The 57,671-nt window shown below is 50.2% G+C and carries 47 protein-coding genes, 3 tRNA genes and 1 pseudogene (1 of these 51 running past the window's edge); 18 read left to right on the top strand and 33 right to left on the bottom strand.

Features of this window, described 5'->3' with window-relative positions:
* From E6Q52_RS09700 to E6Q52_RS09685, 4 genes are all read right to left on the bottom strand, one after another.
* Positions 1-881, bottom strand: partial view of a circularly permuted type 2 ATP-grasp protein gene (locus tag E6Q52_RS09700; RefSeq protein ID WP_292821469.1) — the 5' end (the start) only. The gene continues 1,660 nt to the left of window position 1, outside the view; only the first 881 of its 2,541 coding nucleotides appear in the window; the start codon lies at positions 879-881; its stop codon lies beyond the left edge, outside the window.
* A 74-nt stretch (positions 882-955) separates the two neighbouring features.
* Entirely contained in the window at positions 956-4,246 is a 3,291-nt protein-coding gene (locus tag E6Q52_RS09695) for a DUF2126 domain-containing protein (RefSeq protein WP_292821467.1), read from the bottom strand.
* A gap of 107 nt (positions 4,247-4,353) precedes the next feature.
* Positions 4,354-5,196 (bottom strand): SPFH domain-containing protein, encoded by an 843-nt coding sequence (locus E6Q52_RS09690; protein ID WP_292821465.1) that lies wholly within the window; start codon positions 5,194-5,196, stop codon positions 4,354-4,356.
* A gap of 70 nt (positions 5,197-5,266) precedes the next feature.
* Entirely contained in the window at positions 5,267-5,728 is a 462-nt protein-coding gene (locus E6Q52_RS09685; protein WP_367125092.1) for an NfeD family protein, read from the bottom strand.
* Between the two features lie 126 nt (positions 5,729-5,854).
* On the opposite strand from E6Q52_RS09685, the gene E6Q52_RS09680 reads away from it, so the two are divergent.
* From E6Q52_RS09680 to E6Q52_RS09665, 4 genes are all read left to right on the top strand, one after another.
* On the top strand, positions 5,855-6,421 hold the full coding sequence (locus E6Q52_RS09680) for a LemA family protein (RefSeq protein ID WP_292821463.1): 567 nt from the start codon (positions 5,855-5,857) through the stop codon (positions 6,419-6,421).
* A gap of 8 nt (positions 6,422-6,429) precedes the next feature.
* Positions 6,430-7,341: a hypothetical protein gene (locus E6Q52_RS09675; protein ID WP_292821461.1), complete on the top strand. Its 912-nt coding sequence runs from the start codon at positions 6,430-6,432 to the stop codon at positions 7,339-7,341.
* Positions 7,342-7,449: 108 nt separating this feature from the next.
* On the top strand, positions 7,450-8,667 hold the full coding sequence (locus E6Q52_RS09670) for an FAD-binding domain-containing protein (protein WP_292821459.1): 1,218 nt from the start codon (positions 7,450-7,452) through the stop codon (positions 8,665-8,667).
* A gap of 62 nt (positions 8,668-8,729) precedes the next feature.
* A complete protein-coding gene (locus E6Q52_RS09665) occupies positions 8,730-11,627 on the top strand; it encodes a valine--tRNA ligase (protein ID WP_292821457.1) in 2,898 nt (965 codons plus the stop codon).
* 43 nt (positions 11,628-11,670) lie between these two features.
* On the opposite strand, the gene E6Q52_RS09660 is transcribed toward E6Q52_RS09665, so the two are convergent.
* Positions 11,671-12,702 (bottom strand): zinc ribbon domain-containing protein, encoded by a 1,032-nt coding sequence (locus E6Q52_RS09660; RefSeq protein ID WP_292821455.1) that lies wholly within the window; start codon positions 12,700-12,702, stop codon positions 11,671-11,673.
* A gap of 133 nt (positions 12,703-12,835) precedes the next feature.
* Here E6Q52_RS09660 and E6Q52_RS09655 point away from each other — a divergent pair, with 133 nt between their 5' ends.
* Positions 12,836-13,033: a (2Fe-2S)-binding protein gene (locus tag E6Q52_RS09655; protein ID WP_292821453.1), complete on the top strand. Its 198-nt coding sequence runs from the start codon at positions 12,836-12,838 to the stop codon at positions 13,031-13,033.
* Here E6Q52_RS09655 and E6Q52_RS09650 read toward each other — a convergent pair.
* The 13 genes from E6Q52_RS09650 to E6Q52_RS09590 all read right to left on the bottom strand — a co-directional run bounded on the left by E6Q52_RS09650 (position 13,030) and on the right by E6Q52_RS09590 (position 24,934).
* A complete protein-coding gene (locus E6Q52_RS09650; protein WP_292821451.1) occupies positions 13,030-13,782 on the bottom strand; it encodes a molybdopterin-synthase adenylyltransferase MoeB in 753 nt (250 codons plus the stop codon). The genes E6Q52_RS09655 and E6Q52_RS09650 overlap by 4 nt on opposite strands.
* Positions 13,783-13,799: 17 nt before the next feature.
* On the bottom strand, positions 13,800-14,483 hold the full coding sequence (locus tag E6Q52_RS09645) for a type II secretion system protein (RefSeq protein ID WP_292821449.1): 684 nt from the start codon (positions 14,481-14,483) through the stop codon (positions 13,800-13,802).
* A gap of 41 nt (positions 14,484-14,524) precedes the next feature.
* Positions 14,525-15,721 (bottom strand): hypothetical protein, encoded by a 1,197-nt coding sequence (locus tag E6Q52_RS09640; RefSeq protein WP_292821448.1) that lies wholly within the window; start codon positions 15,719-15,721, stop codon positions 14,525-14,527.
* A complete protein-coding gene (locus E6Q52_RS09635; protein ID WP_292821447.1) occupies positions 15,718-16,338 on the bottom strand; it encodes a hypothetical protein in 621 nt (206 codons plus the stop codon). Before E6Q52_RS09635 ends, E6Q52_RS09640 begins: the two co-directional genes overlap by 4 nt.
* Positions 16,328-17,845 (bottom strand): hypothetical protein, encoded by a 1,518-nt coding sequence (locus tag E6Q52_RS09630; protein WP_292821445.1) that lies wholly within the window; start codon positions 17,843-17,845, stop codon positions 16,328-16,330. Before E6Q52_RS09630 ends, E6Q52_RS09635 begins: the two co-directional genes overlap by 11 nt.
* Before the next feature lie 2 nt (positions 17,846-17,847).
* Entirely contained in the window at positions 17,848-19,047 is a 1,200-nt protein-coding gene (locus E6Q52_RS09625) for a type II secretion system F family protein (RefSeq protein WP_292821443.1), read from the bottom strand.
* Positions 19,044-20,768: a GspE/PulE family protein gene (locus tag E6Q52_RS09620; RefSeq protein WP_292821442.1), complete on the bottom strand. Its 1,725-nt coding sequence runs from the start codon at positions 20,766-20,768 to the stop codon at positions 19,044-19,046. Before E6Q52_RS09620 ends, E6Q52_RS09625 begins: the two co-directional genes overlap by 4 nt.
* A 2-nt stretch (positions 20,769-20,770) precedes the next feature.
* A complete protein-coding gene (locus E6Q52_RS09615) occupies positions 20,771-21,472 on the bottom strand; it encodes a hypothetical protein (RefSeq protein WP_292821440.1) in 702 nt (233 codons plus the stop codon).
* Positions 21,469-23,385, bottom strand: coding sequence for a hypothetical protein (locus tag E6Q52_RS09610; RefSeq protein WP_292821438.1), 1,917 nt, complete (start codon positions 23,383-23,385; stop codon positions 21,469-21,471). Before E6Q52_RS09610 ends, E6Q52_RS09615 begins: the two co-directional genes overlap by 4 nt.
* A gap of 152 nt (positions 23,386-23,537) precedes the next feature.
* Positions 23,538-24,545 (bottom strand): GGDEF domain-containing protein, encoded by a 1,008-nt coding sequence (locus tag E6Q52_RS09605; protein ID WP_292821437.1) that lies wholly within the window; start codon positions 24,543-24,545, stop codon positions 23,538-23,540.
* Between the two features lie 106 nt (positions 24,546-24,651).
* Positions 24,652-24,727 (bottom strand) — tRNA-His (locus tag E6Q52_RS09600).
* Between the two features lie 14 nt (positions 24,728-24,741).
* A tRNA-Arg gene (locus E6Q52_RS09595) sits at positions 24,742-24,818 on the bottom strand.
* Between the two features lie 39 nt (positions 24,819-24,857).
* Positions 24,858-24,934: transfer RNA gene (locus E6Q52_RS09590), tRNA-Pro, on the bottom strand.
* An 83-nt stretch (positions 24,935-25,017) separates the two neighbouring features.
* Here E6Q52_RS09590 and folD point away from each other — a divergent pair.
* Together folD and dksA are read left to right on the top strand one after the other, a co-directional pair.
* Positions 25,018-25,875 (top strand): bifunctional methylenetetrahydrofolate dehydrogenase/methenyltetrahydrofolate cyclohydrolase FolD, encoded by an 858-nt coding sequence (gene folD / locus E6Q52_RS09585; protein WP_292821435.1) that lies wholly within the window; start codon positions 25,018-25,020, stop codon positions 25,873-25,875.
* A 144-nt stretch (positions 25,876-26,019) separates the two neighbouring features.
* The gene (gene dksA / locus E6Q52_RS09580) at positions 26,020-26,442 is read left to right on the top strand and encodes an RNA polymerase-binding protein DksA (protein ID WP_019880976.1); all 423 of its coding nucleotides are present in this window, start codon (positions 26,020-26,022) and stop codon (positions 26,440-26,442) included.
* Between the two features lie 92 nt (positions 26,443-26,534).
* On the opposite strand, the gene E6Q52_RS09575 is transcribed toward dksA, so the two are convergent.
* From E6Q52_RS09575 to E6Q52_RS09540, 8 genes are all read right to left on the bottom strand, one after another.
* Positions 26,535-27,659 carry a deoxyguanosinetriphosphate triphosphohydrolase gene (locus E6Q52_RS09575; protein ID WP_292821433.1) on the bottom strand — a complete coding sequence of 375 codons (1,125 nt, stop codon included), beginning with the start codon at positions 27,657-27,659 and terminating at the stop codon, positions 26,535-26,537.
* Between the two features lie 13 nt (positions 27,660-27,672).
* Complete coding sequence (gene aroB, locus E6Q52_RS09570) at positions 27,673-28,752, bottom strand: 3-dehydroquinate synthase (RefSeq protein ID WP_292821431.1); 1,080 nt, start codon at positions 28,750-28,752, stop codon at positions 27,673-27,675.
* Positions 28,740-29,282 carry a shikimate kinase gene (locus E6Q52_RS09565; RefSeq protein WP_292821429.1) on the bottom strand — a complete coding sequence of 181 codons (543 nt, stop codon included), beginning with the start codon at positions 29,280-29,282 and terminating at the stop codon, positions 28,740-28,742. The genes aroB and E6Q52_RS09565 overlap by 13 nt, the downstream gene beginning before the upstream one ends.
* Before the next feature lie 82 nt (positions 29,283-29,364).
* Complete coding sequence (pilQ, locus tag E6Q52_RS09560) at positions 29,365-31,599, bottom strand: type IV pilus secretin family protein (RefSeq protein ID WP_292821427.1); 2,235 nt, start codon at positions 31,597-31,599, stop codon at positions 29,365-29,367.
* Positions 31,596-32,126 (bottom strand): pilus assembly protein PilP, encoded by a 531-nt coding sequence (locus E6Q52_RS09555; RefSeq protein WP_292821425.1) that lies wholly within the window; start codon positions 32,124-32,126, stop codon positions 31,596-31,598. The genes pilQ and E6Q52_RS09555 overlap by 4 nt, the downstream gene beginning before the upstream one ends.
* Positions 32,123-32,767: a type 4a pilus biogenesis protein PilO gene (locus E6Q52_RS09550; protein ID WP_292821423.1), complete on the bottom strand. Its 645-nt coding sequence runs from the start codon at positions 32,765-32,767 to the stop codon at positions 32,123-32,125. Before E6Q52_RS09550 ends, E6Q52_RS09555 begins: the two co-directional genes overlap by 4 nt.
* 8 nt (positions 32,768-32,775) lie before the next feature.
* Positions 32,776-33,369, bottom strand: a complete 594-nt coding sequence (locus E6Q52_RS09545; protein ID WP_292821421.1) for a PilN domain-containing protein — start codon at positions 33,367-33,369, stop codon at positions 32,776-32,778.
* Positions 33,366-34,439 carry a pilus assembly protein PilM gene (locus E6Q52_RS09540; protein ID WP_292821419.1) on the bottom strand — a complete coding sequence of 358 codons (1,074 nt, stop codon included), beginning with the start codon at positions 34,437-34,439 and terminating at the stop codon, positions 33,366-33,368. The genes E6Q52_RS09545 and E6Q52_RS09540 overlap by 4 nt, the downstream gene beginning before the upstream one ends.
* 209 nt (positions 34,440-34,648) lie before the next feature.
* Here E6Q52_RS09540 and E6Q52_RS09535 point away from each other — a divergent pair, with 209 nt between their 5' ends.
* Positions 34,649-37,075: a penicillin-binding protein 1A gene (locus tag E6Q52_RS09535; protein ID WP_292821418.1), complete on the top strand. Its 2,427-nt coding sequence runs from the start codon at positions 34,649-34,651 to the stop codon at positions 37,073-37,075.
* A gap of 28 nt (positions 37,076-37,103) precedes the next feature.
* The gene (locus E6Q52_RS09530) at positions 37,104-37,745 is read left to right on the top strand and encodes a hypothetical protein (protein WP_292821416.1); all 642 of its coding nucleotides are present in this window, start codon (positions 37,104-37,106) and stop codon (positions 37,743-37,745) included.
* Between the two features lie 2 nt (positions 37,746-37,747).
* On the opposite strand, the gene E6Q52_RS09525 is transcribed toward E6Q52_RS09530, so the two are convergent.
* From E6Q52_RS09525 to E6Q52_RS09500, 6 genes are all read right to left on the bottom strand, one after another.
* Positions 37,748-39,469 carry a TolC family protein gene (locus tag E6Q52_RS09525; RefSeq protein WP_292821414.1) on the bottom strand — a complete coding sequence of 574 codons (1,722 nt, stop codon included), beginning with the start codon at positions 39,467-39,469 and terminating at the stop codon, positions 37,748-37,750.
* Positions 39,466-40,773, bottom strand: a complete 1,308-nt coding sequence (locus E6Q52_RS09520; RefSeq protein ID WP_292821412.1) for an HlyD family efflux transporter periplasmic adaptor subunit — start codon at positions 40,771-40,773, stop codon at positions 39,466-39,468. Before E6Q52_RS09520 ends, E6Q52_RS09525 begins: the two co-directional genes overlap by 4 nt.
* Entirely contained in the window at positions 40,766-42,454 is a 1,689-nt protein-coding gene (locus tag E6Q52_RS09515; RefSeq protein WP_292821410.1) for a peptidase domain-containing ABC transporter, read from the bottom strand. The genes E6Q52_RS09520 and E6Q52_RS09515 overlap by 8 nt, the downstream gene beginning before the upstream one ends.
* Before the next feature lie 129 nt (positions 42,455-42,583).
* The gene (locus tag E6Q52_RS09510; protein WP_292821408.1) at positions 42,584-43,981 is read right to left on the bottom strand and encodes an ammonium transporter; all 1,398 of its coding nucleotides are present in this window, start codon (positions 43,979-43,981) and stop codon (positions 42,584-42,586) included.
* A gap of 15 nt (positions 43,982-43,996) precedes the next feature.
* On the bottom strand, positions 43,997-44,335 hold the full coding sequence (glnK, locus tag E6Q52_RS09505; RefSeq protein ID WP_018986930.1) for a P-II family nitrogen regulator: 339 nt from the start codon (positions 44,333-44,335) through the stop codon (positions 43,997-43,999).
* 60 nt (positions 44,336-44,395) lie between these two features.
* Positions 44,396-45,337, bottom strand: coding sequence for a TorF family putative porin (locus E6Q52_RS09500; protein ID WP_292821406.1), 942 nt, complete (start codon positions 45,335-45,337; stop codon positions 44,396-44,398).
* 256 nt (positions 45,338-45,593) lie between these two features.
* On the opposite strand from E6Q52_RS09500, the gene E6Q52_RS09495 reads away from it, so the two are divergent.
* The 6 genes and pseudogenes from E6Q52_RS09495 (at position 45,594) to E6Q52_RS09470 (ending at position 53,276) form a co-directional block, all read left to right on the top strand.
* Positions 45,594-45,842 carry an accessory factor UbiK family protein gene (locus E6Q52_RS09495; protein WP_292821405.1) on the top strand — a complete coding sequence of 83 codons (249 nt, stop codon included), beginning with the start codon at positions 45,594-45,596 and terminating at the stop codon, positions 45,840-45,842.
* A gap of 45 nt (positions 45,843-45,887) precedes the next feature.
* Positions 45,888-46,802, top strand: a pseudogene (locus tag E6Q52_RS09490) (YifB family Mg chelatase-like AAA ATPase); the annotation flags it as partial.
* Between the two features lie 94 nt (positions 46,803-46,896).
* Positions 46,897-49,200 (top strand): hypothetical protein, encoded by a 2,304-nt coding sequence (locus E6Q52_RS09485; RefSeq protein WP_019880953.1) that lies wholly within the window; start codon positions 46,897-46,899, stop codon positions 49,198-49,200.
* On the top strand, positions 49,190-51,322 hold the full coding sequence (locus E6Q52_RS09480) for a hypothetical protein (protein ID WP_019880952.1): 2,133 nt from the start codon (positions 49,190-49,192) through the stop codon (positions 51,320-51,322). Before E6Q52_RS09485 ends, E6Q52_RS09480 begins: the two co-directional genes overlap by 11 nt.
* Entirely contained in the window at positions 51,315-51,842 is a 528-nt protein-coding gene (locus E6Q52_RS09475; protein ID WP_019880951.1) for a hypothetical protein, read from the top strand. Before E6Q52_RS09480 ends, E6Q52_RS09475 begins: the two co-directional genes overlap by 8 nt.
* Positions 51,843-51,854: 12 nt before the next feature.
* The gene (locus E6Q52_RS09470; protein WP_019880950.1) at positions 51,855-53,276 is read left to right on the top strand and encodes a site-specific integrase; all 1,422 of its coding nucleotides are present in this window, start codon (positions 51,855-51,857) and stop codon (positions 53,274-53,276) included.
* A gap of 11 nt (positions 53,277-53,287) precedes the next feature.
* Here E6Q52_RS09470 and E6Q52_RS09465 read toward each other — a convergent pair whose 3' ends face one another.
* The gene (locus tag E6Q52_RS09465; protein ID WP_231587213.1) at positions 53,288-54,979 is read right to left on the bottom strand and encodes a phosphoethanolamine transferase; all 1,692 of its coding nucleotides are present in this window, start codon (positions 54,977-54,979) and stop codon (positions 53,288-53,290) included.
* A gap of 291 nt (positions 54,980-55,270) precedes the next feature.
* Between E6Q52_RS09465 and E6Q52_RS09460 the strand changes: the two genes are divergently transcribed.
* The 3 genes from E6Q52_RS09460 to E6Q52_RS09450 form a co-directional block, all read left to right on the top strand.
* Positions 55,271-55,636, top strand: a complete 366-nt coding sequence (locus E6Q52_RS09460) for a hypothetical protein (protein ID WP_019880947.1) — start codon at positions 55,271-55,273, stop codon at positions 55,634-55,636.
* Positions 55,637-55,702: 66 nt separating this feature from the next.
* Positions 55,703-56,980 (top strand): TolC family protein, encoded by a 1,278-nt coding sequence (locus E6Q52_RS09455; RefSeq protein ID WP_231587212.1) that lies wholly within the window; start codon positions 55,703-55,705, stop codon positions 56,978-56,980.
* 9 nt (positions 56,981-56,989) lie between these two features.
* Positions 56,990-57,671: efflux RND transporter periplasmic adaptor subunit (locus E6Q52_RS09450; RefSeq protein ID WP_292821399.1), on the top strand; the 682-nt coding region annotated here is incomplete at its 3' end.

Here is a 57,671-nt window from a genome sequence, read left to right as displayed (position 1 = left end):
ATAGCGTGCACGGGTTTGAGCCCGGCAATGGTTTTTAGCCAGACCACCCCCTGGCGCACGGTGAGGTCACTGCCTTGCACTAGCGGATAGCCTAAATAGCCCGCCAGGAAGGACTGTTCGTGATAGGTTTCGTTATACGGTCCTGGAGTCAAAATGACCACCAACGGCGGCTCCCCTTGCCCCAGCGCGGCGATGCCGGGCACTGTTCGCGCCTGATTGTCTGCCACGCGATGTCCCCAATGGGCCAGACTATCGCGCATGCTGGCAAAAAATCCACTCAGCCGCTCAATATTCAAGTCACGGAACAGTTCGGGAAACGCACTCGAAATAATGGTACGATTTTCTAGCGCATAGCCTGCGCCCGTTGGGCCTTGCGTACGATCCGACACCACCCACCACTGGCCGTTAGGCGCACGTGCGAGGTCAACCGCGTAATGGTGCAAGGCAATATTATCGTAGTGTGGGATACCCACCGAGGACGGCAAAAAACCATTGTGTCCGTAAATCAGGGCGGGCGGTAATTGTCCACTAGTCAGCAAATGCTGCTCGCCATAAACATCCAGCAACACATGATTGAGCAAGGTGGCGCGCTGCGCCACCGAGGCTGAAATATGCTGCCATTCGTCCTGCGGAATGATCAACGGCAAGACGTCGAGGTCCCACGGACGCTGCACACCATGCGTATCGGCATACACGTTATAGGTCACGCCGTTGTCACGTACCTGGCGTTGCACCGCTTCCACCCGCTTGCGCATGGTTGCGGGTGCCTCGGACTCCAGCTGCGCCAATAACGCCTGCCAGTGCGGGCGCGCCTGACCCGCGCTATCCAGCAGCTCATTATAGCGGTCAGAAAAATAAAGCTGGTTAAGCACTGATGGCATGCGCAATAAGACGGTGACTAAAACAAATTAAACAACAAGACCTTAACAACCTGACCATCAGTGTAACAGGATGTTCATACATTCGCCTGCCAACGCAGGTCTAGTGTGAATGGAAAACGTGGATTCGGTGACTCTTTTACCACATCCAACTTGCCTGGGGTATGGCCATGCGCCCAAAAGCGGGCAAATCGACGCGCCTCGGCCTCGTTGGCATTGACCGGGAAAGTGTTGTAATTGCGTCCACCTGGATGCGACACATGGTAAGTGCACCCCCCCAGCGATTTTTGACTCCAGGTATCCACCAGGTCAAACACCAGTGGCGCCTGTACCGGGATGGTCGGATGCAATGCAGACCACGGGTTCCAGGCGCGGAAACGGATACCGGCAACATACTCCCCGGCATTGCCGGTCGCTTGTAGCGGCAACGGTCTGCCGTTACAGGTCACCACATGGCGACCATCGGTCAGACCGCGCACCCGCAATTGCATGCGTTCTACAGACGAGTCAACATAGCGAGCGGTGCCGCCAGCGGAGACCTCTTCACCCAGCACGTTCCAAGGCTCAATCGCCTGCCGCAACTCGAGCTCAACGCCGTGATAAGCCACCGTACCATAGCGTGGAAACCGGAACTCAACAAACGGCTCAAACCAGCGTTGCTCAAAGGCATAGCCCGCGGCGCGCAAATCGGCCACCACGTCGGCCATGTCTTGCGCCACAAAATGGGGCAGCATCCAGCGGTCATGTAACTCTGTGCCCCAATGCACCAGTTTGCCGGTGTAAGGCGTTTTCCAGAAACGTGCGACTAAGGCGCGTAACAACAAGCATTGCAACAAACTCATGCGTGCATGCGGCGGCATTTCAAACGCTCTGAACTCCACCAGCCCCAGCCGACCGGTCGGGCCGTCAGGTGAGTATAATTTATCGATAGAAAACTCAGCCCGATGCGTATTACCGGTTAAATCCACCAGCAAATGCCGTAACAAGCGGTCAACCAACCAGGGCTGGGCGCTTTCTTCGCCCGGTGGCAACATTTTTTCCATCTGCTGGAAAGCGATGCCGAGCTCATATAAATTGTCATCGCGCGCTTCGTCCACGCGAGGTGCTTGGCTCGTGGGGCCAATAAAGGTGCCAGAAAACAGATAAGACAACGCTGGGTGGTTCTGCCAGTAGGTAATCAGGCTGCGCAGTACATCCGGGCGCCGCAGCAAGGGGCTATCCGCCGCCGTTTCGCCGCCCAGCGTCACGTGATTACCGCCGCCAGTGCCAGTGTGGCGACCATCCAGCATAAATTTCTCGGTGCCGAGTCTGCACAAGCGCGCCGCTTCATACAAGTGACTGACATTTGCCACCAGGTCTTGCCAACAATTGGCCGGATGGATATTCACTTCAATCACGCCCGGGTCAGGTGTGACACTGAGTAATTTCAAACGACTATCCCGCGGCGGGGTATACCCCTCCAGCCACAACTTGAGTTTAAGATCACTCGCCGTCTGCTCCACCGCGCTTAGCAAATCCAGATAATCTTCCAGCCGGGTCACTGGCGGCATAAACACATATAAACGGCCTTGCCGCACTTGCACGCACAAGGCGGTGTGAATCACTTCGCGTGCTGTCGGCTGGCTGGTTTTGTGCTTGAGCCTGACTTTGGGCAGCTTGGCATCGGCCAGCGCAGTTTGTTCGGCGAAGGTATCCAGCGCAAACTCAGGCTCAATATCCGCTGGTAACTGCCATGGCAATGAAGACAATGGCAGGCGCAGCCCCATCGGCGAATCCCCCGCCAGCAGGTAAAGGTGCTCGCGCCGCAACGGCCATTTGCTGGTTAACCACTCGCCCGCCGCTTCAGACTCGACGGGTTTTAATGGCATGACATAACCCACCACCTTGCCCAAGCCCTGATTCAGCACATTGGCCAATTGCTTGCGCTCAGCGCTATCGGTCAAATCGGCATTAAGAGGATCAATATTGTGCGCTAATTGTTGCTCCTGCTGCGCCAAAGACCACACGTCTTCATAGGCGGGCACTACACAAGCTGCTGGAAAACCTAACAGGTCTGACAGATGCATGGCAAATGTCTGCGCCTGTTTGACCGTATAGCCATCGTGACTACCTTCGGCAGAGAACAGGCTGGCATCGTGCCATACCGGCTTGCCATCGGGGCGCCAGTACATATTAATCGCCCAGCGCGGCAAGGGCTCGCCGGGATACCACTTACCTTGGCCGTAATGCAAAAAGCCGTTAGGCGCAAAGTGCGCCTTGAGACGCAATGCCAGCTCACCGGCCAGTTGCCGCTTATGCTCCCCCAGCGCCAAGGTGTTCCATTGCGCGCCGTCCATATCATCAATCGAGACAAACGTCGGCTCACCGCCCTGCGTCAGGCGCACATCCATCTTGGTGAGTTGTGTGTCGACCTGCTCGCCCAGTTTGACAATGGCCTGCCAGTCTTGCTCGCTGTAAGGCTTGGTCACGCGCGGGTCTTCATGAATGCGCGTCACCGTCATTTCATGGCTAAATGTCACTTCTGCCACGTCGACCAGGCCCGTCACAGGCGCCGCTGACGACGGCAGTGCCGTACAAGCCAGTGGAATATGCCCCTCGCCCGCCATCAAGCCTGAGGTTGGGTCCAGTCCGACCCAACCAGCACCAGGGATAAACACCTCGGTCCAGGCATGCAGGTCAGTAAAGTCCACCGTGGTGCCACTGGGGCCGTCCAGCGCCTCCACATCGGCTTTCAGTTGTATCAAATACCCAGACACAAAGCGCGCCGCCAGCCCAAGCTGGCGCATGATTTGCACCAGCAACCAGGCAGAGTCACGGCAAGAGCCGGTGCGTTTTTGCAATGTGTCTTCTGGCGTTTGTATGCCGGGCTCCATCCGCACGGTATAGCCGATATCGCCTTGCAGCCGCTGGTTAACCGCCACTAAAAAATCGACAATGCCAACCTCGGGCTGCACCACTTCGCGGCGAATCACCTCCATCCACTGTTGCAATAAAGGCCCCATCGGCTCCGCTTGCAGATAAGCGGTTAACTCAAACGCCTGCTGCTCGGTGTAATTAAATGGAAAATGCTCAGCATACTTTTCCACAAAAAAATCAAACGGGTTAATCACCGTCATGTCCGCCACTAAATCGACCGTAAAATCGAGCGCGCGCACCATTTCGGGGAATACAAACCTGGCGATATAGTTACCGTAAGGGTCCTGTTGCCAATTGATAAAATGCTTTTCCGGATTGACCGTCAATGAATACGACAGCACTGGCGTACGCGCATGCGCGGCTGGTTTCAGGCGGACTTCATGTGGAGACAGGCTGACCAGGCGGTCAAATTGATAACTTGTGCGGTGATGTAAAGCGACACGGATAGCCACTGCCACTCCTCTTTAGAGATTATGATTTTAAGCAGTGAGATGCAGGAAATATGCCAGCTGCGCAGGTAGATCATCACGCAGCTGGTAAAACGGTTAACAATACGGGGTTATTTGCCGCCGCCAACTAGGCTTTTCACGGCGCTCACCACATCGCCTGGCATGACAACAATTTTACTGTTATTAGAATCTGCCATTTTATGTAGGGATTGAATATAACGGTCGCCCAGCAAAAAGGTGGCCGAGGCGTTGTTTTCTTTGACCGCTTCGGTAATCATTTTGATCGCCTCAGCCGACGCTTTGGCACCCACCATCTGTGCTTCTGCATCTTTGCGCGCCGCTTCTAGGCGCGCCTCTGCATTCAAAATCAGAGACTGCTTGGCGCCTTCGGCCTCGGTGACTACCGCCACGCGCTCACGCTCGGCTGCGGCTTGCCTTTCCATGGCATCCTGCATATTGGCCGAGGGCTTAATATCCTGAATTTCAACGCTTTTCACGGTCAGGCCCCAATCCAGCGCCTCATCGGCAATCGCCTCTTTCAACTCGGCCTTGATACGGTCACGTGACGTCAATGCATGGTTTAAATCCATGCCGCCGATAATCGAGCGCAAACTGGTTTGGACCATATTGCGCATGGCCTCTTTAAAATTCTCGATGCCATAGACGGCGCGCTCAATATTAGTCACCTTGATAAACGCGACGGCATTGGCCAAAATCACAGCGTTATCGCGCGTAATCACTTCTTGCTCAGGCACATCGAGGATAATATCCTTGGTCGTGACCTTGTAGCTGACCGTACTTAAAACCGGGTTAATCACATGCAAGCCCGGCGTTAAAATGCCGGCAAATTTACCCAGGCGCTCCACCACCCACTCTTCGCCCTGCGGCACAATCCGTACGCCTTTAACGATGGCGATAACCGCCAATATCAATATGATGATGCTGATTTCCATGTGGTTTCCTCTGCTGAAAAATATTGAGCAGCTGCATGCAGCCGCCCCAAAAGCCTTGGGCTAGTGTGGTTTAGTGTTGTGTATGTGGCGTAACACGCAAGCCATTGCCTTCCACTGCGATGATTCTGGCAGGCTGATCGACCGCGATGTCTACGTCTGCAAAGGCGGTCCATTCCTTGCTGCCCATCACGCCCTGGCTAAACCGAATTTTGCCTGGCTGCGCCGGGCTGACGGCCGAGGTGATCACGCCCTGACGACCAATCTCCTCCCCCTGTGCCTGCCCGACACGCGGGGCCGGATGCGCTTGTTCGCGCTTGCGCCAGATGGCGACGGCCAATACGGAAAACATGGCATAGATGACGATTTGCCAGGCCAGACTAAAGGCTGGGAATACCCAGGAAAACAACGCCATGACCAAAGCAGAGACACCCGGCCAAAGCAAATACAAAGTCCCGGACATCATTTCCAGACACAATAAAATCAGACCAATAGCGCCCCAACTCAAGACCAGTTGCACCGTGCTCACCCCCATTGTTTTAAATACATCCTACCAGAAAAGAACGTATTTTTGCTGCCTATTACATCCATGGTCATGGCCCTGTCTGTATTAGCATGCCCTAGGTTATCCGCTTAACATCATTACCAAACAGGGAGCATTATGGAGATCATCGCCTTAGTCATATTCGCAGTGTTAGCGCTTTATATCATCATGCTGTATAACAGTTTGGTCAGCGTTAAAAACAACATTGCCAAGGCCTGGTCGAATATTGAAATACTGCTCAAGCAGCGTCATGACGAACTGCCTAAACTGATTGATACCTGCAAACAATATATGAAGCATGAACAAGACACGTTGGAAAGGGTCATGTTAGCCAGGTCACAGGTGTCTAAAGCGCAGCAGTCGCACGACGTGAACGCCTTGGGGACCGCCGAAGGCGCATTGCGCACGGGCTTGGGCCATTTGTTTGCCGTGGCAGAAGCCTATCCCGAATTAAAAGCCAACGAGAATTTCCTGCATTTGCAATCCCGCATCAGTGGGCTAGAGAACGCCATTGCTGACCGTCGTGAGTTCTATAATGAAAGCGTAAATATCAACAACGTACGTATCGAACAGTTTCCCGATCTGTTAGTGGCAAAACTCTTTCACTTTCCGCGCTTTGAGCTCATGCGTTTTGCCAGCGAAGAATTACGAGACATCGATATCGGCAAACGCTTTAATAGTTAAGTGGCTCCATGTTGCAGTTTTTACGCGGTCACGATAACGATGCGATCACGTCCGTTGGCCATCTGACCTTGCTGCTGATGGCTGTGTATGCCCACAATCAACGGGTATGGATAGGCTGTTGCTGTGTGATCGGCCTCATCAGTCTCTGGGCCTGGGCAGCCAACTACCAAAGATGTCGCGTCATTTCAGACACACCCACCTCGCGCATCGCCTCCGCGGCTCAAGGCTATGTTGAACTGTATGGGCACACTGCAATGGCGTATACCAATTTACTCATTAGCCCCTACAGCCACACCCGCTGTATCTGGTACCGTTATCGCGTCTATGAAAAAGAAGATAAAGGCTGGCGCCAGGTCAGCAATCATACCAGTGACAGTATGATAGAGATAAGCGACGGCACGGGCAGCTGTGTGATCGATCCAGATCATGCAGAAGTCATTGCGCCGAATCACCGGGTGGTCAGCCAAGGCAGCTTTAAATACGTGGAGGAGCTGCTGAGAAGCGACGCAGTATATGTCTTGGGCGAGTTTGCAACCATAGGTGGTGCCAACACCATGCTTGATTTGAACGCTGATGTAGCCGTCTTGCTAACATCCTGGAAGGAAAACAAACACTCTTTGTTGCAGCGCTTTGACCTGAATGATAATGGCGAGATTGACCTGCAAGAATGGGAGTTAGCACGCAGAGCGGCTATGCGTGAAGTCGAAAAAGAACATCGAGAGATCCGCGCAGCAGATGGCATCCATGTGATGCGGGCGCCAAAGAATGGCCGGCCATTTCTATTATCCAACCTATCGCCACAAAAGCTACGCAATACCTATCGATGCTGGGGTGCCGTGCATTTAACCGTTCTATTTCTGGCCGTTGCAGGCGCACTGTGGTTCTGGCGAGGCCATACGCTGGTCGAACTATTTACTTAAACGCCTGAAATTACGCAATACAAAAAGCCATGTGGTCTGCATAAACGCCCCTTGCGCAACAATGAATAATTGAAGGCATGGCATGTCTACTTGTGTCAGAATGTTGCAATGACTCAACCGCCTACGCGTATCACGCTTGCCTCTGACCGTTACGAACGGCTGGCACAAATCCGTGACTACTTTCCGCAAGCCGCCGGGCCAGATTTATCCCCGCCTTGGCAAGGCGGTCGGCTTGCTGCACTGCAACGATTATCCGCGGCAAATGCGGAGGAGTATGCACGCACCCGCAACCAATTATCGGGGGCAGTGACCGGGCTTTCACCCTATTTGCGCCATGGCTGCCTGTCTCTGCCAGAAACCGTGGCCGATGTGCGTGCGCGTTTTGGTAAACGCGGGCACAAACTAATCGCAGAGCTCGCTTATCGTGATTATTTTCGTCAGGGATGGTATCGCTTTGGTGACGCAATCATGCAGCCAATGGAGCAGCCAAAAGTGGTGTTGGGCAGCCAGCCCATGCCAGACTTTATTGCCCAAGGCTTTACCGGTTTGGTGTGTATGGATGACATTGTGCATCAGCTGCAGAAGGTCGGCTATGTGCACAACCATGCACGCATGTGGTTTGCGGCCTATGTCATCCATTGGCTAAAAATAGACTGGCGCCAAGCGGCGGCGTGGTTTGAATCCCAGCTACTAGATGGGAATATCGCTTCCAACCATCTCTCCTGGCAATGGATTGCCTCCAGCTTTAGCAGCAAACCCTATCTGTTCAACAAAGAGAACCTGCTGAAATTTGGTGGGGAGTCCTGGTGCCGACAATGTCGCGTGCGCTGTCCGTTTGATGCCAGCTATGAGCAATTGCAGCAGCAATTATTTACGGATGCGGTTGGCGATGAAAAACCCATCACGCATCAGCTGCACCCGCCTAAGTCCAGTCCCAAAGGCGTCGCCACCCTGGTCTGGGTGCATGACGAAATGCTCTCGCCGTCACATGCGCTCTCGGCATTTAATCTGCCTGCCCTCTTTGTGTTTGACCCGGCGTTATACCAAGCCTGGCCACTCAAGCGCCTGCAATTCATGGCCGACTGCCTGGCTGAAATGCCAGAGGTCGAAGTATGGATCGGCGCAACTAGCCAAGTGCTGGCGCGGCGCACGCAGGGACGTATCCTGACCCAAGACACGCCACAAAAAGCCCTAAAGCAGGCAGTCAGCGAACTCAATATGGAATGGCGTCCTGAGCCTCAGCTGACCGCAGCCTCGTTAAGTGATCATCAGTTGATGCGCTTCAGCCGTTATTGGAAAGTCGTCGAGCCCACCCTCATACGCTAGTTTACGCAAACTAGCGCCCACCCGGCGCTGCGTACCTGTGCGCCTGTGGTAAAATCCCGCGCATGAATACTTCTAACGCAAACGCCAATACCACCCGCGAACTCGCAAAATCTTTTGACCCAAAAACCATCGAAAGCCAATGGTATGACTTTTGGGAAAGCAAAGGCTTTTATGCCGCTGGCATGAACCCGCAAGTGCAAGACAACTTTTGCATTTTGCTGCCGCCACCCAACGTCACCGGCACCCTGCACATGGGCCATGGGTTCAACCAGACCATTATGGACGCCTTGACCCGCTACCACCGCATGCGTGGCGACAACACCTTATGGCAACCAGGCACCGACCACGCAGGCATTGCCACGCAAATTGTGGTCGAGCGCCAGCTCGATGCACAAGGCGTCAGTCGCCATGACCTTGGCCGCGAAAAGTTTCTGGAAAAAGTCTGGGAGTGGAAAGAATATTCCGGCGGCACTATCACCCAGCAAATGCGCCGCCTGGGCACCTCACCCGACTGGCAGCGTGAACGCTTCACCATGGATGCTGGGCTTAATAAAGTAGTGACTGAAACCTTTGTGCGCCTCTATAACGAAGGCCTGATCTACAGAGGAAAAAGATTAGTTAACTGGGATGTGAAACTGGGTACTGCCGTGTCCGACCTCGAAGTGGTGCAAGAGGAAGAAGATGGCTCTATGTGGCATATCAACTATCCACTGGCAGATGGCACTGGCGCATTGACCGTAGCCACGACACGCCCGGAAACCATGCTCGGTGACGTCGCCGTGATGGTGCACCCTGAAGATGAACGCTATGCGCACCTGATTGGCAAAACTGTGGCACTGCCTTTGTGCAACCGTGAAATCCCGGTGATTGCCGATGATTACGTGGACAAAGAATTTGGTACTGGCGTGGTGAAAGTCACCCCGGCCCACGACTTTAACGACAATATGGTCGGCCAACGCCATGGTCTGGACAAAACCATCATCCTCAACCTGCAAGGTTTTGTGCCTGCAAGTGCTGAAGTCTACGCCGCTGACGGCAGTGCCAAAGCCGCGATCCCCCTACCAGCTAACCTGGTAGGGCTGGAGCGCTTTGCTGCGCGCAAACAAGTTGTAGCCGACCTCGAGGCCGGTGGCTTCCTGGTGAAAGTAGAAAAACACAAATTGAAAGTGCCTCGTGGCGACCGCACCAATGTGGTAATTGAGCCCATGCTCACCGACCAGTGGTTTGTCGCCATGAGTAAAGCGGGCGACGACGGCAAGAGCATCACCGAAAAAGCACTCGAAGTGGTGGCCAACGGTGACATCAAGTTCTACCCAGAAAACTGGGTGAATACTTACAACCAGTGGCTGAATAATATTCAGGACTGGTGTATCTCCCGCCAGTTATGGTGGGGCCACCAAATCCCGGCTTGGTATAGCGATGACGGTAAAGTCTACGTGGCGCACGATGAGGGTGCAGCACAAGCTTTGGCAGCTAAAGACGGCTACACCGGCGTGCTGAAACGCGACGCAGATGTGCTGGATACTTGGTACTCGTCAGCACTATGGCCGTTCTCCACCCTGGACTGGACAGGGGATGACGCGATTGATGCGCAAAACCAGGCTTTGCAGCAATACCTGCCATCATCAGTGCTGGTTACCGGTTTCGATATTATTTTCTTCTGGGTAGCACGCATGGTCATGATGACCAAGCACATCACCGGCAAGATTCCGTTCAAGCATGTGTATGTACATGGGTTGATCCGCGACGCCGAAGGCCAAAAGATGTCGAAGTCCAAAGGCAATGTACTGGACCCGATTGATTTGATCGACGGCATTGACCTCGAGTCGTTGCTGAAAAAACGCACGACTGGCTTGATGAACCCGAAAGATGCCGAGAAAATCGAGAAGCGCACGCGCAAAGAATTCCCCGAAGGCATCGCCGCGTATGGCACAGACGCCCTGCGCTTTACCTTTGCCAGCCTGGCCTCACCCGGCCGCGACATCAAATTTGACCTGCAACGCTGCGAAGGCTACCGTAACTTCTGCAACAAGCTATGGAACGCCACCCGTTTTGTGCTGATGAATACCGAAGGCCAAGACAACGGTTTTGGTGCCGAAAGCTGCGAAGGGGGTGGCCGTCAATTTAGCCAGGCTGATAGATGGATAGTGTCGCTGTTGCAACGCACCGAAGCCGACGTGGAGCGCGCGTTTAACGACTATCGATTTGACCTGGCCGCCAAAGCCATTTACGAGTTTGTCTGGGATCAATACTGCGACTGGTATCTGGAAATCGCCAAAGTACAAATCCAGAATGGCAGCGATGCTGAGCAGCGCGCTACCCGTCGCACCTTGTTGCGCGTGCTGGAAACCATCTTAAGATTAGCGCACCCGATTATTCCGTTTATTACCGAAGAAATCTGGCAAACCGTGGCGCCGATGACCGACCTCAAAGACAAGTCACGCGGCACTGAGAGCATTATGTTGCAAGCTTATCCCAAAGCGGACCTGGAAAAAATTGATGACCAGGCTGAAGCGTGGGTGGCTACGCTGAAAACAGCAGTAGAGGCTTGCCGTAGCTTGCGTGGTGAGATGAGCATTTCACCTGCGTCCAAAGTGCCATTGATTGCCGCGGGTGACGCTGAGCAACTGGCAGCGTTTGCGCCTTACCTCAAGTCACTGGCCAAGCTGGAGAACGTCGACATTGTGGCTGAGCTCCCAGAAGCGGATGCACCAGTGATGCTGGCGGCTGACTTTAAGCTGATGCTTAAAGTGGAGATTGACGTCGCCGCCGAAAAAGAGCGCTTAGGCAAGGAAATCGCACGCCTGCAAGGCGAGATTACCAAAGCCAACAGCAAATTGGGCAACGAAAGTTTTGTCGCACGCGCCCCAGCCGCCGTGGTGGAGCAAGAAAAAGCACGTTTGGCCGAGTTCAGCGCCAATTTAGACAAACTGCAAACGCAATTAAATAAGCTCAGCTAAGCGCTTAGGCTGAACCTACCGCAATGTGGTATCGCGCCTGTGATCAGGCGACGGTGCCACATTTGTGGCAAAACTTGGCAAACGCGTTTTTTCTGGCATGGCAGCCAGTGCAATAGTTGTGCAAACAAATGCCGCAGTGCATGCAAAAATCATTGTGTTCATTTTTGAGGTCTACCTGCCGCTCACAGCCTGGGCAAATCCCCTTAGCTAAGCGCTCTAGGGCGATGTCATACCCCAGCTCTTCACGCCGCTGAAATTCAGGTTGCGACTCGGCCAACTGCTGCTGCGCCAGATAACGCTGCAATGCAGCAATGGCATATTTACCGCCAACCACCGTGAGCAAGATACCCACCAGATAGCGCACATAGCCGCCATAATCTGGCAAATACGGCACCAATTCGACGAAGAATGCCATCAAAGCAAAGATAATAAAGCCCCACACAAAAGGCCAATATTGCGATTTTCGCTGTTTGACAAACAACCAAGCGGCAATCCCTAGCAAAGGCAGGGTCAGTAATAGCCGATATAAAAACACCCGCGTCGCCTGATGTTGGTTTGCCTCGTCGAATTTTTTACGGGCCACGTCTTCCATGGCAGCGATCTGCGATTGTAATTGCGCCTCATGTTGAGACAGGTTGGTTTGCTGCTGCTGAATATGCTCTATTGATTTCTCAGCGGCCCGCTCATGCACTTTCAGCGCATCGAGTTGTTGCGTGCGCTTAAGCAGCTCATCATCCTGGGTTGATAATTGCGTCACATCACGCGTGGCCACCCAGTGATCGAAAGTACTGCGGGCAGCCTGATAGTCTTTTTGCCGGATGGTGAGTTGCAAACTGGCCTGCTCCAGTTGATCAGCCAACCGTTGTTGCTGAGGAGTGATGTCTTTCAGCGCCGTGCGCAAGGGCTCTATCGCGAGGCGATTCACGAAATGCTCAGTGGTGTATTGCGGCTCTACGCGCGGCAGGTCGCCGATAATACTGTTACCCAACCCAGTTAAAAACCAGGCAAAAATAAAGGCCACCGCCCACAAGGCACGGTTAAACCATTTTTCAGATAAACGCACCCCTTTATTCATGCCCCACCCCTTTGAACAGTTTAACCAGATGCTAACGGGCTTTCAGATTGACAGCAACCGTTGCACAAATTATCTGTCTGACAAAAAAAGCCGCCGCTATCATACGGCCTTGGTTTTAGAGGATAATCTACAGATGTCTGACATGGAAGAAGAAAACCCGAAAGAAGTCTTATGCAGTTGCAGTGGCACAACACGAGGCTTGATTATTGAGCTGGTCGCCCAAGGCAAAGATCTGGATGGTATTTCGCGTTACTCAGGCGCACTAAGCGGATGTGGCGGCTGCGAATGGGAGATTACCGAACTGGTGAATGCTCTCAACGCAAAGACTTAAACACGCGCCCCACACACTAAGCACGACGGGTCTTTTTTCAAGCGGATGGTGCGCCACTCGGCACTCAAAGCATCCAGCAATAACAATCGGCCTTGCATGGTATGGCCAATATTCAGCAACAGTTTCAATGCTTCAGCCGCTTGTGCGGTGCCTATCATGCCAACCAGCGGTGCAAATACGCCATTATCGGCACAACGCAAAGCCTGGTCATCGCCCACATCGGGGTACAAGCAGTGATAACACGGGCTGTCGTCATGACGAAAATCAAACACACTTAATTGACCCTCAAAACCAATGGCTGCGCCCGAAACCAAGGGTGTTTTGTGGGTAAAGCAAAGCTGGTTGATTAAGTAGCGTGTGGCAAAATTATCCGAGCAATCAATCACCACATCAGCAGTGGCTACACGTCCGGCAAGCGCTTCCTTGTTCAGCCGGGTTGTCTCGACATTCACTTTGACCTCAGGATTCAGGCTGGCAATCGTCGCTTGTGCAGACAAGGCCTTGTTTTGCCCCACCGCCGCAGTGGTGTGAATAATCTGGCGCTGCAGGTTGGTTAAATCCACCTGGTCAAAGTCGCAAATGGTTAAAGTGCCGACACCGGCGGCAGCGAGGTACATGGCCACCGGCGCACCCAAACCACCGGCGCCAATGATCAGCGCATGGCTTTGCGTGAGCTTTTCCTGGCCCGCGTATTCCACTTGCGGCAACATGATGTGCCGACTATAACGTAACAATAAATCGTCTTGCATGAACCATATCCGTTTACTCAAGGCAGGCGCTGCGCCTGCACCATTTGCTGTATTAATACTTTGGGCGACAATATCACCACACGGTCATCAAACACGGCCCCACCCGCCTGCTGCTGGGCTTTATCGACAAAAGTGAGGTCGCCATCAGCATTTTCCTGCTCATCGGGGTGCGTCGGTGCCGCCATCGCATGCGCTTGCCCGCCAGACACCGATTGTATGCCACCCAGCCCGTTTTCGCCATGCGAAAGGACTATCGCGGCCGGACGGCTGGGGCCGCTGGTCAATTGTCCAAACTCACCCACCACTTGAATATTGCTGGCAGTCTCTGCCGCAGACACGGAAAACCACTGTGTATGATGGGTAAAAGTACTATCGGCACGATAGCGAAAAAACCGCCCCCAGGCATCGGTGGCCCCCAGGCCTAATTGCAGCCACGGCAGCACGCCCTCAACGTCAACACAAGTTTGATTTGCTGATACATTTTCCCAGCCATCTGGCGGTTGGTCAGTATCCGGGCATGGCAAATAATGATAGATAATGGCGTGGCCGATCAACGCCTGCTGGGCCGCAACCAGCCGTTGTTCAGTTTGCTGGTATTTCTGCAAGCCATGTTGCACCCGCAATGGCGTCATCAACCAGCCCATCATTAAACTCAAAATCACCAATGCCAGCGCCATCTCCAGCAAGCTGAATCCAGACATTGCGGGCCTCAAACACCTCTGGCGATTACCCCGCGTCAAGCTCATGGCCGCGTCGCCTTATCCTGGATGTCGTTACTCGATAAATCTAATGCTGTCGTGTCTTGCACATGCAACCACTGCAAGGTGGCGGCTTCAAGGTAGGCATTCAGATGCAGCTTGTCCATCGCGCCATCGCGGACTTGGCCCGGCAAGCGTTCTCCGCTGAGGAGGATGCTGGCTTGTGTCTGACCTGGCAGGTAAAACACCTGCTCTCGCCACGCATTCTGCTGAAACCAGTGATGCTGTGGATTGCCATCCAGCACATGTTGTACTGCCCAAGGCCAGTGTGCATTTGCATCCAGCGGCAGGCGACCGATACTGCTGGCAGCAGAAAGACATTGACCGACCCCCAAGGGCTGGCTACCCAAACAACTACTGTCTTCGACCGCTGCTGGCATGGGGTAGACAGGACATGGCGATGCAACACAGCGCAGGCTGCGCTTGACCTCTGCCAGCACCTGTTTTTGCATGGCTTGGTGCATTTGGCTAGCGGTGATGGGCCAGACCACATCATTAAAATGTGTGGTGGATGGCGCGCGGACAAAGCCCTGCGCTGCGTTTTCTTGCGCATTGGCATGATCAGCCGCGCGATTGATATCCAGGTAATGCTTGGCAATCTCGGTCGTGGCGTCTTCGCGTTGCTGCAACCAGCCATCCTCACGCACCAGTGGCTGCATGGGTGCCACCAACACCGCCACCACGCCATTGCCTTGCGTCGCATCCCACACCACTCCCTCTGACGAAATCACACTCCAGGTACCCGGCGTATCCAGGTTCAGAGGGCGCAGGCGCGGATTGTTTTTATAACGCTCGGAGACTGCGTACCACAATCGCTCACCGCTGCCGTCGCGTAGATCGCCGACACCCAGGGTTTTCCAGGGCAGCCGCCCCAAGCGCGAGGTATTGCTACATGAGGTTTCTGCAATGCCATCATTATTGCGGTCTGGGCAAGGCAAATCACCGGGGCGCGGACAATTCAATTCACACGGAGTCGTGCCTAATGGCTGCAGCGCATAAGCCAGCAAGGCCTGTTGCGCCGCTGCCAGCGAGACGATGGTTTTTTGCATCGCACGCTGCCGGGCAGGATAAGTACTTTGCGCCAGATATAAGGTCCAGCCGCCCATCCCAGATAACAATAGCAACACCACCCAGATGGCGATACCGGTTTGCATCTTTTGCATTGCTCGGACAGAGTTCATGGCGCCCCCATCAGTTCAACGGGTAACACATGAGGGAAATTAAAAAGGTCAAGGTCACATTGCGCAGCAATTAGATCGGCGCCTGCTGCCAATCTCCAGTGGCAACGACGCAGCAGCAATAAACCAACATCTGCGCGCTGAAGTTTCTGTAACCAGCCCATCACATCGGACTCATGTGCCACTGACCATGTGAGTTGTATGGGAGTCACGCTGATATTAAAGGCTGGCGGCTGAGCCGTTGGCCATTGCTGCTGACAGGTCGACGCAGCACATGTCAGCGACGGCTGCATCTGGTAACTGACATGCGGCAACGCAAATTGCTGCTGCATGGCGACCAAGGCAGCATCCCACCGATCAAAATCAGGCGCCTGCATCACTCCTAGCGCCTGCCATTTTGAACGATGCGCGAGAAAAAACGCAATTTCAGGCTGATCACTGGCCTGCTGTGTCAGTTGTTGCTGGCGTTGTTGTAATTGCTTTTTTGCCTGCCGCCAGTGTTCTTCAATCACCGATTGACGCTGTAAAACGATGCCCAACGCACCGGCCAGCAGACATAGCGCGACTATCCAACCGATCGCAGACACACGTAATGTGGGCCAGTAATTGCTAGCTTTCATTAGCCGCCCCAGGCCGGTCATGTCGCAAATACACCTTAAGTACCGGTGGCTGATCTGGCCACAGTGCCGGACCAGTGCCTCCCTGCCGCTGAGAAGCATCAGTAGAGGCCATTGGCGTCAACACATCAACTTTCTCAACGACGGGCAATTCACGCAAGCGACGCAACAACTGCTGCCACTCCTCCGAAGCTGCTCCACTTTGCTCGACCTTATTCCAGGTGATCGTCAGCGTTTCTTGCCAATCAAATGCAGGTTTCGACAGCGCTGGTGCCAACGGCTGGTCCGCCACGGCCCATTCAAGGCTGGCGACACGCCAGTGGACGACGCCCGCCAAGGCCTGTTGCATCATCGCTAATGCTGGCCCCGGTGACTGGACAGAAGATTGCAAACTTTGCATCGCCTGCGTGAATGCGCGCATTTGCGGCAACTGCGCCTCGCTCACACTACTGGTTGGCGCCGCGGGTAAAGCACTGAGTTGATAACGCACCTGCTGCATGCGCGCCTCTGCAAATTGTGTGGCTCGTATCGCAACCCCGCCAGCAACGATCATCATAGCGGCCATGACCATCCCCGCCCAATGCAGGCGACGCCTGACGCGTACGATGCTGCCCGCCAATAACGCATACTCAGGCGCCAGATTAGGTAAGCTGCCCTTTAAAACAACCTGCAACGCCGCCCAGTCCATGACACTCAGCCCATCTGGCATGGCGCGGTACCCGAGTTGACGTGCCAACACCGCATCCGACAAATCGGTCCATGCACAGCCCGCTGGCAACTGCGGCTTTATCCACGAAGCCTCCATTGGCACCAGGCCTAACCACGCAATGTGCAACACATCGGCCTGCTGTAGCCATTGCTGATGCAGCAGCGTCATACGTATCTGGCCAACCTCATGCAGAATGCGGGCAGCACAAGCCTCGGAAGTAGAGAACAGGTCTGGCGGCAGCAAAATCAGGCGACTAAAAAACAGGCGCTGTTGTTGCAAATAACTCAGACGCACCTGCTGCTGCGTGTACTCAATACAAAGACAATGCGTGACATTTTGCTGTGGTGGTGGCAACCAGCAAGCCAGGCTCAATGCGTGCGTGTAGACCCCCTGCACGCGAATAGCGGCTGCCTGCAAGGTGGGCAGCCAGTCCGCCAACGGCGGATACAAGCATGCCACAAACAAAAAGCGGCTCTCCCGACGCAGCGTTTGTACAGTATCCAAGCGGCAAACCGCGTGCATGCCTTGCGACAAAGGCCAGGCAGCCAGCTTGCGCATGAGCAATTGACGCCCGGTCGCGCCGCGCACATGCGGCAACCCTTCAACGTGATAGTGCTCATCAGCATGATTGGTGAGAAAGCTCACCGTTGCTTGTGGAAATGCTTGCCACCAGCGCAACAACTCGGCGCGACTGCCATCATCGACCTCAAAGGTACGCATCGCCAAAAAGGCCTGCCCACGCATCTGTACAACACGCCAGCGCAATTGATCAATCAGGACAATAAAGTGATGATTCGCCATGCTTAATAGCGCAAACTGGAAAAGCTGTCATACACGGGCAACATCACCGCAGCCATTAAAAATAACAACATGAGGCCCAATGCGATAGTCAATGCCGGTTCAAGCAGTCTTAATAACATCTGCAATTGCGACTGCACCTCCCGGTCATAAAAGGTGGCCAACTGAAATAGCATTTTATCCAGTGCACCGGTGGTTTCACCCACACTCAACATGCGTAACATCAAGGGTGGAAAATGACGGGTGGCGGCAAAACTTGCAGTGAGGCTTTCACCGGCCTGCACGCGCTGGTGGACCTCTGACAACGCGTGTGCCATGACGCGCTGCTGCAACAAAGGCTGACACCACTCTAGCGCTTGCAATAATGGAATCCCTGCCTGATACATCAAGCCCAGAAATCTGCAAAGCCTCGCCAGCACCAATTGATGCCACAAACGTCCGACCACAGGCAGCTTTAATAGGCGTTGATCCACAAAAAATGCCAGTGTCGGTGAGCGACGTATAGCTAGTAGCATGGCGCTAACTAGGACAATGAGGCCAAATACCAACCACACCCCATAGCCCATCACCGCGTCCGACAATGCCAACAGCAAACGGGTAGACCAGGGCAGCGACTGACCCAGGCTTTGCAAAAAACTGGCCATTTGCGGCACCAGAAAAGTCAACATCACATAGGCGGCGACCGACACCATGACACATAGCACCGCCGGATAAGTTAGCCCGCGACGCACTTGTGCGACTAACTCTGCCTGCCATGACAAGGTACGTGTCAAATGCCCAAAAATTTCAGGCAGCTGCCCGGTGCACTCGCCCGCCGCAATGAGTTGCCCTAACAGCGCTGGAAAAACCTGCGGCTGCGCCTGCAACGCTTGTGACAATAACTTGCCAGCCTCCAACTCTCGCTGCACACCTTGCAGCGCCAGCATCATGCCTCGATGCTCGCTTTGGTCGGTTAATTCGGCCACGGACTGCAACAATGGCACGCCGGCTTGCAGCAGTTGCTCCATTTGCACACAAAATAAAATCAGTGTTTGCGTATTCACGCGTGGTTGCCGCCATAACAAAGACTGCGCCAATTTAAAGGTCAGTAACTCCAAGCCTTGTTGCTGCAAACTCGCCATCAACGCTTGCTCATCAGCCACGTCCAGCATGCCACGCTGGCGGTGGCCGTATTGGTCAATTGCGGTGTAACGATAACTGGTCATGGCATGGCCGCAACCGTCTCAAATGCACTTAAATCAACCACCCGTTGCAGCTCCTGCAAGCTGGTCTCACCGGCAGCCACCAGTTGCAACCCTTCTTCAGCCAATGTGGTATAGCCATGTTGCCTGGCTTGCTGTTGTAAACGTTGCATAGGGGAGGCATGCATTAGCATGTCCTCCATATCCGCATGCATGGCAAGCACCTCCATGATGACCAAGCGGCCGTGATAGCCACTCATGCGGCAATGCGCGCATCCGCCTGCCTCAAACACGGATTGCGCCCCCGCCTGCGCTGGCACACCCGCCTGACATAACAATCTGACTAGTCCGCTGTCTGCCACCGTCTCTCGCTTGCAATGCAAACATAAGCGTCGCAGCAATCTTTGTGCAACCACGCCCACCAAACAGCCGGTCATCATATGCAAGCTGACGCCGAGGTCTTGCAACCGTGAAAAAGCCGCCGCCGCACTATTGGTATGCAAGGTGGTCATCACCAGATGGCCAGTCATCGCCGCCCGTACGGCCATGGCGGCGGTGGATTCATCACGCACTTCGCCAACCAGAATGATGTCTGGGTCCTGGCGTAAAATTGCACGGATACCATTGATAAAATCGACCTTGTTGGCAGCATTTACCGACGTTTGACGCATCAGCGCATGTGGATACTCCACCGGGTCTTCCAGCGTCATGATGTTGACGTGCTCATGATTGAGATGGCCGAGCATCGAATACAAAGTGGTTGTTTTGCCACTGCCGGTCGGCCCGGTTAAAATCAACAATCCCTCTGGTTTGGCCAGCATGGATGTAAGCTGTTGCAATTGTGGCGGCCGTAATCCCATCGCCTCTAGTGGAATAATCGCCTTATCTCGGTCCAGCACGCGCAACACCAGATTCTCGCCATGCAATGTCGGATGACTGGAGACGCGAAAATCAATCTGCCGCCCGCATAAAAACAAGTTAACCCGTCCATCCTGTGGTGTCCGCTGTTCGGCGATGTCCATGCCTGAGAGTATTTTGAGCCTGACGCACATAGCGGGCCAATAACGGTCGTGTAAACAGCGGATTTGCCACAAGACACCGTCAATACGATAACGTATCCTCAGGAAAGCCTGTTCGGGTTCAAAGTGGATATCGGAAGCGCCTTGTTTGACCGCATCCACCAATACGGCATTGACCAGCCGGATCACTGGCCGCGATGTTTGCTGCGCAGACAACAGTGCCGGGGCGCTGCTTTCCTGCTCAATTTCACGCAAGAGACTGTCGAGCGACAAACTATGCCCATAAAACTTATCCAGCGCCTGCTCCAGATGCGCCTCTGTCGCCAATACCGGCTTGCACTGTATGGTGCCGCCTAATAGATGGCGCAGAGCATCTAGCGCCAGCAGATGATTGTGACCAGAGAAAGCCACTCGCATGGTTTGCTTGTCTGCAGATAAATCCAATGGCAACACCCCATGTTGCCTGGCAAACGTCTCGGGTACCATAGCCAGCGCTTCCGGATCGGCAATCACCTGCTGCAAGTCTATGCTTTCCTGCGCATGATGATGTGCTAGCACATCACGTATCATGGCGTCGGTCACAAAGTGCAATCTGACCAATTGTTGCCCGAGCAGCAGCCGATGTTTTTGTTGTTCGATAAGCGCAATTTCTAACTGGTCGGCAGTAATCATGCCCTTTGCCAACATCCACTCACCAATACGCGTGTTGTTTGTGGCGGCCAGCATACTCAATCCTCCAGCAGCATTAAAAACAAATCATCATCAGGGATATAGTCTGGAATTTCCTGACGCATCCTGCTCAGGTAATCTTCCCGCTGTTGAATATCGCCTTGCTGGCTAGTAATCACCAGCATGCCAGCCAATGCGACTACCTGATGCGGGTCCTGCTTTAGCACCTGCTCAAACGATTGACGCGCTATGAATAATTGCCCAGAGCGCAATTGCTCGGTCGCTAGGTTGAGCTGCGTTCTCACCCCTGTTGCCAATGATGGTGTAGCTTGCACTTGCACCGTCAGATGAGACGGATAGGAAGGGACTTTTTCAGCTGGAGGTATCAGCATCTCAGGCGCAGGCACGCGCTTAGCGGTGGTCTGCGCCACAGTCACGTGCTCAAAATGGAACAGGCTAGGCAAGGCTTGCCTATTCACCATCGGCTCAGAGGCTTCTATCTCTTTGGGAAGAAGCTGTCGCTCAGTCTGTCGCAGTTGTTGGGGCGGCCTTCTAACGATACTGCTCCCGCCCAGATCAAACAGGTGGTTACTCTGTTGCCAGACCAGACCACTTATCAGGGTTACGCAAACCCACAGCAAACAGCTTAATCCGAATTCAACGCGCTTGAGATCGGTCTGTATTAATGCGTGGCGATAGGGACTCAAGGTTGAGCGTGTCGGTCTGAGCCATGAGGCAATCTGTAAAAGGCGCGGGCTCATGAAGGCTCCCCTGCATTGATCTCAAAAGCATCCGCAGGCAACTCGTCAGGCAACAACGGTTGAAACAACTGCAAATCGCCCGAGCGCACATCGGCATGCCCAATGACCGTAGGCCTCAGAAACACAATCAATTCTGTTTTTTTCGCTGCCTGATTTTTGCCGATAAACACTTGCCCGAGCACAGGCAACCTGGATACCCCGGGCACACGGTCGGTAAAGTCGCGCTGGTCTTCCTGCATCAAGCCACCCAGCACGGCGATATTGCCACTGGCGACATTGAGTACCGACTCCATCTCACGCACCTGTATTTCGGGAATACTGCTAACGATGCGCGTACTGCCGCTGCCTAATTGTGGGTTAGGATCTTCGATATAACGCAAGACCTTGGACACCGTAGGGCGCACATTTAAATTCACCCGCTGATGGCTGTTAATTTGAGCCGTGACCGCCATCACCAGGCCCACCGGCACGGTATTGGCGGTCGTCGTCACGGCCTGCAAATTACTGCCACTATTGCTGCTGCTTTGAGAGATTTGCGATTGAATCGTGAAATAGACCAGGTTATCGACCACCTTTAGAATTGCGGTCTGGTTATTGAGCACCATTAATTTAGGGCTGGATAACACACGCGTTTTGCCAAACTGCTCCAGCAACGTCACGCTTGCACTTAAATTGCCAAGACGACTCAGTGGGTTAAAGTAGCCCAGCATAAAGGCCACGCTGCCATTATTCTGGCCGAGTGCATTTTTGCTATTGTTACTTTCCCATTGCCCCGCAGAGCGATTGAATTGCGCGGCCTCGTTGCCCAGCGATTGTGCTAATTGCCATCCGCGTTGCTGTGCCGAGGCGGATAATCGGCTCCAATCTATGCCCATTTGAAAGCTTTTGCTGAGCTCTACTTCAACAATCGTGGCTTCGATCAACACCTGCCTAGCAGCGACCTGCATCACCGACTCAAGATAGGATTTGACTTGCGCTTGCTGGCTCTGCGACGCGCGTATGGTTAAAATGCCGGTTTCGGGGTTGGCAATCAAACGTGACGCATGCCAGCGCACATGCGCCTGCTTAATTTTTTCAAACGCTGCCGGTGCGTTGGCTGGTAACGTATCAGTGGCTTGAGATGCGCTATGTTCTGCCTCGGTGGCTATAGGTGTCTCACGCGCCTGTGCTAGCAAAGCCAGTGTGGGCGCCGCGTTTTCCAGCACTTCATCACGCGCAGTGCTGGCCTTATCGGTTTCCTCTAACAGCGCCTGTATGTTCTCAACAACACTTTCCCACAAGTGATAGCGCGATAGCGAAGTCACCGCCGTTCTTGAGCTATTGCTACTGCCGCCTTGGGTGACGACGGCAGTGGCAGCACCACCGTTACCAGCAGCCCCTGTCGCCGCCCTGCCTGCACTATTAATTTCACTGGCAACCCCGATATACGCCGCGGTATCGCGGCTGATATTGACATAATTGAGCTTATAACTACGAATCACCGGCATGTCTGGTGTAATTAACCAGACGCCATTCGACCACTCGTAATACATATCCAGTTGCTTGGACATGCGCGCCAAAATCGCCGGCACCGACTGCTGGATCGCATGCAGGCTAACCTTGCCACGCAAACCGGGGTGTATATCAATGTTCAGCCCACTCTCACGGGCAATGGCCAGCAACACCTCCTGCACAGGGGCATCATGCACGACCAGGTTAATCAGCAGCGTGGGGGTGGCAGACTTTAATGATGGTTTGATGACGCGGGTGGACTCAATGTCTGAGATATCGACTTCAGGATACGCCGCAACAGCGGGGGGATCTGCGGGCAAAAGCGCTGGCAAATGTAACGCCGAGTGCGTAGACGGCTCCAGCGGTGGCCGCAGGCAGGCGGTCAGCCATAAACAGCAGAGCAGGATGACAGCGAAACGCATTGACTTCCCCCGTTACCATATTGACATTTTTTAACATATATTAAATAACATCAATAGACAATGTCAAATCATCATTAGGGAAAGTGCACAGAGACTGACGATAGTGTCAGTATTAAGGCGCATTTTGAGCGGCCAATAAGGAAAGGGCGAGGCTAGAACAACTCGATTTCGCCAGTAATCATGCTATCTTTTAGTAGGCCTTGCGCAATCAGCGTTTCATAAAAGCAAATTTGGTTTCTACCGTGCTCTTTGGCGTAATACAGTGCTTCATCTGCATGTTCAAGTACGGTATTTGGCAACACATTGAGCGCCATTTTTGAGCAACCGATACTAATGGTGACCTGCCCCACCTGCGGAAACGAATACGCCGCCAGCGCATCCTTAAAGCGGTCTAACAGGGTGACAATTTCATGTTCTTCGGCGCACGAGAACACGCCCACAAACTCTTCACCACCAAAGCGGAACAACAAATCGCCGTCCCGAAAGCTTTCCTGCATCAAACGCGATAATAGCAGCAGCACTTCGTCACCAATCAAATGCCCATAGGTGTCGTTAATTCTTTTGAAAAAATCAATGTCGAAGATCACCAGATAATGGTGCAAAGGGAAACGGTATTCTGGCTTGTAGTCGTTGAGCAAAATCTTGCCGACACATTGGTCGAATGTTTTACGGTTGAGCAGGCCAGTCAACGCATCGCGCTCATTTTCAACAATAAGCCCGGCATAATGATCAAACATCTGCAAGCACTGTTCCACCAGCGCAATTTCGTCGGTAGACAGCGCTTCGTACTGAATCAACAGAATGGCATTTTTATGAGAAATACTTTGCCTGAGCGGGAACACGTGTAGCTTGCCGCTGGCGGTCTCCAGGCATGCATGCTGGCGATGCTCTCGATTCAAATAACGCAATAACATCGTATACACCTCTGGCGGCCAAGCCTCAAAGGTGGGATCAGTACTGGATTCTTGTGTATCCATCACCGACACTAGCTGACGTTTGGACAACACTTGCATTCTGACCGGCTGCGCCTGAGTCGCAAACAAAGACATCCATTGCTGCATCAATGACAGCAACGCCGGATCTAGCGCAAGACTATCCCTGACCTTGGTCAGGTCAATCAGGCTTTGCATCAATTTTTTTAAATTTAAAAGAGTAGTCATGTTCGCGACAATCGTTGTTTCGAACACTTTATCAAAAGCCTAGCGCCAACTTATTAGTAAATAGAGGCGATATTAGTGACTATTTTTTGATTTAAGACAGAAGTGGTGGGGTGGCTGATGGGGCTCGAACCCACGACAACAGGAATCACAATCCTGGACTCTACCAACTGAGCTACAGCCACCATAGAGACTTTATTGGCCTGCCCGACAGGAATCGAACCTGTAACCCCCAGCTTAGAAGGCTGGTGCTCTATCCAGTTGAGCTACGAGCAGATAAAGTAGTTACATGCCGATCAGGCAATCCAGAGAAACTGGTCGGCGTGGAGAGATTCGAACTCCCGACATCCTGCTCCCAAAGCAGGCGCGCTACCAGACTACGCTACACGCCGAAGACGGAAATATAACCGATTTTCTGAATTTGTGTCAATGTCGATGTGATAAAATTCTATTTTTTACGACAAATATTTTGTTCATGAGCGCTCATATTATTGATGGTAAGCAAATTGCCAATCAACTGCTAGAGGAAATCAAAACCAATATTATCCAACGCTTGCAGGCCGGAAAACGCGCGCCATGCCTCGCGGTCATTTTATTGGGGGATGACCCTGCCTCTGCCATTTATGTACGCAACAAACGTCTTGCCTGTGAGAAAACAGGCATCGTTTCGGTGGCTCATAATTTGCCAGCCAGCACGACACAGGAAGCATTATTTGCGCTGATCAGGCAACTGAATGCCGACGACCACACTGACGGCATTCTAGTGCAATCCCCATTGCCGGATCACATTGATGAAACGGAAATCCTGGCCCTGATTGATCCGGCCAAAGATGTCGATGGCTTTCACCCGTATAACATAGGCCGCCTGGCGGTGCGCCAGCCATTGCTGCGTTCGTGCACCCCTTATGGCGTGATTAAAATGCTGCAAGCCAGTGGCATCGCGCTCAAGGGGCTGGACGCGGTCGTGGTGGGCGTCTCCAACCACGTCGGCCGCCCCATGGGCCTGGAGTTGTTACTAGCAGGTTGCACGGTGACCAGCTGCCATCGACACACCAAAGATTTGGCAGCGCATATTGGCCGGGCAGACTTAATTGTTGCGGCCGCAGGCAAAGCAGGCCTGATTAAAGGTGAGTGGATCAAGTCTGGTGCGATTGTGGTAGACATTGGCATCAATCGCTTGCCGGATGGCAAAATTACCGGCGATGTGGATTTCGCCGTCGCCAGCCAACGTGCCAGCCACATCACCCCTGTACCAGGCGGTGTCGGGCCGATGACCGTGGCAACGCTGATGGAAAATACCTTAAAAGCACTGGAGCTCCGAGAGCAAGCCTGATCCTGGTGCCTTTAAAACACAGAAAAGAGACTTTGCATGCCCTTGGAAACTGGTGTAAACTCGCGCGATTGTTGAATGACCTAATGCAGTACAAGCGCCTTTTTTGGCAATAACTATTCAGTAGTTTCGTTCTTTGGAACCATCATGGCAGATACCGTTAACAAATCTTTCACCCCTTACCAGCCAGCTGCCGGTGAGGAATACATGAACAAAAAGCAGCAGGATCACTTTCGTAAAATCCTGAATGACTGGAAATCAGAACTGAGTCATGACATTGACCGTACTGTGCACACCATGCAGGACGAAGTCACCAGTTTTGCGGACCCGAATGACCGTGCCAGCCAGGAATCTGACATGGCTCTGGAGTTGCGTAACCGCGACCGCGAGCGCAAGCTGATTAAAAAAATCGACGAAACCTTGCGCAACATTGACAGCGGCGACTATGGCTACTGCGAAGGCTGCGGCATTGAAATCGGCCTGAAACGCCTGGAAGCCCGCCCGACAGCGACCTTGTGTATTGACTGCAAAACACTGGACGAAATGCGCGAGAAACAAGTCGCTAAATAATCCTCGCCACTAGGCTGAATCAGTTCAACCTAGGCAATAAAAAAGGCTGCTTATCCATAGCAGCCTTTTTTATTTTCTTTTGCATGCAGTAGTTACCAGCTCTCTTCTACCGCGAATAAACGCCGATGTTCACGAATGGCATAGCGGTCGGTCATGCCAGCAATATAGTCTGCCACCGCACGTGCCTGATTGTGTTTGGCAGCCAATTGATACTCATCAGGCATCAAGGCCGGATTGTCCATAAATGCCTTAAATAGCTCTTCGATAATACGGCGCGCTTTGGCGCTCATGCGATTGACGCGGTAGTGCTGATAAAGATGCTTACGCAAAAACTGCTTGAGTTCCAGGTTTTTTTCATCCAGGGCCTGGCTAAAGCCAACCAGGTAGTCAGGCGTCTTACGCACATCATCAATGCTGGCAGGGCTCAATGCGGCGATTGCCTGCTGGCTTTGCTGGCATAAGTCGACCACCAGCACATTAATCATGCGGCGGATGGTTTCATGCACCAGCCGCTTTTCTTCGATGTCGCCATACAGTTTTTTCACTTCTGCCATGTTTTCGGCAAACAGCTGAATACCGGCCAGTTGCTGGATCGTGATCAAGCCTGAGCGTAAGCCATCGTCTACATCATGATTGTTATAAGCAATTTCATCGGCAAAGTTGGTGACTTGCGCCTCCAGGCTGGGCGATTCGCCGCGCAAAAAGCGCTCACCGACATCCCCCAGCAACTGCGCATTTTTGCGTGAGCAATGCTTGAGGATACCTTCGCGCACCTCAAAAGTGAGGTTCAGACCATCAAAACTGGCATAACGGTTTTCGAGCACATCCACCACGCGCAAGGATTGCAAATTATGCTCAAAACCACCGTAATCGCGCATGCAATGATTCAACGCATCCTGGCCGGCGTGACCAAATGGCGTGTGACCAAGGTCGTGCGCCAGCGCAATCGCTTCGGCCAAGTCTTCATGCAGGCCCAGCGTACGCGCAATGCCTCGCGTGAGTTGCGCTACCTCTATGCTATGCGTGAGGCGCGTGCGAAACAGGTCGCCTTCGTGATTCACAAATACCTGCGTTTTATACTCGAGCCGACGAAAAGCGGTGGAGTGAATAATACGGTCGCGATCTCGCTGGAACACATTGCGCAACGGTGACTCTTGCTCGCTGACCTTGCGGCCACGCGTTTGTTCAGGATGTGCGGCAAAGTGGGCTAAGGTCATGGCGGCTTTCGGGTCAGGCCGCCAATGACAGCGTTTGTTTTAACTTCTCGGCATCGTAATCGGCAGTGATCACGGCCTTGCCGATATCCTGCTGCAAAATCAGCCGGATACGGCCGTCCGCGACTTTCTTATCAAGCTGCATCAAGCGCAAATACTCGTCTGCACCCAAATCTGGCGCTGCTATCGGCAACTTGGCGGCCTGCATAATGGTTTTAATACGCGCCATTTGTGCGGCATTGAGCCAACCCATACGCTGTGACAGATCCGCCGCCATGACCGTGCCGGTGGCGACGGCTTCACCATGCAGCCAAACCCCGTAACCCATGGCATTCTCAATGGCATGGCCAAAAGTATGGCCCAGGTTAAGCAAGGCGCGCTCACCCTGCTCATGCTCGTCGGCCACCACCACCTCGGCTTTATTCTGGCACGAGCGATAAATCGCATAGCTGGCCACGGCAGTGTCCAGCGCCATCAGCGCAGGCATATTGGTTTCCAGCCAGTCAAAAAAGTCCGCATCGCGGATCAGGCCATATTTAATCACTTCAGCAATGCCTGCAGACAACTCACGCTGCGGCAATGTTTTTAAGGTGTCGATATCGGCCAGCACCAACTTAGGCTGGTAGAACGCGCCTATCATGTTTTTGCCCAGCGGGTGGTTGATACCGGTTTTGCCGCCAACACTCGAATCCACTTGTGAGAGCAAAGTAGTCGGCACCTGGATAAACGGCACGCCGCGCAGATAAGTCGCTGCCGCATAGCCGGTCAAATCACCAATCACCCCGCCGCCCAGGGCAATTAGGGTGGTATTGCGCTCGCAGCGATTTTGCAGCAAATGGTCGTAAATGATCTGTAAGGTCTGATTATTTTTATACGCCTCGCCATCCGGCAGAATGATCTCAATCACACTCACACCGGCATCGCGCAAGGGTTGGGCAATCGCCTGCATGTACAAAGGCGCTACCGTCGTATTGCTGACAATCGCCACTTGCTTGCGCTTTAAATGCGGCAGAATCAGATCCACCTGGCCCAACAGACCATTACCGATATGAATTGGATAGCTACGGTCAGCCAGGCTGACGGTTAAGGTTTGCATGAAGGCTCCAACGCATTGAGCGCGTTTTCAATTTTTTGAATAATCACGGTGACTGGCTGATGGCCGGTATCGACAATCAGGTGTGCCGTTTCGGTATAGAGTGGATTGCGAGCGTGAAACAATTGTTCCAGCTTGGCTTTAACGTCCACATTTTGTAGCAAGGGGCGATTTTTATCGTTGCGGGTTCGCAAATACAATTCATTGACGTTGGCACGCAGATAAATCACATAGCCATACTGCTTGAGAATCTCCCGGTTTTCCGGTGCCATAATAGCGCCACCGCCGGTGGCGAGCACGATATTATCCTGCTGCGCAAACTCTTCCAGCGTAGACGTTTCGCGTTTGCGAAAACCAGCCTCGCCTTCCAGTTCAAAGATGGTGGGAATTTTAACGCCGGTGCGTTGTTCAATCACATGATCGGTGTCGTAGAAGGTTTTACCCAGACTCTTGGCAATCAATTTGCCAACCGTGGTCTTCCCCGCCCCCATCAAGCCGATCAAAAATATGTTGTTTGGTATTTGCGCACCCATAAAAAAGCCCAACCGTTTCAGTTGGGCATTTTAAGGCAAAGCCTGTCGGCTGTCAGTAATCGTGCACGCTTGCGTGCGCTAATTAGTTCAAAGCCAGCGTTTCATCCATCACTTTAGGCGTGATAAAAATCAGCAACTCTGTTTTATCTTCTTGCTTGGTGTTGCGTTTAAACGCATAGCCGACCACTGGCAAGTCACCAAAGAAAGGCACTTTGTCGGTAGATTTACGCGAAACCTGTTCGTAAATCCCGCCTAGCACCACGGTTTCGCCATTCCCTACCAACACCTGGGTTTGCACGTTTTGCGTGTTAATCGCCACGCCACCCGGCAAGGTTTCACCACGGCTGTCTTTGCGCACATCCAGATCCATAATGATTTTTTGGTCAGGCGTAATTTGCGGAGTGACTTCCAGGCTCAACTCAGCCTTTTTAAAACTCACCGCCGTCGCGCCGCTACTCGTTGCACTTTGATAAGGAATCTCTACACCTTGGGCAATTCTGGCTTTTTGCTGATTTGCCGTGGTCACCCGTGGACTGGAGATCACTTTACCGCGGGAGTCTGCTTCCAACGCGGACAATTCAAGGTTTAGTAGCAAGTTAGCCGACAGCTTGAGCAAACTCAAGGCAATGCCACCATACGCATTGGTCACCGGCAGGTTGGACATCAAATCGGGCTGACCGTTGGAGCTGACGGCGTAGTTACCCAGTGTTGCACTTTGTATGGTGCCGCCCTGAGTGCCCAGCGTATATGTGCCCGTGCCACCTGCGGTAGTCGGGGCGGTGTAAGCCGTCGCTTTGTTACCCAGCGAACCGCCGATCGACAACGCACTATTGTTGCCCGGCGTGCCAGTTTGCGAAATGCCAAAACGCGCACCTAATGCTTTAGAGAACGTGTTCGATGCAATCACCATGCGTGACTCGATCATGACTTGCTTGACCGGGACATCCACTTTGTTGATGATGGTCTGAATTTCATCGAGTTTTCTTGGCGTGTCCTGCACAAAAATGGTGTTGGTGCGCGCATCAAAGGTCACACTACCGCGTTGCGACAGAATACGGTTCATACGGCCTGCTGACGAGCCGCCTGACGTACCGGCAGAGGAACCACCACTTGATGCGCCGCCGCCGAGCAACATATTTCTGAAGTCCATGGCTTTTTGATATTTTAATGAGAACACTTCGGTGCGTAATGTTTCCAGCGTTTCACGTTCTGCGTCGGCGGTGAGCTGAGCTTTTTCTTTGGCGGCAAACTCCTCTGCTGGCGCAATCGAAATCACACTGCCATTGACGCGCATGTCCAGGCCTTTGCTTTTCATGATCACATCCAGCGCTTGGTCCCACGGGACATCTTTCAGACCGATGGTCACGCTGCCAGAAACCGAGTCACTGACCACAATATTTTTACCAGTGAAGTCAGCGATCACTTTCAATACATCCCTGACATCCACACGCTGAAAGTTAAGTGACAGTTTTTCACCAGCATAGCCCTGCTTAGAGCCTTGAATCAGCTTATTCGGGTCTTTAGCCAACGGACGGATATCAACCACCAGGCGCTTATCAGTCTGGTAGGCAGATTGTTCCCAATCACCTTGCGGCTCGATCACGATCTGCGCCTGATGATGGTGGCGTAAGGCATCCACATACAACACCGGCGTATTAAAATTAATCACATTCAACCGGCGTTGCAAGGCTTCTGGCAATTCGGTATCGGCAAAATCAATCACCACCGTTTTACCTGCATTACGCACATTGACGCCGACACGGCTGTCAGACAAGTCGACCAGAATACGGCCTTCACCATTCTTGCCACGCACAAAATCAATTTTCTGGATTTTATGTCCAGCGGCGACTTCCTGCTCAGCAAAACGCTTAGCCGCCACGGCAGCCACCGGCACATCCGCGCCTTCTTGCGTCAGCCCGACCAGCAAGGTTTGATCCTTTAACTGCAATTCGTGCTGCACTGGCTTGGACAAATTAAGCACCACCCGGCTGCGGTCACTGGCTTGCGCCACCTGTACCGACTTTAAGACCCCCTGATTCACCGGCAGCACATTTTTGCCAATGGCATTGCTGGCATTCGGAATATCAAAGACGATTCTGGGCGGATTACTTAAGGTAAAACTGACCGGGGCAGACGCCAGTGGCTGCGCCATCTGCAGTTGTACGTTCAAGCGCCCACCTGGCAAAACCGTAACATCCACCGCTTGCAGTTGATTAGTAGCGGCGGGCGGTTCTGCGGCAAAGCTCACTGCCGAGACAGCCAAGGCCACAGACAAGAAGGCCATCCGGGTAACAAAATCACTAAATTTTTTCATCATTGATGTTCCTGCAGTTCCAACGTTGTCATTTGCTCGGCCCACTCCCCGCTCACCGGGTCCTGAATCGTCTCTTTGATTTTCAACTCATATTTCAATGTCTGGCGGTTTTCTGCCAAGGCCGTAATCACACCAAATTTTTCTCCCAAGTGTGAGCCGGGCTTGACCTGGTACACCATGCTGTCTGGCGTTTGAATGGTGGCAAACATACTGTTCTTTTTGCTCAACACGCCCACAAATTTGAGGCTTTCCAACGGGTATGCCTCTAAGGGCTCTTTCGGGCGTTTTAAGTCTGGCTGATTAGTGGTTTGCACCGCCGCCCTGCGCGGCACAAACGGATCGTGCAGCCCACCATCTGCGTTATATTGTTTGGGCGAAAAGCTCTGCACCTGTGGCAGCGGCTCGACTGGGCCTACCATCGTCTGGCTGGCCTCATTCATAAACTGGGTCAAATCGTCATCTTGCGAGACGCCACAAGCACTAAGCAAGATGGCCGGGATGACACAAAGCAAGTAGTGGTTACGCATCATTTTTTACCTGCCTTGCTCTCTTGCGCCTTACGCGCAGCCACTTCCTCTGCATCCATATAGCGATAGGTTTTGGCGACTGCCTCCATCACCAGCATGTCTTTATGCGGCTGTTTATCATCTTTGCCAGCGGGCATAATCTGCAGATTATGCAAGGTCACAATACGAGACAGCTTGGCCACCTCCGTCACAAAAGCCCCCAACGTATGGTAATGGCCGACCACTTTGATGTTGATTGGTTTTTCTGCATAAAACTCGGCAAAAATCTCCGGCATCGGCACAAAGCCTTCAAAAGAAAGACCTTGACTCACCCCTGCCTGGTTAATGTCAGTCAGCAAACCGTCCATTTCAGACCGATCCGGTAACTGCTTGAGCAAAGTGCCAAAAGTACGTTGAATATCAACCACTTGCTGCTCATAGGCTTTGATCTTCATGGCCTGCACCTTTTTAGCCAGATACTCGTCGCGCAACCCTTGCTCTTTTGCTTTTTCGGCTTTTAATTCCTTGAGGTTGGGGCTGAGCAAAAAGACATACCCAACCACCAGCAAGGCTGTCGACAGGATGGCCAGCAACACGGCTTTCATCGGCATCGGTAAATTGCCGGCCGTTTTGATATCTATATTATTAAAATCAGAAAGTTGCATCTCTTCAGTTATCCTTTGGCAGGTGCAGGTTTCTGCTTGCTAAGGTCTTCTTTAGCAGCTTCACGCTGCAAAGACACCCGCAAGACAAACTCATATTCTTTAATCCCCAGCGCATTGGTATTGGCCTTGATTTCAACCAGATTGGGGCTGTGCATAATGGCGGACTCACTCAGGTTGTGCACCAGCGTGGCAATCCTGGCATTGGTGTCTGCGATCCCTTTGAGCTCAATCTCATCTTGCAATTGCTTCACACTCTTGAGAAACACGCCTTCTGGCAGCTTTCTGGCCAACTCATCCAGAATCAGCACCGCCTGGTTACGGTCGCTCTGCAAACCTTCCACAATCTGCTTGCGCTCTAACACATGCTTAATTTGCTCTTTTAAGCTGGCAATGACGGCAATCTCTTTATCCAGCCGCACCATTTCATCCTGCAAACGCTGATTACGCGCTTGCTGGGTCTGAATTTTGTTGTGGATATAGCTCCAACTTACGAACAGAATAGCCGCAGCCGCAATGGCGACCAGCGATGCCATTAGGCCAAACTCACGCTGGCGCTCAGCGCGCTTGATCTGGCGATGCGGTAACAGGTTGACTTTAATCATGCGTCCACCCCGCGCAATGCCAGGCCACAGGCAATCATCAGTGCTGGCGCGTCTGTTTCAAGCTGCGATGCCTTGATTTTGCTGGCTAAAGTCATGCCCTGAAAAGCATTCGCAACCAGGGTATGCACACCGGCTTTTTGCTCGATCAGTGCAGCCAAGCCTGCCGTCGCGGCCACACCACCGGCCAGCAACACATGGTCAACTTTGTTGTACTGCGTAGAGTTTGTAAAAAACGATATGGCACGGGCAACCTCGCTGGCCAGGTTTTGCAAAAACGGCTGCAATACTTCCTCTTCATAAGAGTCTGGCAAACCGCCCTGACGTTTGGCAATTTCACTTTCCTCAGGAGATAAACCAAAGCGGCGCTGAATCTCTTGAGACAACATGGCGCCGCCAAAGGCTTGCTCTCTGGCATACACTGAATGTGCCCCGACCATGACATTGATATGCGTCACATGCGCGCCGATGTCGAGCATCATGGTGACGGTTTTTTTATTGTGCTGCGGTAACTGTTTGACGAGTTGGCGATAGGCGGTTTCAGTCGCATAAGACTCGACATCGACGATACTGACCTTCAAACCAGCCTCTTCAGCCACGGCCACACGGTCATCAATTTTCTCTTTTTTAGCCGCCACAATCAGCACTTCAACTTCGTCCGTGCTCTTGCCTATTGGCCCCAACACCTGAAAATCGAGGTTCATTTCCTCAAGCGGAAACGGAATATACTGGTTGGCTTCAGATTCCACCTGCAATTCCAGGTCTTCTTCGCGCAAGCCTGCGGGCATGATCACCCGCTTGGAAATCACCGCTGCCGTCGGCAATGCCAGCACCACCTGGCGCGCACGTGAACCTAGCAAACGCCAGGCCGACCGCATGGTGTCAGCCACTTGCACCAAGTCATTAATATTGCCATCGCTGATGACCCCTTTAGGCAGGGTCACATTAGCGTAGCCGTCCAGTCGGAATTGCTGTTTGCCAATAGCACTCAGCTCCACCATCTTGATGGCGGTTGCGCTGATATCAACACCAATAAAACTGGTTTTTTTGCGTTGTAAAAAGCCCAGACTCAACGGTAATGCCCTTTTTAAGTATTTGAATGTTCGTTGGGTTATGCATCAACCATGCCAACTCACACTATTTCATGGCGACAAGCAAATGCCTGGCCTTCATGGTCGCCAGAACAATGCTGATTATTTGCATGATTCCATAATTAACTGCCATTGAATTGGCAAAAAAAGATTACAATTCATGGGTAATTCTCACGATGGCAGCAAGACGCATGAACTCAAGAAACTGGTTGCAGTCCCTTCTTTTTCTTTCCATTATCGGCAGCCTGATCGTCGCCGCCCTGCTGGTGTTGATGATCAGCATCCTGTATCCATCACTGCCTTCGCTGGATGCGCTCACGGATTACCATCCGAAATTACCGCTGCGTATTTATGATGCCGAAGGTGGCCTGATTGCCGAGTTTGGCCAGGAGCGCCGTGCCTTTGTGCCGATTGAGCAAACGCCCAAAGTCATGAAAGACGCGATTCTGGCCATTGAAGACCGTCGCTTTTACCAGCACAACGGTATTGATACCACCGGCATTTTGCGTGCCATCCGCAACAACCTGACTGGCCGTGGCCATGAAGGCGCCAGCACCATCACCATGCAGGTGGCGAAAAACTTTTTCAGCAGCCCGGATACGCCGCGTAATATCTGGACCAAGATTAAAGAGGCCATGCTGGCCATCAAGATCGAAAACGCCATCAGCAAAGACAAAATCCTTGAGTTGTACCTGAACCAGATTTACCTGGGCGAACGCGCCTACGGCTTTGCCACGGCGTCTAAAACCTATTACGACAAAGACCTCAAGCAAATCAACCTGGCTGAGGCCGCCCTGCTGGCGGGCTTGCCGAAAGCGCCAAGCAAATACGACCCTTACATTCACCCTGACTACGCGATCAAGCGCCAGCATGAGGTGCTACGTGATATGCATCGCTATGGCATGATCAGCGACAGCGCGTTTGAGCAGGCGATGAACACGCCGCTCAAATTTCAATCTTCAAAACGCCAGGTACAAACCCTGGGCGGCGAATACGTGGCCGAGATTGTGCGCGCAACCTTGTATAAACGGTATGGCGAGAAGGCCTACACCAGTGGCCTACGTGTCTATACCACCATCAATAACAAGCACCAGGCAGCGGCAAACACCGCCGTCATCCAGGGCATTATCAATTTTGAATTACGTCATGGGTTCCGTGGTGCGGAGCAAATCATTTCGCTGCCAACAGGCAAACTGACCGCCAGTGGCGCCAGTGAATTGTTACGGGATTTTGTCACTTATAACCAGTTTGTGCCCGCCTTGGTCACCAAGGTCGAACCCAACCTGCTCACTTTGGTCACCAAGCGCGGCACGGTACTCAAGCTGCAGGACAAAGCCATCTTACTGGTAAAAAACCATATGCCACCCGCCAAACGCACGCCGTTATCACTGGTGCCTGGCGCAGTGATCCGGGTCTATCAGCAAAATGACAGCTGGATGGTAGTACAACTGCCTGAAGTGGAAAGCGGATTTATGGCGCTCAATCCAGAAACCGGCCAGGTGCAGGCGCTGATTGGCGGCTTTAGCTTCCAGCGCAATAAATACAACCATGTGACACAAGGTCGCCGCCAGCCAGGCTCCAGCTTCAAGCCATTTATTTACTCGGCGGCGCTCGAAAAAGGCTACAGCCCGGCCAGCGTGTTTGAAGATGCGCCAATTAGTTTCACCTCGACCGAAACCGGCAGCAATAGCAGTTGGGAACCCCGCAACTACGATGAAAAGTACGCAGGCCCGATGCGCTTGCGTGAAGCCTTGGCACAGTCCAAAAACACCATTTCCATCCGTCTGATGAACGCGATTGGTGCCCGCTACGCGCAAAACTACCTGCGCAGATTTGGTTTTGATCCCAAAGATCATCCGGCTTACCTGTCTACCGCGCTGGGTGCAGGTTCGTCCTCCGTCTGGCAAATGGCTGCAGCTTACGCCACGTTCGCCAACAGCGGCTATCAGGTGCATCCTTACCTGATTGAAAAGATTATCGATAGCCGCGGCAAGGTGATTCAAGCCGTGCAGGCAGGCAAGCATGTGTCGCAAGAGCGCGTGATTGACCAGCGCAATGCCTTTATTATCACCACCATGCTGCAAGACGTGGTGCGCGACGGCACGGCCAGGGCCGCGCTGTCACTGCGCCGCCCAGACATCGCTGGTAAAACCGGCACCACCAATGACCAGTTTGATGCCTGGTTTGCCGGTTATCATCCGAAAGAAGTGGCGGTGGCCTGGGTCGGCTATGACAATCCGCACAATCTGGGGCGTGGTGAGACTGGCGGCCGTGCAGCATTACCGATCTGGATCAATTACATGCAGCAAACCCTGACCGGGTTGCCTATCTATCAGTACAAAGTGCCGGATGGTGTCTTGCAGCTGAAGGTCGATGCTTACACGGGCGCGCAAGTGGGTGAAGATGACCCTGGTATTTATGAGTATTTTTACGAAGAACATCTGCCGCAATCGCAACCGGAAAACCTGCCTGGCTTGTTTGACCCAGAGGCAGAGCATGCGCCAGAAGACAACGAGCCGTCCTTTTTGGAGCGCCTGATTGGCGACCACAGCGGCGGCGGCAATGAGGACAAAAAGCTGCCAGCAAACCCGGCGGCCAAGTTACTCAGCCCCAATTAGCAACGAATTCCACTTAAAGCCTGATGCGATGTTTGACGATTTTTCAAGTGATCTAAGGCAAGAAATAGCACAGTCTGCCGCGCGCCTGATGTTTGAGGAAGGCATTAGTGACTATGGTCGCGCCAAGCGCAAGGCGGTCAAGCTCATGGGGATACAACAGGATGCGCCGCTGCCGACCAATGCTGAAATTGACTCAGCGTTGCGCGAGTATCACGCCTTATACGCCGATGAAAACGATGCCGCGCACCTGCTGGAGTTAAGGCAAGCCGCCTTGCATACCATGCAGCTACTTAAAAAGTTTAACCCGCACTTGATTGGTTCAGTGATGGAGGGCACTGCAGGCCCCTACGCAGATACCGATATTCACGTGTTTGCAGAAAGTGGCAAAGAGCTGGAGATTTACCTGCTCAACCAGAATGTGCCTTACCGGCTGGATGAACAACAGTTTCGCATGTCTGACCGTCCTGGCAAGCAAAAGCACGACCTGGTGCGTAAACGGGTGCCGGTGTTACTGGTGGAAACACGCTTTGGCACGCAACGCATCAGCGTATTTGAAACCGATGATATCCGCACCGCGCCGCGCAAAAACGGCGAAAAATCAGGCATACACCGCATGAACTTGCTGCAACTGACCGAAGCGCTGTCTGCAGGCAAATCCCTCAGCGAGTAACTTTATTGCAAGCTGATCTGGCCGTGCCCCAGCACGGTCCCGGTGGCATAGGCCATATCGACCAGTGACACTTGGTAATCACTAATCGCGCGGATTTCTTTCAGTTGCGCCTCACCGAGACGTGTCAGCGTTTCCAACACCTCGGTCATGGTGCGCAAACCCTCATTAAACTGCTTGAGTTCGGCCTCGTAGTTGATGCCCGCCACTAGCACTTGCTGGCGTGCCGCAATGATGCGTTGCCAGTTTTGTTCGACCTTATCCAGCGTGTCATGAATCTCGCGTTTGACTGTCAAGGTTTGCAGGGTTTTGGTGGTCAGTCGCTGCATGCGTTGCGCCACGGCCCGATCCAGCTTGGCTTTACGTGCCTCGTTACTCACCGGCATTTCAAACTTGAGGCCCACAGACCAGTCACGATAACGGCCACCAAACAAATCCTGGCCAATATCACCAAACCGTTCGCCGGAGCCGGATAACGCCCCATACTGATAATCGAGCGTAAACAATGGCAAGGTCTGGTTTTGCAGATAATCGATCTGAATCAGGTCGGCACTTAACTTCAACTCTTGGTCCAGCAATTCAATACGGCTATCCAGTGCATCACGAATCAGGTGCGCGCGGTCAAATTCAAACCTGACCAGATTAGGTGCCGTCATCGGCACCCAAGGTGACTGCCCGGCCTGGTCGTCAGGCAAATCATTGAGTAAAAACTGCAATTGGCGTTGTGCCAGCTTCAAGTTGGTTTCTGCCACAATCAGCGCCTCCATGCGGTCGGCCACGCCGATTTGCGCGCGGTTCACTTCGACTGCCGCGGTCAACCCTTCCTGCACCCGACGTTTGACCATCGCCAGGTTCTGGCTGGCATATTCAAACTGGTTTTTGCGCACGTCCAGCGCTGCCCAGGCCTCATACAGCTCCCAGTAGGCCTTGTCTACTGTCGCCACAATGCGGATGGTCTGCAGGCGAGTTTTGAGTTGTACGCTGTCACGATCAAGCTCAGCGACGCGGATACTGGCCTCGTTGGCCTGCTGCCCAGCGTTTCGCAGCAATGGTTGGCTAAACGAGAAACGCAAGGCACTACGATACTGGTCACTGGCAAACTTACCCAGACTCTGGCGATTTTCCAGCGGTGCGCTCAATGTCACCGTGCCGCCCGTGCGCAACGGTACTTTCACACCGGCCTCCACATCCCAGTATTCTTTTTTTTGCGCATCCAGGTTAAGCTTGGCCAACTCACCATTCAACAAAGCATTATCCGATTTGAGAATGACCTTATCGCCCGCCATGGCCGGTGTGTCTTTTTCGGCATATTTGGCATAGGCAAAAATCACCTGGTCAAACTTGGCCTGCTCTTCGCGCAATGATTGCTTCGCCAGTTCAGGATCCATTTTGGCGACTTTGATCTGCAAGTTGTTTTGCAGCGCCCGCTGGCGCATATCGGCAAGCGTTACTTGCGACCCTTGGACCTGCGGCACAATGCTGTCACTTTCTGGGCTCTCAAACGGCTTTAACGCTTTTTTCAAATCCACAGTCACGGACGATTTACGTTGCTGCTCTTGCTTGACGGCATCGTGCAGCGGCACACCCGGCTGTGGACTGTAAGTTTCCAGTGCACGCCCTTCTGGTTTTTCCAGGCGTTGCCGCGCCCGTGTATCCGTCACCTCATCGGCCAGTAAGGTGCTGCAGGGCGAAGCGAGTGCAAACAGCGCTAGCAGGCAACGCATCATGCCGCTTTGCCCCCTGCCTGCTGCAAGGGCACAGGCTCATGTGGAATACGCGGCGGGAAGCCATTGAGCAAGCGCCACAACTCATAGCCGATGGTCACGCGTTCGAGCAATACCCAACCTTTGGCGCTGATGCCTTGGCGTAAAAATCTGGCAGACGGCCACTCTGGCGTCCCTGGTTTGTGTACAACCATGATACGAAAGTGACCAGTGCCGTTATCGGTTGGATCAACAAATGAAATCTCGCCTTCAAAGGTGCCTACACCGACCTGCGCCCAGCCCGGCACTTGTATCGCCGGCCAGCCCTCAAACTCGAGCCTGACAGTGCTGCGTGAAGTGATTAATGGCGCGTCGCGGCCATCAACCCACAACTCAACCGCGCGCTGCGAGGTGTGTGGCACAATCACCAGCAAGGGGTCGCCCTGTTTGATAATCTGCGACTGCGAGTTAACCGGCAGCCTGAAAATCGTGCCATCTCTAGGCGCAACGATGCGCTGCATATTTTGCCGCGCCAATGAAATTTCGGAGTTATGCAGGCTGTTTTCACTGTCTGCGGCTTCACCGCGAATTTTGTTGATGACCGCAGAAGTCGAGTCCAAGTAGGCCTGGGTGTCAGAGCGCGTTTGCTGAATATCGGCCGCGGCAGAGCTGGCCTCGGCTTTGGCCGACTGCCATTGTGCCTGCGCGCTATTGAGATTGCGGCTGGCGATAATATGGTCACGCTCGGCGACTTCAAGATCACGTTTGGACACCAGGCCATCGCCAAACAGGCGTTGCAGCCGCTGCACTTGCTGGCTGGCGGTGTCTAGCGTCGCCTGCGCAGAATTTACCGCTTCCTGGCTACTGCGGATTTTCTGGTTAGCCACATCCAACTTGTATTGCGCGGCTGAAATCTTGGCATCGCGCGCGGCGGTCAGGTTCTGTTTCTGCAACTCATAGGCACGCAACTCATCCTGCTTGGCGCCCAGCTTGCTTTGCAAATTATCACGCTGCGCCTCCAGGCGTTGTTTAAAGTTTGGGTCAGTATCAGCAATCTCCAGCAATAAATCGCCTTCTTTTACCTGTGATCCTTCCTGCACATGCCAGCGATTAATCAAGCCACTCACCGGCGCATCAATGGTCTGCACGCGCTCAGAGGGAGAGTAGGCGGTCACCTTACCCAGCGCAGTAACATTTTGCTGCCAGGGTAAAAACAAAAACATGGTTGGCAGACCAACCAGTAACCAGGCCAAGCGTTTAATCCAAACGCGTAAATGCTGCGGCGTTTGCACCCTACGCATCAGCGTCATTTGCAATTGATCATGCATGCTGATCTCCTTGCCCACGCTGATTATCTGTGCGCTGGCTATCCAGCGTAATGACCTGCTGGAATTGCTGTGCAATATGCGCAAAACGCGTGGTGACTATCAGCATCCATTGAGACTGATGGCGTTTGAGCAGGGTCAGCACTTGATCCAGCTCCTGCTGGCCGAGCCCATCCAGCAAACCATCAATAATCAATAGATCGGGATGACCGAGCATTGCTCTGGCCAGCATCAGGCGCTGCAACTGGGTATACGTCATGGGCGCGCCATAATCAGTTAATATGGTATCCATGCCTTTTGGCAGCTGGCTGATGTCTTCCCACAGGCCCAGCATACTCAGCATGTCGACCATCGCCTCCAACGGAATATCCTGGCGCGCCAGACGCAGATTCTCCAAAATTGAACCATGCTGCCACTCCACCTTATTGGCAATACCGATATGGTCGCGCAAGTGATCGAGGTTGAGTTGGCGTAAATCAATGCCGCTGTAGCTGACATAGCCCTGCGCAGGCTGCCTGAGCCCCGTGATGAGCTCCAGAAGCGTACTTTTACCGCTACCCAAAGCGCCCAACACCGCCAGACTCTGACCCTGTTGTAATTCAAAACTGACCGCTTTCACCAACGTCGCCTGGCCATGGTGACTAAAACCCAAGCCAACTACCTTTAGTGAATGGTAGCCATCCAGACTCGATGGATGCTCGCCGACAGCTTCGACGGGCATGGTCTCCAGTACGCCCAGCTTATCAACCGCCGCCAGCAGATCATAAAAATATTCCAGCTTGGTCACAAAGCGCACAAAAGCGGATAACACACCAAAAATAATGAGCTCTGCGGCCACAAACTGACCAAGGTTAATCTGACCTTTGATCACCAGCGTGCCGCCTAAAATCAGCATGCCAGTGCCAACCACGGCATACATGCCGACGGCACCGATCAATTGCATCATCAACACGCGAAAATGCATCACTCTGGCGCCAAGATAGTCTTGTACCAACACTTCAGTATTTTCTGTGGTGCGCTGCTTTGCTCCATAAAATTTGGACAACCATCTGTTGCGCGCAATATTCTCTAACCAGGCAGCCATGTCATATTTGGCTTTGGATTCTTTGAGTGCCGTGGTTTCTGCCTGTTTGCCGAGCAAAAATACGATCGCCCACAACACCACCAGCATCAGGATGACCAGAATGCCGAAATACAAACTATAAAACAGTAGCACCAGGCTACCGATCAAGCCTTGCAGTAAAGCGGTGAGGCCAACCGTGAGCAGGGTGGCCACCGACTTTTGTACGGTCTGGATATCAAAGTAGCGGTTGACCAGCTCGACCGGGTTATGCTGGTCGTAGACGGAAATGTGGATTTGCTGCGTATTCTGCGCAATCAGTAAACTATGTCGCACAAATACCCGGCGCTGTATCAACTCGACCAGAAAACTCTCGATCGCATAAATCGCCCCCGACAAGGCCAGCAGACAAAACAGGATAAAGCCGACCACATACAAAGGCTGCAATACGCCGCCCATAGTGACTATATTGACCATGGTTTGCACAGCAACAGGCGTAGCGATACCCAACACACCGTAGACCAGCGTCAGATAAAAAAGCAGCAGGATATCCTGCTTTTCAAAGGCGGCGAGTTTTAATACCCGCTGTACGGGGGTGAATAATGAGGGAGTCAGATTTGCCATGCTAAGAGTTGTTTTAATTTAGGCCCATTACATGGATATTAATGGATTATATAAGTTCCGAATATGAGTTTCGAAAAAAAACGGCTCATCAAGAGCCGTTTTTCCGAACATCCAAACAACATCCTTGGACTAGAGGCTATAAGCACGCTCACCATGTTCTGTGGTGTCCAGGCCTTCGCGTTCATATTCTTCACTGACGCGCAAACCAACCACCGCATCCACCACTTTGTAAAGAATCACGCTAACAATACCGGTCCAGATCAAAGTCACGACCACAGCAATAATCTGCGTTGTCACTTGACCACCCATGGTCACGCCTTCGGCATAACCAACACCGCCTAAGCCAGGAGCCATCAGTACACCTGTAGCGACCGCACCCCAGATACCTGCCAGGCCATGTACACCGAATACATCCAGCGAGTCATCATAACCCAGTGCGCCTTTCAACTTGGTCACGCCCCACAAGCTGATAAAGCTGGCGGTGAAGCCCAGGATGATAGAACCCATCGGACCGACGAAACCGCAAGCAGGCGTAATGGCAACCAAACCTGCAACCGCACCAGATGCCGCACCCAACATGCTTGGTTTGCCTCTGAACAACCACTCAGCCAAAATCCAGCCCATGACAGCAGCCGCTGTTGCCAGTTGTGTATTCACCAGCACCATACCGGCAACGGCATCCGCAGCCAGTTCGCTGCCTACGTTAAAGCCGAACCAACCCACCCACAGTAGTGAGGCACCAATCATGGTCATGACCAGGCTGTGTGGAGGCATAGCTTCTTTTCCGTAGCCGATACGTTTGCCCAGCATCAAGGCACCAATCAGCGCAGCCACACCAGCGTTGATGTGCACCACCGTACCACCAGCAAAGTCTTTAGCACCCAACTCGGCCAAGTAGCCACCACCCCACACCATGTGTGCAATTGGGATGTAAGCAAATGTCACCCACAAGGCAGTAAACAACAACACTGCAGAGAATTTCATACGCTCAGCAAACCCACCGACGATCAAGCCCGGCGTCAAGGCAGCAAAAATCATCTGGAAAGTCAGGAAGACATACTCAGGAATCGTGCCCGACAAACTATCTGTTGTAATCCCAGACAAGAATGCCTTGCTCAAACCACCGATGATGGCATTGCCCTCACTAAACGCCAAACTGTAGCCATAAGCCGCCCACAGCACAGACACCAGCGAAAACACCACAAAGACCTGCATCAACACCGAAAGCATGTTTTTCTGACGCACCAAGCCGCCGTAGAACAAGGCCAAACCCGGAATCGTCATTAAAATCACCAGCACAGTGGCCACAATCATAAATGCGGTATTGCCCACGTCCAAGGTCGGTGTAGCCGCTGCTGCTGCCGGTGCGGCTTCTGCAGCAGGCGCTTCGGCCGCTGGCGCTGCCTCAGCGGTAACAGTTTCCTCAACTGTGATTGTTTCTGTCACAGTCTCTTCAGCATAACTCACCGGGGTTGCTGCCAAACCAATCAACGCAACCAGTGATAACATCGAAAGAATTTTCTTCATAGCTGAAGCCCTTTCTTATAGCGCATCCGGACCGGTTTCACCGGTACGTATGCGATAAACTTGTTCCAAATCGAAGACAAATACTTTGCCATCACCGATCTTGCCAGTTGCTGCCGCTTTTTCGATCGCATCCACGACCTGATCAAGCATGTCGTCCTTGATCGCGACCTCGAGCTTGACTTTAGGCAAAAAATCTACCACGTATTCTGCACCACGATATAACTCGGTGTGACCTTTTTGACGGCCAAACCCTTTGACCTCAGTGACTGTGATGCCTTGTACGCCAATGTTGGACAAAGCCTCACGCACTTCATCAAGCTTAAATGGCTTGATTATTGCGGATACAAATTTCATTTGCTTCTCCCGTTGTTAATTCTGGCGAGCACGATGCTCGCCAGATCTAAACTTGCTTTATTAGAATGTACGGCCAACCGTCAAAATCAAACGACCTTCATTCAGGTTTTTGCTTTGTGCAGTAGTGCTGGTGCCTTTACCGTTAAAGCTTGTGCCGCCGTAGCCAGAATCACCCCAGTAACGTGAGTTATCGGACTCAACCCAGTATACACCGGCGTTCCAACCTTCAGTCTTACCAATTTTGAAGGCTTTGCTCAGGCCAATTTTCCAGTCTGTGTAGTCTGGGTTAGTTGCACCTGAGATTGATGTACTAGGAAAATTCACGCCATCAGGTGTAAATGTTGGATCTAATTTACCTGCAACATTCAATCGACCCACGTGGCCAATCAAGGTCAAGTCCCACCATGGCAAAGGATAAGCCGCGTTCAACTCAAAGTAAGTGGAGCCCTTAGTACTGCCATCCCAACCGGTCGTTTTGTCCGCACCGAACCAGTCAGTCAAAGTGTATGACACTTTGGCACTGATCCAGTCATAAGAAATACCTGCGTTTAATTCATAGGTATCCCAGCGACCACCGCGTGGTGTTAATACATCATTAGGGTTTGCAGCATTAGACGCCCGGTATTTTTTCCAAGAACCGCCCGGATACATATAGCCATAAATACCGACGGTGTAGCCGAGTTTCTCTACAACTGGAATAGTACCGTTGTAGCCAGCATAGACGTCGATTTCGGTGTTAGCATCAGGATAGGTGTTAGGTGTAACACCAGAACCCCAAACACCCGCGTAAAAGCCGCTTGAGTGAGTAATATCCATACCGCCTTGCGCAGTTGGTTTGTGCCATGACTGTGAAATACCGCGGAAGTAGTAATCAGATACAACAGCGATGTTAGCGGTCGCTGTCCAGTCAGAAGCTTCTTCTTTGGCTTCTTCCGCTGCGTATGAAACTTGAGCAAATGATAATGTACTTAACACTGCTGTGAGCAAAATAGATTGACGCATTTATGAGTCCTCTCTCTGTGAAAATCTTTGATCGAATTGTTGTAAACGAGATGAAACAACATTGACCTCAAAGCAAGGCACGTGCCAACCAATATAAACAAATAAAATCAATTATTTAAATTATTAATTTAATCTAATTTATAATAAAAATAACGCAATAAACTGTTTTTTATTAAAAACATGTTTTATACATTGCAGTAATTATATTTTCAAGACTGCCAATCATGCTAAAATTATGTGCAAAGGAGCGCTCACCATGCTATTTACCAATGAAAAAATCAAAGAATTATCTATAAAAATCAAACAATTAGTGGATTCAAGCCCCATTTCAGAGCTAGAAACCAATTTGCATGCACTGTTTCAGGGCGCGCTCACCAAAATGGAACTTGTTTCGCGGGAAGAATTTGATATCCAGTCGGCATTATTGGCGCGCACCCAGCAACAATTAAAAACCCTGGAAGAAAAAATCAGCCAGCTGGAACAAGCGCAAACCACCAAAAAGTAAAAATTAATTTACAATTGTTAGCATTCCAACGTTTAGGGGTGCGAAATGAGTCTGGCAGTGCTATACAGTCGTGCATTAAGCGGTATGGACGCGCCAGAAGTGGTGGTAGAAGTACATTTGGCAAATGGTCTGCCGAGTTTTACCATCGTTGGCCTGCCTGAAACAGAAGTCAAAGAGAGCAAGGACCGCGTGCGTGCGGCCATACAAACCGCACAGTTTGAGTTTCCTGCCCGCCGGATTACGGTCAACCTGGCGCCGGCAGACTTACCCAAAGAAGGCGGCCGCTACGACCTGCCGATTGCGCTCGGCATTCTGGCTGCCTCAGGCCAACTGCCCAAGCAGACGCTTGCAAACTACGTCATTGCCGGAGAGCTGGCGCTCACAGGCGCCCTGCGGCCGATCCGTGGCGCATTGGCGATGACTTATCAGCTCCTTCAAGACAAAGCCAGCACCAGAGCAGCTATTTTGCCCCAAGAGAGTGCACACGAGGCCAGCCTGGTCGAAGGCTGCACTATTTTTGCAGCAAACAGCCTGCTGGAGGTCTGCGCACATTTGTCTGACAAACAACGCTTACCGCAACATCCGTTGGTGATTCCGCAAGTCAACGCTTTGCTGCCAGACTATCAGGAGGTCAAAGGCCAGTTACGCGCCAAACGCGCTCTGGAAATCGCGGCCGCTGGCCAGCACAGCTTGTTGATGAGCGGCCCGCCCGGCACCGGAAAAAGCATGCTAGCGCAGCGGTTTGTCGGTATTTTGCCCGCATTGACAACGCAAGAGGCGCTCGAGAGTGCGGCGATTTTGTCGCTCAACGGGCAGTTTCCTGCCAGCAACTGGAAGAAACGGCCCTTTCGGGCACCACACCATACCGCATCCGCCGTGGCATTAGTGGGCGGTGGCAGCGTGCCTCGGCCCGGCGAAATCAGCCTCGCGCATCATGGCGTGCTCTTTTTAGACGAGCTTAACGTTTAGCTTTTCTTATAATATTGTCAATATGACTTTTATTTATATACATCAATAGTATATATGGACACCTCCAACGTGAAAGTAATTGACAATGATCAATATCGCAAGAGCAAACATAGATTTTCCCTTTTTGGCAATCAATCTACATGTCCTGCATAAATTAGAGGAGGCCCACCACAATGTGGAATTGGGCGTTGCTTACAAGGCAAAAGCTAAGCCAGTTTTACGTACGCTTGAATGCTTTTTGCAAATAACTAATCGAAAATTAAATGATTCGATTCTGCAAAGCCCGGCCTTTGGGGAAATAATCTGCCTATATGCTGGGGCTTTATACTCGAAAAAAATATTCGAAATAACTAATCAAACAACTTATACATATCTATGTATTCTATCCAGGCTTTGTGAGCAATCCCAAAAACTATTCGATTCATACCCCTTTCCTAGTTTGAAATTTCACCTGACCAAACCTTCCTTAGATGCAATCAGTTGTGTTGAAAAATTTGAAAAGCTTGAATTAAATGAAGAAAAAGTTTGGCTATGGAATGCTTGGAAATGTTCAAATAAAGAAAGTGCAGAGTACTGGGCACCCTTGTACGGCATTTACGAAAAATTTGGGCGAGATTTCACACAGAAACTGTACGACATTTGCACGCTATATTACAGCGCCAGTGGAGCCGATAGAATTCATGGCCTCAAGTCTTTTGTTAATTTTATACGTCAGACTAAGGAACCTCTAAATGAGAGGAACTTCCAAGACCCCCATTTTATGGGTCCTTTTCTAAGAAGATTTCTAACATTTTATTTTGAGGAGGGGTATGCAAGCGGAGTCAAGGTCAACACATTGATTACTCGCTGGAACGGTTCAATTCTTCCGTTCCTAAATACATATTTATTGCGCTCAGATTTATTTGCGGAACCTTATGGAGCGATCCCTTCAATCCCTTTTAAAAAAGGTCCAAAATCGAGCAAAAATATAAAAATTGCTGATGAAGGGTATCTTGTCAGTCAAAAGCTATTAACTGACATTCCTTTGCATGCAACTGATGAAGAAGCTATGCACCTTCTCTTTCATAATATAAAAGCTGATTTAGATATTGCCATAACATGGGCCGAATGGGCTATAAATGAAATATGGGTAAGATACACATTAAGATTAGAAAATAGCACCTTAGGAAAAGTAGTTAAGATTGGTCAGAGTGATAAAACAAATAAAAACTCATGGTTAATTGATCGTTTTAATCCTGATCATTTAAAAAATGCAGCATCTACATATTTCCATCATGGACATATTGTAGATAAAAAAAATAACGCGCATCTTTTTCTTCCGAACCCGTTACCTCAAACTGCATACGAATTAGGCTTACCTATCACAGGGGCACTTTTACCTTTTTGCATTATCTTGATTGCTAATCACCCACAAATAACACCGTCCTTCTTAGAGAAGCTGCAACTCTTTGACAAAAATGGAAAATTGGTTGGATTTGTGAAGTCTGATAACGGCTATAACTTGATTAGCTACAAAAGTCGCAAAGGGCCTTTACTTGCTGAACAAATCATTCATTTAAATCTAAAAACAACATTTATTGTTCAGCAAATGATTGACTTAACTACCAGCTTACGGAACCACCTAAAAAAGAATAATGATGATAATTGGCGATACCTATTATTAACATGTAAACGTGGCTTTAGTTACCCAGCAAGAATTAAAAGGTTAGCAAGCGATACTTCACTGAGATTTGAATCATTTGCGGAATCTTTAGCAAATACATCCTCTCTAGACTATGAGAAGCGCCTTAAATATGCTCTTAGGTTCAGCCTCCCGGCTTTAAGAGCCAGTTGTGGTGTTCTGGTATATCTTGAGACTAGAAGTCTCAGTGAAATGTCTAAAGCTCTGGGACACACCCAGTTAGACATAAGGCTCATCAGCCGGTATCTTCCAAGGCCAATTCTAGATTTTTTCCAAGAACGATGGATTCGTATATTTCAGGCAGCAATAGTAATTCATGCAATGAAAGATAGTGACCTTATGCTTGAAGCAAGTGGTTTCGAAACAATTGATGAAGTCGATGAATTCTTGAAAACACATGCTTTGAAACAACCTACAAACCCAGCTATCCAGAACAGCAACAACTTTACTGAGCAGAGCATCTTTAAAGAAATAGTATTTGGAGTCAATTCAGAAATTTTGACAGTGTTATTTAGCTTAATGCAAGCAGTTGACCAAGCCAAAAGTACTGTCAATGCAAAAGCTAAATATTGGTCGGAAATAGCTTATTACCTAATTAATCATATCGAAACTTTAATCACGCAAAGACCAGACTTGAAGCTATATCTTGATTATGCAAAGCAAAACTCTAATCCAGGCTGGATGGAAAAGATAATCTATGCAAAGTAATAAATTGTGGCCAGAAGAGCTTAGTTTTCTGGAGTCTATCAATGGCGACCGCTTTCAGGAGTATCGTCATTGTCCATTTCTTACTGTCTCATTTGATGCTGAAGTTTGGATTCTTGATTTTGGTAAGTCAGAATTCTGTACGCTTGATTTTAGATTAAAACTTGAAAACGGTAGTTTGTTGACAGATGAGACGAATAGACTGCTACTAGATTTATTTAAATGTTGGATTTGCATTCAGAGTCATTCGGACATAACCGGTGGGAAATTAATATCAATTAGCTCTGCTTATAACTCATGTAGAAGGGTATTTTCGTTAATCGATTATTTTTTATTAAATGCTGGTCAATTCAAATTGTCCCAATACGGGCTAATGAATGTAACTGAAAATGATATCTTCAATTTACTCGCGCAACTAGCATCTTCAAATGAAACATCAACGAGCATTTATCAGTTACCAATCAAACTCACCGAGTTTTTGAAACGAGAAATTTCAGAAGCGAACATTATTGAATTGAATGCACTCATTGAAAACAATTCTGAGCTAGCACTTGATATACCTGATGAGCAAGACTGTATGCTTCAACTCGATAAGCAAGAGATTATTTATGCAAGAGCAATACTATGGAGTAAAGGTTATTACAAGTCTGATTATCGAACCAAAAAGCGCCTTGAGAGTTATCGATTCTCACCTGATTATGAAAAATTATTTGAAATAATCTATCCAAACTCAATTCGTGCATTTACATCTAAGCCTCAAGCACCTGAATTACTTTTCGATCAAATTAATAGTTATGTGAAGGAATACCCCAGAGCATCAGTCACTACAACTTTGGAAGAGACCATGAGCGTCAAGGAGTGGTCAGCATATCGCTCAGCTATTAGATCACTTGGTCAACTCAAAGAAATTGGCTTACCAGCTCCAATTCTTGCACTCAATGCAACCGACCCAGCCTTCAGTCATGATAAATTCAGCTTGAAAGAAGCAGGTCGTTTCAAAACTGTGCCAAATGAAATTGTTCTTAAGTCTTTAAGACAAGCCATTGAATTTACCCTGTCCAATGGTAAGCAAATATTTGACAGTGCAATTGCTGTAATTGAAGCTGCAAGAAAAGAGGGTGTAAGTTGCTTCACATACTCAATTAACAATGATATACGCCCCCTATTAGATCCCAAAATTCAGGCAATGGGTGTCAGCACTTGGAACCTCAGAACGCTAATTAGTCCATTTGAATCAAGGCATGGGCATAGCGCGCGACTGACTTCGGCTGAGTATTTTCAACGATTACGAAATAATGAAGGACTATTTGAAGTTCTCAGAGTTCTATTTGGGGCAATTCAATTCAGTATAGGGACTTTAGTTGCTCGTCGACAAGCTGAATTACTTGGATTAATTGCTGGAAGGTCAGTTGATTTAGAAAAAAGAAATCTAATTTTTGATAATGGAAAGTCTGGTATAGGTGAAATTAGAGAAAAGGAAGCTAGACCAATCCCTCCTGTAGCAGTGAAGATGATTGATTTACTAGAATACTTCCACAAGCGCCTTAAGGATATAGGAGCCAGCAATCGCCAGGTAGAGCTTTTTTCATATCCAAATATGCATACAGGCGCTCCGGGACCAGCTGACACTAAGAAATACAACTCAAATTTAGATTTGTTTTGTGATTACTTTGAAACTGGATTGAACGATAAAGGTGAACGTTATTACATGCGACAGCATCAATTACGTCGCTTCTTTGCAATGTTATTTTTCTGGGGAAATTCTTTTGGTGGGATGGAGACACTACGCTGGTTTCTGGGCCATACAGACATTGAGCATCTTTATCATTACATAACTGAATCTACACCTGGATATGTTCTTCGTGCATCAAAAGCCCAATTCGGCAGTGAAATCATCAGGACAGATCCAATGGAAAGTAAAGCATTAGCAGACATTATAGAAAAACATTTTGGCACCAGAGAGTTTTCTGTTCTCGATAGTGATGAATTGCAAGAATACATAGAAGAACTTTTACTAGCAGGTCGTATTGAAATTGAACCAATATTCTTCATGACACCAGATGGACAATCTTTCCGCATTGCAATAAAAGTTAAAGAAAGCCCCCTGGAGAAATTCAATGGATAAACGTATTGAAAAAAGTAATCAATCCTTGTTGGCACTATCAAGCCTGTTACGGGAGGTTATCAATCATCCAGAAACGTATATTCATGATCAGCAACTAAACACAGCCTTAAAATCTCAAGGAGCCTTAGCAAAATTCTCAAATACATCTAAAGGAATCTTTAGCCTATCAATTAATACTCAAAAAAGAATTGCAGACTCAATTATAAATGGCGGCTACGAGGGACTAAACAAGTCAAGAATCAATGCACTGTTAGCTCTCGAATCAAGCTTACATACAAATAAAAAACCTAATAAGGAAACCAAAGCCGGACTTCTACTTGTCAATCAACAATTAGAAAAAGAAATGCAATCCATTAGACATGATCTCTTACTTTTAACTTTAGCATTTGAAAAATCATTACGGCAAGGGGCTGTTTATGCCAGCCGATCTGACTCACCTACTCAAGCCCTGTGCAAAAAAGAGCAAAGAGAGCTTTTAGACATGTTAACGCTCAGAAACATTCCGCACTTAAAAATGTGATGAAGATGAAAAATGATTAAATCTAAGCTTTATAACAGCACAGACAATAAATTTCAGCTTCCCTTATATGTTGATCAGCAACATCGAGTTATCCCCCAAGATGCAACAAATATTCCAATGATATCTTGGCCTAACGGGACGTGGTGTCTTGAGGCTAACGTTTATATATTAGAACTTTACAATAAAGGGCTCTCTAGAAGAAATCGCGGCGGGACCCTGCTCACTTACGCTACCAATATAAGTCATCTTTTAAGATATGCTTTTTACAACAGAATTTCATTGATAAACCTGACAGATAATCACTTCTGCCAATTTATCAAAATGCTACAAGCTGAAAAAAGAAAGCGTCAGCCAGAATTATTTGCACGAGACTCAAATTCGGTAATCGCTATCGGCCGTAATTGTCTCGAGTTTTTAGCATGTGTAGGAAGGCTTTATCAACTTGAGAACTTCATCGGTCGCAATGGTCAAATTAAAGCCGAGGAAAAAGAGTTTTATATTAAACAAGTCAGCTCTAATCATTTCACCGGAAAAGGAAAGCCAACAAGGAAATATTGGACTCATCGCGCATTTCCTACTCCAGACCCTCAAAAAAAGCGGCTACCTATTGGAACAGAAGCTATTGATAAAATTAGAAAGGTGATACTTCCAACAAGCTCATCCATATTCTTACGGAAGAGACGCTACCTCATGTTGAAGCTTTTAGAAATCACTGGCGGTCGCCGTTCAGAGGTTGCTGACTTAACTTGTGAAAGTGTTCGTATCGCTGCAAGCATGCCTAAACCACTACTGAATCTAATTACTATAAAAAAAGGAAGCGGCACTGTAGCGCATAGAATGATTCCAATTGCTAGTCATGATGCGAAATTTTTACTTGAGTTCATAGAAAAAAATAGGCGCAGTGTTATACGTGCAACTTGTGGATTCAAAGAAGATGATGGATATGTGTTAATCAGTGAAAGAACGGGAAAGCAACTCCGTTCAAACACCATAACTCAGGAAATCTCAATACTTTCAAAAGCAGCTGGTATAGTAGAAAAATGTTGCCCTCATATGTTTCGCCATAGATTTATTACCAAATTATTTGTGGCGTTAATTGAACAACATGAGTTTGATAACCCTAATAGCTTTAGACGCGCTCTACTTGAAGTTGAATCTATTAAACAAATTGTTCAACAATTTACCGGCCATTCAAATCTTGCTTCACTCGATGTTTACATAAATCTCGCATTTGAAGAAGTTACAAACTTCAAAAATACATTGAATGTAGTCAATACCAAAAGAATTGTTAAGTCATTTCAGAACACTTTAAAACAACTCTCAGGAGAGCTTAATTCTGGAGCATCACCAACTGAAATATTGGTACAGATACAAAAATATTTGGATGCTTTTGAAGATGACCTAAATACTTGCCACATCACTGAAGCTACATAATCAAAAATCACTTAGCTTGAGACTCCCTTATTATCAGTCGCAACTGCATCATGGTCTAATGAGTTATGTAGATGTCTGGCAGCCTCCATGTATGGCGTGCACATACTGGAGCGGAAATCATACGCTACTAACAATGAGCAGAAGACATCATCATGGCTAAGCACGGCACTTTTATGTTGCCTTAAGTGGTTTTCTGGAAAGGCAGATGAGTTGCCAGTCCAAACTATCAGTGGAATTTTAGTTTGCTCTTTGGGTGCAATCATCACCGGTGCTGCATGCAGATACATCCCGTATTCTCCGAGCGACTCACCATGGTCCGCGATATACATCATCCCAACATCATAATTTTCTTCATAGGGTTTTAAAAACTTGATGACCTCTGACAAAAAGTAATCTGTATAGAGAATTGCATTGTCGTAAGAATTGTCTATTTCCTGTTTGGTGCAATCTTTTAGCTCTTTGGATTTACAAACCGGGCTAAATTTCTCAAAGGCAGCGGGGTATCTTCTGAAGTACTCAGGGCCATGGTTTCCCATTTGATGCAGCACGATCAAAATGTCTTTATCATTCTTAGATTGAATATGTTTATCAAGGCCATCCAGCATGCCGATGTCCCTGCACTCTGGATCGCAGACTGGGTTCAATGTTGTGGACTGGAAGTTTTGATATTTAACTCTTAAGGCAACGCCTTTGGAGTCGGAGTTATTATCCCTCCACAATACATCGACGCCATTCCTGGCAAGCACATCAATGGCATTCTCCTGCTTTAATGCTGCCTGTTTATCGTAATTTTTCTTACCCAGAGAAGAAAACATACATGGCACAGAAACACTTGTGGACGTACCGCAAGAGGACACGTTATCGAAACTAATCACATTGGCGTTTGCAAGGTTGGGATTGGTAATTCGCTGATAACCGTTGAGTGAGAATCTGTCAAAGCGAGCTGTTTCACCAACCACCATAATCATCAACTTACGTTTATTGCCCGTAGTTGAGGTTTTTACTGCATCCCCAGCAATCGTTTTGAGCACTGTATTACGTGCTTCGTAAACTTTTGCCTCTTGATTCAGGTAATTGTAAGCGGAGTAAATGGAGTAAGTGGGGTTTGCGTAAAACCTTACAATCTTATGCTCTCTAATGAACGAAGCATAACCTGCAGTGAATGGTGCCACGACTACGATGGCAGTTAACACAAGAACAGAAATCGCTTTGAGTCGACCTTTGACTTCTTGTTTGAAGGCCAACCCTTTGGGAAAGAATTTGATGACCAAGTAGGCTGGTATGCAGCCTAATAGAACTAGCCTAAGCAAGAGTTCAATGCTTATTAATCCTTGCATTTCCTTAAAGTCAGTTTGCGCTACGTTATCCATCATAGTGTGATCGATGACCACACCAAAACTATCCATAAAATACGCGTTGATAGAGGCAACAATCAGCAATATGGCTAATATCCATTTTGCTGTTGTTCTGCCAATGCAAAGAATCTGAAAGACGATAGCGATCGTCGCAAAAAAGAAAGTTATTAGAGAGGCCAGGAAAGGTAGGTTATGGAAACTTACTGGATATGTTTTCAGCAAGTTTTGGCAAAGGGAAAGGTTGCCCGTCACCATAATGAATAACGAAATTGCCAATATCCACTTGGTTTGTGTTTCCGGTACAGAAAAGTATTTTGCAATCCCTGTTTTGAAAGTACTTGAAAGCATCGTCATATCTTCTAATGATTATCATTCTTGATAAGCAATTCAGATGCCAGTTCGTAACCGATTGAATTTTATATATTTAATTAAAACTCATCCTGATAGCCATGCATTTTTTGCAGAGTGATATCTTAAATTTCCTGCAAAAAATGCACCCATGAATGATTGGTTTTATTGATAGTCCACAGAAATTAAGAGGCAGATTCAAAAGTATGCTTCGGGGATTCAGACTTTTGTACATTTAGTTACACTAAACTCATTGACTCATCAATAAGTTATTGTTAGATTTAAAAAGGCATGTATCAAATTTTTAAAAAATTCATGGTATTTCTTGCGCTGATCTCAGTGATGAGTTCATCGGCGTGGGCCTTTTCGCCTGAAGTTTTATTTGATGATGCTGTAGCGTCTCAAGCGGTTATGCAAGATGTCCATTTGATTAATAAGTCACAAATCACTTCGGTCTCAGATAATCAAACTGTCCCGATGCCGGAGCAGTTTTGTGATCATGCTTGCCATATCTCTGCACATATCACGGCTATTGAGACCAATGAAGTAGTTAGTACACTTTCCCAATTGGGCTCGACGATTTTCAAAACTGAGCCTAAAGATCAGTTCACCAACCCTGTCCTAAAAAGTCTCTACAGACCTCCTGCACTCATTTAGTCAATTTGTCTAAGATGCTGACTCGTTCAGCATCTTGATCATTGATCTAACGAGAGAGGTCTTGCCGTGTTTGAATCATCTATTAGAAGATGGCTATTACTTTCAATAGCTTTCTTCATAGCTCCAGCTATACAAGCTGAACCATTAACATTGGATGCAGCTTGGAATATTGCTGCCCAGAATAACCCTGATCTGAAACGCTTGATCGCTAACCAAAGTATTCCGGCTGGCGAATTCCAGGATGCATCAGGGCCACTTTATTACAACCCAACAGTCAACCTTGAGGCGAGAACACGTCGTATTGCTCAAACTGGCGCATCAGACCCATATCGAGGTGAATATGGCATAGGCGTTTCTCAAACCTTTGAGATTGCCGGACAGCAAGGCTTCCGTAGGCAAGCAGCTGAGGAAAGCAAAACGGCAATTAGCCAGGACATTGCTGAAGAGTACCGTGTCCTGCATGCACAGTTGGAAGAGCAGTTTATTACTGTGCTCGCAGTACAAAAGCGTATCGAAGTTGAAAAGCGCATTCTCAAGCTCATAGAGCAAAACACCTCCCTGTCTCGCAAGCGGGTAAGTGCCGGCGAAGATAGTTTGCTTGATGGTAATCTAGCCATCGTTGATGCTGAACGCGCAAGAAATCAGCTGATCTCTTTAAATGAACAACTACTGCGTGCCAGAACCCAACTAGCTGCCACACTACAACTCAATGCCAACGACTTTCCAGAGGTCACGGGGCAATTAACTCCAAATCAGACGCAATATACATTGCAGGATCTTTTCAACAAATTAGACTCCCGCCCAGGCATTCAGGCACTAACCAGTAAAGAAGCTTCTGCACGCTCACGCTTGGAGCTGCAAAAAAGCATGCGCTATCCAGATTTAACGGTGAGTCTGATCAATACCACCGAAGCCAGCTTGGCTGGTAGCGACAATATCTCCTCCATCGGTGTTTCTTTGCCGTTGCCTATCTTCCGCCGAAATGCTGCGGGTGTAGGTCGTGCGGCCGCTGAGCTTACTCAATCAGAAATCAACCGCACCTCTGGTACTCGCAATGCAAAAGCGACTATAGAGGCCGCATGGTTACGTCGTGAAAATATCAAAGACCGTGTAAGACGGTTAGATAGCGAGGTATATCCGAGGTTGGAAGAAAACCTGATACTTTCCAAGAAAGCCTTTGAAAACGGAGAAATCGGCTTACCTCAGTTATTGATTGTGCAAAGGCAGGTTGTGGATGCGCAGCGAGACATCATTGATGCTCAGAAAGAACTGCGCCTCGTGCAGATCGAATTGGAATATATCTCTGGCTGGCTATCCCCTATAGCTGCAACTGATCAAAACTAGGAAACTAAAATGCTAAAGTTCTTCAGAAATTTATACGTGATTGCACTGGCATTTTCAGTCATCATTTTCCTCATGCTTTTAAGCGGGTGCAGTTCTGAGAACAACCAGTCTCAAGAGCCGAAAACAGAAACCTCAAGTACCCCAGCGGAGACAAAAGCTGATGAGGATTTAATTAAATTAAGTCCTGCCGAGATACAGCAAAGTGGTGTCACCGTCGCTAAGGTAACCAAGCAACCAATACAGGATCAGCTCAGTTTTACAGCGAACATTTTGGCCAATCAAAATAAACTGGCTCATGTCACGCCTCGTATTGAAGGGAAGCTGTCCAAAGTGATCGCCAATCTTGGAGATCATGTAAAAACAGGTCAAATCCTAGCTGAGATTGACAGTGTTCCGATGGGAGAGGCTCGTGCGCAATTTAGAAGCTCTAAGACCGATCTTGCGCTAGCTCAGGCGAACTTTGATCGCATATCCAAGCTGTATGAAGACAAGGTTGTGCCACAAAAGCAATTCATTGAATCTCAGTCTGCATTGGAGCGTGCTAAATCAGCGCTCTATGCAGATTCTGAAAGATTAAGAATGTATGGCGGTCTGGATCAGCAGAGTGGTTCTACCTACCTATTGAAAGCACCATTCAACGGCATCGTGATAGAGAAAAATGCAGTGATTGGTGAATTAGCCAATCCAGCAG

The sequence above is a fragment of the Methylophilus sp. genome (assembly GCF_008015755.1).
Classification (GTDB): Bacteria; Pseudomonadota; Gammaproteobacteria; order Burkholderiales; family Methylophilaceae; genus Methylophilus.
The sequence above is the reverse complement of the archived record's forward strand: the minus strand, read 5'-3'. Positions and strand labels throughout refer to the sequence as shown.

Excerpts from the sequence above, each read along its gene's own strand:
- E6Q52_RS09690 (WP_292821465.1), bottom strand. The coding sequence starts at position 5,196 with ATGGAAATCAGCATCATCATATTGATATTGGCGGTTATCGCCATCGTT.
- E6Q52_RS09685 (WP_367125092.1), bottom strand. The coding sequence starts at position 5,728 with ATGGGGGTGAGCACGGTGCAACTGGTCTTGAGTTGGGGCGCTATTGGT.
- E6Q52_RS09680 (WP_292821463.1), top strand. The coding sequence starts at position 5,855 with ATGGAGATCATCGCCTTAGTCATATTCGCAGTGTTAGCGCTTTATATC.
- E6Q52_RS09675 (WP_292821461.1), top strand. The coding sequence starts at position 6,430 with ATGTTGCAGTTTTTACGCGGTCACGATAACGATGCGATCACGTCCGTT.
- E6Q52_RS09670 (WP_292821459.1), top strand. The coding sequence starts at position 7,450 with ATGACTCAACCGCCTACGCGTATCACGCTTGCCTCTGACCGTTACGAA.
- E6Q52_RS09665 (WP_292821457.1), top strand. The coding sequence starts at position 8,730 with ATGAATACTTCTAACGCAAACGCCAATACCACCCGCGAACTCGCAAAA.
- E6Q52_RS09660 (WP_292821455.1), bottom strand. The coding sequence starts at position 12,702 with ATGAATAAAGGGGTGCGTTTATCTGAAAAATGGTTTAACCGTGCCTTG.
- E6Q52_RS09655 (WP_292821453.1), top strand. The coding sequence starts at position 12,836 with ATGTCTGACATGGAAGAAGAAAACCCGAAAGAAGTCTTATGCAGTTGC.
- E6Q52_RS09650 (WP_292821451.1), bottom strand. The coding sequence starts at position 13,782 with ATGCAAGACGATTTATTGTTACGTTATAGTCGGCACATCATGTTGCCG.
- E6Q52_RS09645 (WP_292821449.1), bottom strand. The coding sequence starts at position 14,483 with ATGTCTGGATTCAGCTTGCTGGAGATGGCGCTGGCATTGGTGATTTTG.
- E6Q52_RS09640 (WP_292821448.1), bottom strand. The coding sequence starts at position 15,721 with ATGAACTCTGTCCGAGCAATGCAAAAGATGCAAACCGGTATCGCCATC.
- E6Q52_RS09635 (WP_292821447.1), bottom strand. The coding sequence starts at position 16,338 with ATGAAAGCTAGCAATTACTGGCCCACATTACGTGTGTCTGCGATCGGT.
- E6Q52_RS09630 (WP_292821445.1), bottom strand. The coding sequence starts at position 17,845 with ATGGCGAATCATCACTTTATTGTCCTGATTGATCAATTGCGCTGGCGT.
- E6Q52_RS09625 (WP_292821443.1), bottom strand. The coding sequence starts at position 19,047 with ATGACCAGTTATCGTTACACCGCAATTGACCAATACGGCCACCGCCAG.
- E6Q52_RS09620 (WP_292821442.1), bottom strand. The coding sequence starts at position 20,768 with ATGCTGGCCGCCACAAACAACACGCGTATTGGTGAGTGGATGTTGGCA.
- E6Q52_RS09615 (WP_292821440.1), bottom strand. The coding sequence starts at position 21,472 with ATGAGCCCGCGCCTTTTACAGATTGCCTCATGGCTCAGACCGACACGC.
- E6Q52_RS09610 (WP_292821438.1), bottom strand. The coding sequence starts at position 23,385 with ATGCGTTTCGCTGTCATCCTGCTCTGCTGTTTATGGCTGACCGCCTGC.
- E6Q52_RS09605 (WP_292821437.1), bottom strand. The coding sequence starts at position 24,545 with ATGACTACTCTTTTAAATTTAAAAAAATTGATGCAAAGCCTGATTGAC.
- folD (WP_292821435.1), top strand. The coding sequence starts at position 25,018 with ATGAGCGCTCATATTATTGATGGTAAGCAAATTGCCAATCAACTGCTA.
- dksA (WP_019880976.1), top strand. The coding sequence starts at position 26,020 with ATGGCAGATACCGTTAACAAATCTTTCACCCCTTACCAGCCAGCTGCC.
- E6Q52_RS09575 (WP_292821433.1), bottom strand. The coding sequence starts at position 27,659 with ATGACCTTAGCCCACTTTGCCGCACATCCTGAACAAACGCGTGGCCGC.
- aroB (WP_292821431.1), bottom strand. The coding sequence starts at position 28,752 with ATGCAAACCTTAACCGTCAGCCTGGCTGACCGTAGCTATCCAATTCAT.
- E6Q52_RS09565 (WP_292821429.1), bottom strand. The coding sequence starts at position 29,282 with ATGGGTGCGCAAATACCAAACAACATATTTTTGATCGGCTTGATGGGG.
- pilQ (WP_292821427.1), bottom strand. The coding sequence starts at position 31,599 with ATGATGAAAAAATTTAGTGATTTTGTTACCCGGATGGCCTTCTTGTCT.
- E6Q52_RS09555 (WP_292821425.1), bottom strand. The coding sequence starts at position 32,126 with ATGATGCGTAACCACTACTTGCTTTGTGTCATCCCGGCCATCTTGCTT.
- E6Q52_RS09550 (WP_292821423.1), bottom strand. The coding sequence starts at position 32,767 with ATGCAACTTTCTGATTTTAATAATATAGATATCAAAACGGCCGGCAAT.
- E6Q52_RS09545 (WP_292821421.1), bottom strand. The coding sequence starts at position 33,369 with ATGATTAAAGTCAACCTGTTACCGCATCGCCAGATCAAGCGCGCTGAG.
- E6Q52_RS09535 (WP_292821418.1), top strand. The coding sequence starts at position 34,649 with ATGAACTCAAGAAACTGGTTGCAGTCCCTTCTTTTTCTTTCCATTATC.
- E6Q52_RS09530 (WP_292821416.1), top strand. The coding sequence starts at position 37,104 with ATGTTTGACGATTTTTCAAGTGATCTAAGGCAAGAAATAGCACAGTCT.
- E6Q52_RS09525 (WP_292821414.1), bottom strand. The coding sequence starts at position 39,469 with ATGATGCGTTGCCTGCTAGCGCTGTTTGCACTCGCTTCGCCCTGCAGC.
- E6Q52_RS09520 (WP_292821412.1), bottom strand. The coding sequence starts at position 40,773 with ATGCATGATCAATTGCAAATGACGCTGATGCGTAGGGTGCAAACGCCG.
- E6Q52_RS09515 (WP_292821410.1), bottom strand. The coding sequence starts at position 42,454 with ATGGCAAATCTGACTCCCTCATTATTCACCCCCGTACAGCGGGTATTA.
- E6Q52_RS09510 (WP_292821408.1), bottom strand. The coding sequence starts at position 43,981 with ATGAAGAAAATTCTTTCGATGTTATCACTGGTTGCGTTGATTGGTTTG.
- glnK (WP_018986930.1), bottom strand. The coding sequence starts at position 44,335 with ATGAAATTTGTATCCGCAATAATCAAGCCATTTAAGCTTGATGAAGTG.
- E6Q52_RS09500 (WP_292821406.1), bottom strand. The coding sequence starts at position 45,337 with ATGCGTCAATCTATTTTGCTCACAGCAGTGTTAAGTACATTATCATTT.
- E6Q52_RS09495 (WP_292821405.1), top strand. The coding sequence starts at position 45,594 with ATGCTATTTACCAATGAAAAAATCAAAGAATTATCTATAAAAATCAAA.
- E6Q52_RS09485 (WP_019880953.1), top strand. The coding sequence starts at position 46,897 with ATGATCAATATCGCAAGAGCAAACATAGATTTTCCCTTTTTGGCAATC.
- E6Q52_RS09480 (WP_019880952.1), top strand. The coding sequence starts at position 49,190 with ATGCAAAGTAATAAATTGTGGCCAGAAGAGCTTAGTTTTCTGGAGTCT.
- E6Q52_RS09475 (WP_019880951.1), top strand. The coding sequence starts at position 51,315 with ATGGATAAACGTATTGAAAAAAGTAATCAATCCTTGTTGGCACTATCA.
- E6Q52_RS09470 (WP_019880950.1), top strand. The coding sequence starts at position 51,855 with ATGATTAAATCTAAGCTTTATAACAGCACAGACAATAAATTTCAGCTT.
- E6Q52_RS09465 (WP_231587213.1), bottom strand. The coding sequence starts at position 54,979 with ATGCTTTCAAGTACTTTCAAAACAGGGATTGCAAAATACTTTTCTGTA.
- E6Q52_RS09460 (WP_019880947.1), top strand. The coding sequence starts at position 55,271 with ATGTATCAAATTTTTAAAAAATTCATGGTATTTCTTGCGCTGATCTCA.